Source organism: Aeromonas sp. 25-248 (assembly GCF_053005425.1).
On record NZ_JBRKTB010000001.1, the window covers coordinates 510,452 to 566,466 of the forward strand.

Consider the following 56,015-nt stretch of genomic DNA (forward strand, 5'->3'; position numbering starts at 1 on the left):
CTGGGACTGACCGCCAGACTGAGCGACTGGGTAGACATCCAGACCCGCTACCGCTACATGGTGCGAGTCGGGGACGATCCTGACAACGACAAGGTGGGCAGCGGGACCAAACGCTGGGTCAGCGACATCAGTACCGCCACCATCGAGCTGGTGCTTCACCCCAATCGCACCGTCGCCGCAGTGCCGGTGACCGCGCCTCTGGTCGTGGCACCGCCGCCCCCGGCTCCCGAGCCGGTGGATCAGACCTTCAACCTGAGTTCGGATGTGCTGTTTGCCTTTGGCAAGGCGGAGCTCAAACCGGAGGGGATGCAGGCACTCGACGCCCTCTACCAGCAGATCGTCGACGTCAAACCCAAGGATGGCAACGCCGTGGTGATGGGCTACACCGACCGCATCGGCTCGGATGCCAACAACCAGGCACTGTCGGAGGCCCGTGCAAGCACGGTCGCCAACTTCCTGATTGGCAAGGGGCTGCCCGCAGACAAGGTGAGCATCCAGGGCAACGGCGAGAGCAACCCGGTCACCGGCACCCAGTGTGATGCCATCAAGGCCAGGGCCGCCCTCATCGACTGCCTGGCCCCGGATCGCCGGGTCGAAATCCGGGTCACCGGCGTCAGCAATCCTGCCGAGCCCGCCCCCGCCGAGCAACCGGCACAATAACCTCCTCTTCCTTCACAGCCGTGCACAAAAAAGGGATGCCGAGGCATCCCTTCTACATGTCTGTCCCCTTGGGATCAGAAGGAAGTACGACGATAGCGGCGGTACTCGGGGCGCCAGAAGTTCGCCTCGATGGCCTGATCGATCACATCATCGGGGGTCTGCACCGCCTTGCCCTGCAACATGGCGGTCTTGGCCACCATCTTGGCGATGTAGCGGGAGACCTGATGGATGTCCGCCAGATCCGGCAGCAAGGAGCCCTCTTCCCCCTTCACCAGGGGTGAACAATCCGCCAGGGCACGGCTGGCCGACATCAGCATGGCATCGGTCACCCGGTTGGCACCGGAGGCGATCACCCCAAGGCCGATCCCCGGGAAAATGAAGGAGTTGTTGCACTGGGCGATGACGTAGCGCTTGCCCTTGTACTCCACCGGTGCGAACGGGCTGCCGGTGGCGACCAGCACCTGGCCGTCGGTCCAGCGAATGAGATCCGCCGGGGTGGCTTCCACCCGGGAAGTGGGGTTGGAGAGCGGGAAGATGATGGGACGGGCACAGTGTTTGTGCATGGTCTTGACCACCTCTTCGGTGAAGAGGCCGGGCTGGCCGGAGACCCCGATCAGGATGTCCGGGCGACCGTGCTCCATCACCTCCAGCAGGGAGATGTTGTCCCCCACCGGCCACTCCTTGATCCGCTCGACCGGCTGGGAGAGCTTGCGCTGGAAGTCGAGCTGGTTGGGGATCTTGTCGGTGATGAGACCGAATCGGTCCACCATGAAGACCCGGCCCCGCGCCTCGGCGTCGGTCAGCCCTTCGGCCTTCATCTGCGCCACGATCTGCTCGGCGATGCCACACCCGGCACTGCCCGCCCCGAGGAAGGCGACCCGCTTCTCGGAGAGTTTGGCACCGGAGGCCTTGCAGGCGGCGATGAGGCTGCCCAGGGTCACCGCGGCGGTCCCCTGAATGTCATCGTTGAAGCAGCACAGCTCATCCTTGTAGCGGTTGAGCAGCGGGGTGGCATTGCCCTGGGCGAAATCCTCGAACTGCAGCAGGATGTCCGGCCAGCGGCGCTTGACCGCCTGGATGAAGGCATCGACGAACTCGTCGTACTCTTCGCCGGAGATGCGCGGATGGCGCCACCCCATGTAGAAGGGGTCGTTCAGCAGCTGCTGGTTGTTGGTGCCCACGTCCAGCACCACCGGCAGGCAGTAGGCCGGGGAGATGCCGCCACAGGCGGTGTAGAGGGAGAGCTTGCCGATGGGAATGCCCATGCCGCCGATGCCCTGATCCCCGAGGCCCAGGATGCGTTCGCCATCGGTGACCACGATCACCTTGACGTTCTGCTTGGTGGCGTTTTGCAGCATGTCATCGATCCTGTCCTTGTCCGGATAGGAGATGAAGAGGCCACGGGCGCGGCGATAGATGTTGGAGAACTCCTCGCACGCCTTGCCGACCGTCGGGGTGTAGATGACCGGCAGCATTTCGGTGAGGTGGTTGTTCAGCAGGCGGTAGAACAACGTTTCGTTGGTATCCTGGATGTTGCGCAAATAGATGTGCTTGTCCATGTCGTTGCCAAACGCCATAAACTGGCGATAGGCACGCTCTGCCTGCTCTTCGATGGTTTCGATGTTCTGGGGCAGCAGACCCTCCAGATTGAAGCTGCTGCGTTCTTCGCTGGTGAAGGCGCTGCCCTTGTTGAGCAACGGCGTCTCCAGCAGGGCTGGACCTGCGTAGGGAATGTAGAGGGGACGTTTCTGATTATTATCTTCAAACATGGATCTGTACCTTGACTGTGTGGCCCGTCGATCCTATGGGCTTGAGCCAACAATTTCAAAGGGTTTGCACCTCCCTTGCGAAAGGTTTGCGACCCAGTCGACGAAAGGCCCCCGGAGTCTGACCCGTCAGACGGCGAAAACGGTTGGCAAAGTTGGCGCCGTCGCTGTATCCGACCCGGGCCGCCAGCTCGGCCAGCGGCCAGTTGGTGTAGAGCAGCAACTGGCGCGCCTTGTTCATGCGAAGCCCGGTGAGCCAGGCCATGGGGCCCATGCCGAACACCTGCTGGCAGAGCCGGTGCAGATGGGGCACCGAGCAGGCCATCTGGTCGGCCAACAGGGCCACGCTCCAGGGCTCGTCCAGACGTGCCTCCACCCGCCGAAACAGCGCCTGTAGCCGCAACTCCGGCGTGCCGCGCACCTCCCCCTGCAGGGTCCGCTCCAAGAGCGCCAGCAGCAGGCTCAGCAGCTGGGGCTGGAGTGGCGAACGTATTCCCTCCCCCTGCATCAGGCTGAGCAGGTGGTAGAGCTGCTCCCCCTCCTCCCCCTGCCAGATGCGATGGCCAAGCCGGTGCAGATGCTGCCAGCGCGGCACGTCGTCCAGCAGGATCCAGCTGGTATGCCAGGCTTCCCCCACCAGCCTGAGGCCCCCCGGCACGGCGGCCGGGAGAAAGACCAGGGCTCCTGCCGGGATGGGCTGCTCCCCGCCATCGGTGAGCAGGGCGCCCCCCTCGTCATGGCTCACCATCAGGATGTGAAACTCCGGTCGGTTGCGGCGGATAAGGTAGTGCTCCCGTATCGTCGAGAGGCCGGTCAGGAAGACGCCCGCCTCCCCAAGCAGGGGCAGCCCTTCGCGTCCCAGCATCCGCTCTTCGCAGGCCGGGGCGATTTCCAGACACTCGCTGATAAATGGCATAGCACCTCAACAGGATAGTTTTGCACAAGAAAGCCGAGAGAGGCTCACAGTGAAGCCTCCCGATATCACCCCTATCATACCCACGACAAACCCTGATTTTTACCAACCCGGTTAACATAAATGAATTATTGGCAAGCGATTTTAAAACAAACCACCGATCGCGAGTTCATGACGCGACTGTGGCGACTGGCCCTGCCGGTTTCGCTGCAATCCATGATGTTCTCCCTGCTCGGCCTCATCGACATCATGATGGTGAGCCAGCTCGGCACCACGGCTGTGGCGGCGGTCGGCTTGGGCAACCGGGTCTTCTTCTTCAATCTGCTGGTGATAGCGGGGCTCTCGGGCGGGGTCTCGGTGTTGGCGGCACAATATTTCGGCCGTGGCGAGATGGCCGGGGTGCGCCGCTCCCTGGCCCTGGCCCTGGTGGGCGCCCTGGCGGTGAGCCTGCCCTTTGCCCTCGTCTATGTGCTCTCACCGGGCAGCGTGCTCGGGTTTGCCAGCCAGGAGCCCGCGCTGCGCGCGCTGGCCGACGAGTTCCTGATGATCACCGGCGCCACCATCCTCTGCACCGCCGTGGTGGTGCCCCTGGAGTCGGCCCTGCGCTCGGTGGGCAATGCCGCGGCGCCGACCCGCATCGGCATCATCGCCATCATCGCCAACGTCATCCTCAACTATGCCCTCATCTTCGGCCATTTCGGCGCCGACGCCATGGGAGTAGCCGGTTCCGCCTGGGGCACCACCCTTTCGCGCCTGCTCCAGACCGCGCTGCTGCTTGCCTATGTGTGGCGTGCCGAGCCCCGTCTCATCCCGCGCAAGCAAGACTGGCTCGCCGCCTTCAGGCGCAAGGAGGTGGTGCGCTTCACCCTGATCGCCCTGCCGCTGTTGCTGCACGACGGGCTCTGGGCCTTCGGCATGCTGCTCTACGGCTTCCTCTACGCGCACCTCGGCACCGACGCCCTGGCCATCATGACCACCCTCGGCACGCTGGAGAGCATCCTCATCTCCCTCTTCTTCGGGCTGGCGGTGGCCTGCTCCACCCTGCTCGGTCACCGGCTCGGGGCCGAGGAGTATGACGAGGCCTGGCAACACTCCCAGCTCTTCCTGCTGCTGGCCCCCGTCGGCGCGCTGCTGGTGGGGACCGCCGTCTGGCTGATGCAGGGCAGCCTGCTGCAATGGGTCGGCAACCTGCCGGGCGAGCTGATGACTGAGGCCGGCCAGGTGCTCGCCATCATGTGTCTGGGCATGCTGCTCAAGGTGTTCAACATGGTGGGGATCGTCGGGGTGCTGCGCTCGGGGGGGGACGTCAACTACAGCATCTTCATCGACATCGTCGGCATGTGGTGCATCGGCCTGCCGCTGGCCTGGGTGGCGGTCAGCCTGCTGGGCTGGCCCCTCTCCTGGGTGGTGGCCGTGGTCCTGCTGGAGGAGTTCTCCAAGGTGCTGCTGGTGCAGCGCCGCATTCGCCAGCGCCGCTGGCTGCGCAATCTGGTGCTGGGATAAGGGAAGAGCGCAAAGCGGGAAAATGCGGGGTCATATCAATGACAGAAAATCCCGCTTTGCAGTATGCTGGCCCCCTCTTCAATCAGAGGCGGGGTGCGCCGGCCATGCCGACCCTTGTGCCCCTGCCCAGTAGTCGTTTAAGGAGACGAGCATGCAACCACAAAAAGAGCGGATCACCGAGACTGCCCTGCTGGAGATGGCCAACAAGATCATTCGTGAACACGAGGACTTCATCCACGGCATGCGCGCCGACTCGGTGGAGCAGAAGGGGGACATTCTGGTGTTCAAGGGGGAGTTCTTCCTGGCAGAGGACGGCACCCCGACCGGCAAGACCATGGCGGTGTTCAACATGTTCAAGCTGCTGGCCCAGCAGCTCTCCGGCAAATACACCCTGGCCTGACGCCAGCCCCGTCATCACCGGATGCCGCCCTCAGGCGGCATCCGTTTTTGTGCGCCCTGCATCGCCCGCGGGTTTCCCTGCCTCGGCCACCACGCAGTTGCGACCCGCCATCTTGGCCATGTAGAGGCACTCGTCCGCCCGGTTGAGCAGATCCTCCACCCCCTCGCCACGCTGGGCCAGGGTCAGACCGATGCTCACCGTCACCTCCAGCAGCTCGTCGGAGGTGGGGCTTTTCACCAACCTCGCCTCCACCGCGACCCGCAGCCGCTCCGCCACCCGCTTGGCCTGTGCCAGATCCGTGCAACCGGGCAACAGGATGGCAAACTCCTCCCCGCCGTAACGCCCGAGCACCATGCCGGGCTCCAGCTGCTCCGACAGGGTGGCCGCCACCTCCTTGAGCACCGCATCCCCCGCCAGATGGCCGAAGGTGTCGTTGATGCGCTTGAAGCGGTCCAGATCCAGCAGCAGCACCGCGAAGGGGGCCTGTTTGCGGATCATGGCGGCCCTCGCCTTCTCGAGCTGCTTCATCAGCAGGCGGCGGTTCATCATGCCGGTCAGCTCGTCCGTGGTGGATTCCCGATAGAGTTGCAGCAGCATGTTGAGCTGGCCGCACTGCACCCAGGCGCTGGCGATGGCAAAGAGCCCCAGCAGCCAGACCTGGTTGAGGGTCTGCACGCTCCAGAGAGGCTGGCCCACCAGCAACCAGTTGCCCGCCAGCATGGTGGCCAGAATGCCCCCCGCCAGTTGCAGGCTGAGGGAGAGGGGAATGGGGAAGATGGCGAACAGACTGATGAGCAGATAGGGGAAGGCCATGTAGCCCGCCTGCATCTCCTGATCCGCGCCAAAGCTGTGCAGGCAGATGAGGGAGAAGAGCATCATCACCGCCATCAGGTAACCGAGCGCCAGCTTCATGCGCTCGCGCTTGAAGTGGATGAGATAGGAGAGGGGGATGAGGGGCGAGAGGGCCAGCAGGCAGAAGATCCTGACCTGGAACAGCGCCTCGAACTGGATGGCTGGCAGGGTCAGCCAGTCCACCAGGGCCCAGCTCGGGAGCCCCGCCATCAGCAGACAGGTGAGCAGCCGCAGCCGCACCGTCATGAAGCCCATCCGGGTCAGGGTAAAATCTTCGGAGTGGGCGCGGGCACTCCAGAACTCCGACAGCTTCAGCATCCAGAGTCTCCATCTTCGAACCGAGGGCTCATTCTACACCGTCCCCATCCTGATGCATCAGCCTCCCTCCCCTTTGTGAGGGATCGGTTTCACACAAACCGGCGGATCTTAATCGCCACAGGAAAACGTTTCAACCCATCAGGAAATAAACGAGTTTGCGCTCAATTAGCGCTGGAAAGCGCGATGCCAATCACTAAAATAGCGCCCAATTTTCTCCCCTCCCCCCACACATTCGAGGTATTTATGGAACAGGCTGCCGCCCCAAGCGCCATCCGAGAGGCCCATCCCCCCAGGCGAGCCCACAGCGAACTGGTCTACGGCATCGAGGATGTCCCCCCCCTGCCCCAGACCCTGTTCGCCGCCCTGCAGCATATGCTCGCCATGTTTGTCGCCATCATCACCCCGCCCCTCATCATCGCCAATGCCCTCGGCCTCCCCGCCGACGACACCCGCTACATCGTCTCCATGTCCCTGGTCATGTCCGGCATCGCCTCCTTCATCCAGACCCGCCGTTTCGGCCCCCTCGGTTCCGGCCTGCTCTCGGTACAGGGCACCAGTTTCAACTTCCTCGGTCCCATCATCGCCTCCGGCCTCGCCCTCAAGCAGGCGGCCATGCCCACCGAGGATCTGCTGGGCACCCTGTTCGGCACCATGCTGGCAGCGGCCCTCACCATCGTCGTCATGAGCCGCTTCCTGCACCTGGTCAAACGGATCATCACCCCGCTGGTGACCGGCATTGTGGTATTGCTCATCGGCCTGACCCTCATCAAGGTAGGGCTCATCAGCATGGGGGGCGGCTATGGCGCCCTGGCGGACGGCAGCTTCGCCAGCCACACCAACCTCTTTCTCTCCCTGCTGGTGCTCGGCCTCATCGTGCTGATGCAGCGCAGTCGCAACCCCTGGCTGCGCCTCTCCGCCATCATGATCGCCATGCTGGCGGGCTATGCGGTGGCACTGCTGCTGGGCAAAGTGAGCGCCCCCACCTTCGACGGCCCCCTGCTGATGGTCCCTGTTCCGCTCCACTACGGACTCGGCTTTGACTGGCAGCTGTTCGTGCCGCTCGCCATCATCTTCGTGGTGACGGCGCTGGAAGCCATCGGCGACATGACCGCCACCTCCGACATCTCCGGCGAGCCGCTGGAAGGGCCGGTCTACATGGCGCGGATCAAGGGGGGCGTGCTGGCCGATGGCGCCAACTCCATGCTGGCGGCGGTCTTCTCCACCTTCCCCATGTCCACCTTCGCCCAGAACAACGGCGTCATCCAGCTGACCGGGGTGGCCAGCCGCCATGTCGGCCTCTTCATCGCCGCCATGCTGGCCCTGCTCGGCCTGTTCCCGGCGGTGGCGAGCCTGGTGCAACAAATACCTGAACCCGTGCTCGGCGGCGCCACCATCGTCATGTTCGGCACCATCGCCGCCGCCGGGGTGCGCATCATCTCCCGGGAGGAGCTGGACCGCCGCGCCCTGATGATCCTAGCGGTGTCGCTCGCCATGGGTCTCGGAGTGGCCCAGGTGCCCGAGGTGCTGCAACACCTGCCGGAGCTGGCCAGGAGCGTGCTCTCCTACGGCGTCGCCACCGGCGGCCTCACCGCCATCCTGCTCAATCTGCTGCTGCCCAGGCGCGCCGCCCCCCGGGCCTGAGGCCCCGCCATCCTTGCACCAAAGCCCCGCCACGCGGGGCTTTACCTTGTTTGCCCCCGCGCGTACTGTGCTTGGCAGCCTCTGCCAAAGGATGCCTTTCATGCCTTATACCCTGCTGCCCCCGCCGCCCGCCCACCAGACACCCGACCAGATCTTGGCCGAGGAGCTGCGCTGGCTGCGGGAGTGCGCCGGTGACGGCGAGCCCAGAGCCCTCCTCTGGCAGGGCCCCCAATGCCTCATCGTCACCCGCAAGGACACCCGTTTGCCCCGCTGCCAGGCCGCCTGCGAGCAGCTTGCCGCCGAGGGCTGGCCGGTGTTCGTGCGCGACAGCGGCGGCACCGCCGTGCCCCACGGCGCCGGCATCCTCAACCTCTCCCTCATGCTGCCCCGCACCACCACGGATCTGGCCCACTACTACCGGCTGCTGGGGGCGCCCCTGCTCGCCCTGCTGGAGGAATACGGTCTTGCGGGCAGCTACGACTTCGTGCCCGGCTCGTTTTGCGACGGCCAGTACAACCTGGTGATCGGGGGGCGCAAGGTGACCGGCACCGCCCAGCGCTGGCTGGCGCCGGGCTGGGATCACGACGGCGCCGTGCTGGCCCAGGCCATGCTGCTGGTGGCGGGGGATGTGGACGAGGGCACCCTGATGGCGAGCCGCTTCTACGAACTGGCCGGGGGCGAGCTGCGCTTTGCTCGGGGCACCTCCACCACCCTGGCCCACGCCATTGGCTGGCAGGGGGAGGAGGCGGCCCTGGTGAGCCGGGTGAGCAGGGCGCTGGCGCAGCGGCTCACCGGAGATATTCCCTCCCCCTGACCCCCTGGGGGCAACAAGCGCCGCCATTCATTGCGTAAAATGCAAAAAAGCCACGATGAGCGTCGTGGCTTTTGCGTATTTCGCACAGATATTGTCAGAGGAGCCGGGATCAAGCCCCGGGTTTTGCCATCCCAGCCCGGATCCCGGTTGACACCATGGACAGGAGCCAGGTGACAGGACTTCCCGCAGGCCCGCTTCTCATCAGGCCGTCTGCGGCTCGGGCTCGGATTCCGTATCCCGGTCGCGGCTGAAGTAGGCGCGGGTCTCGGCAATCACCACGTGGCGCAGGCCGATGAGGCCGATGAGGTTGGGCACCGCCATCAGGCCGTTGACGATGTCGGCCAAGAGCCAGATCAGGTCCAGATGGAGGAAGGCACCGCTCGCCACCAGCACCAGATAGATGAGGCGGTAGGGTTTGATCGCCTTCACCCCGAACAGGTACTCGGTGCAGCGCTCGCCGTAGTAGTTCCAGCCAAGGATGGTGGTAAAGGCGAAGAACAGGAGGCCGATGCTCACCAGATACTGGCCCACATGGGCATCCAACCCCTGGGTAAAGGCCAGACTGGTCATGGCCGCACCGCTTGCATCGCCGCTCCACACCCCGGTCACCACCAGCGTCAGGCCGGTCATGGTACAGATGATGAGGGTGTCGATGAAGGTGCCGGTCATGGAGACCAGCCCCTGCTCCACGCAGGAATCGGTCTTGGCCGCCGCCGCCGCGATGGGGGCCGAACCCAGGCCCGACTCGTTGGAGAAGACCCCGCGCGCCACCCCGGACTGGATCGCCAGCATAATGCCGGCGCCGACGAAACCGCCGGTGGCCGCATGGCCGGTGAAGGCGCTTCCGATCACCAGCATGACCGCATCGGGCAGGGCGCCTGCATTGTTCACCAGCACCCCGGCACAGGCGACAATGTAGAAGATGGCCATGAAGGGCACCACCTTGCTCGACACGCTGGAGATGGACTGAATACCCCCCAGGGTCACCAGCGCCACGATCAGGGTCAGCACCACGGCGGTCACTTCACGGGGTACCGAGAAGGAGAGGCTCATGGCATCACTGATGGCGTTGACCTGGGGGAAGGTACCGATGCCGAAGAAGGCAACGCCGATGCCGAACAGGGCAAACAGCTTGGCGAGCGGCCTGGAGCCGAGCCCCTTCTCCAGATAGTACATGGGGCCACCCGCCATCTGGCCATTGGCATCCTGCTGGCGATATTTCACCGCCAGCAGGCACTCGGCGTACTTGGTGGCCATGCCGAACAGGGCGGCCATCCACATCCAGAACAGGGCGCCCGGGCCGCCGAGCTTGATGGCGGTGGCGACCCCGACGATGTTGCCGGTGCCGATGGTGGCGGAGAGGGCGGTGCACAGGGCACCAAAGCTGGAGACATCCCCCTGCTTGCCCTGCCCCTGATCGCGGCCAAAGACCAGCTTGAGGGCCAGCGGCAAACGCACGATCTGAAGCAGACCCAATCGCCAGGTGAGATAGATACCGGTCCCGACCAGCAGGATCAGCAGGGGGGGACCCCAGATAAAGCTATCGATGGCGGCGAGCGCCGATTGAATTGATGACATGCATCCTCCTTAAAAAACAACGATTAAGGAGGAGAAGGATGATCTTCCCATAGGTGTCGCGATCGGCCAGAGGCGATCGGATGCGGGCCAAGCCCAGGTACAACCATCCCATCCCCTCTGTCCTTTTGCCTGAGAGTTTCCGGCGCCAGATTGCGATGCAATCACGGTGCCTTGCTCCTTCGGCGCCCGATTCAACGGGTCTCTCCAGAGTATCGTCCAGTAGCAGTCCACACCGGTTGCCCGGTACCTGAAAGATTCACTTCTTCGGTGGATGGTTGCCCATCGCTCTCCTGCTACCTTCATCCGAACTAGTTTGGATCAGGAAGCGGGCATGGTAATCCAAAAAGTGTGAGCTGTCTCGCACTCCCTGGCCCCGGCGCCCCCTTTTTATCTGGCCGCAACCCCCAGGCCTGATGTTATTAGTTCGTTAACTATCAACAGCTTATCAAGCTCCCTTCGGAGGTGCTCCCCATCACGGCCCTGATCGCTCCCCGTATCAAGAGCCTGTTTCGTCTCGACCAGAAAAACTTGCCGACATATCCAATCAAAATGCTTGCACACAAACTCAATAAGCCGATAATCCCGCGCATAACTAAGCACTTTGCAAGGGAGTTATGCAATGTGCCTGGTGGGTCCCTCCGGACCGCTCGCCTGAGCCGGCCGTCGCCGGTTCAATCGCTTATGGCTTGGGCATATCACGCCCCCTAAGGACTATCAAAAGAGAATGAACGAGACCCTGGTCGCACAAGATTACCGTCAGTTGGTTGAACAATTCGGCTCCCCCCTGCTGCTGCTCGACAAGGCAGCCGTCCGCAAACAGTATCGGGCCCTGGCGGCCGCCCTGCCCGATGTGCGCTTGCATTATGCACTCAAGCCCCTGCCCCACGAGGCGGTGGTCTCTGTCTTGAAGGAAGAGGGGGCCTGTTTCGATCTGGCCACCAATGGCGAAGTGGATCTGGTGCGCAGCCAAGGGGTTCGCCCGGGACGCTGCATCCATACCCATCCCATCAAGCGTGACAGCGACATCCGTTATGCTCTGGAATTCGGCTGCACCGTGTTTGTCTATGACAACCCGCTGGAGCTGGAAAAGTTCCTGCCCTACAAGGATGAAGTGAAACTGCTGCTGCGGGTCAGCTTCCCCAACCCCGAGACCAAGGTCGATCTCTCCAAGAAGTTCGGCTGCACCCCGGAGCAGGCACTGCCGTTGCTGCAACTGGCCCAGGCCAAGGGGATCAAGGTGATGGGGCTGTCGTTCCACGTCGGCTCCCAGGTACCCCACGCCCGTCGCCACGTGCAGGCCATCGACGCCTGCCGCGAGATCATGGAGCAGGCCTGGGAGCTCGGACTCAAGCCCTGGGTGCTGGACATCGGCGGCGGCTTCCCGGTGGACTATGACGGCGGCGAGTTTGACATCGACGGTTTCTGCGCCCCGATCCGCGAAGCCCTGGCCAAGCTGCCCGCCACGGTGCAGAAGATTGCAGAGCCGGGCCGCTTCATCAGCGCGCCGGCCATGACCTCGGTCTCCAGCGTGATGGGCAAGGCCCACCGCGGCGACAAGATCTGGTACTACCTGGATGACGGTCTCTACGGCAGTTACAACGGCCAGCTCTACGACCACGTCACCTACCCGGTGAGCACGCCCTATGCCCACGGCGAACTGCACAACGCGGTGCTCTCCGGCCCCACCTGCGACAGCGTGGACGTCATCCGCGACAGCATCATGCTGCCGGATCTCGAGATCGGCGAGCTGGTGGTGGGTCGGGTGATGGGGGCCTACACCTGGGCCTCCGCGTCCACCTTCAACTTCTTCCCCAAGGCGAGCATCCTGATCCTGGACAGCGCCCAGAAGCAGAAGCTGGTTGCCGTGGCCTGAGACCAGGCCCCGCGCACAAAAAAGAGGGGACGCCGCGGCGTCCCCTCTTTCATTTCATCACCAGACTAGATGAACTGGCTCGTCAGCAGCCAGCCGGTGTAGGCGACGAAGCAGGCGAGCAGCACGCCCCCCTCCAGCCGGTTGATGCGCCCCTGCCCCTTGCGGCCCAGACACATCACCAGCAGCAACAGGGTCAGCCCCATCATGATGCTCCAGTCACGGGAAAGCACTTCGGGCGCCACCTCGAGCGGGTGGATGCCGGCGGCGATGCCCACCACGGCCAGGGTGTTGAACAGGTTGGAACCCAGCACGTTGCCAAGGGCCAGATCGTGCTCGTTCTTGCGAATGGCGATGAGGGACGATGCCAGCTCCGGCAGGGAGGTCCCCACCGCGACTATGGTCAGGCCAATCACCAGATCGCTGATGCCAAAGCCCTGGGCGATGGTCACCGCCCCCCACACCAGCAGACGGGAAGCCCCGATCAGCAGCACCAGGCCGACGATGAGCCAGAGGATGGCGCTCTTGAGAGACATGCCCTCGGAGACGATGTCCTCCTCGATATCTGTATCCAGCGCATCCCCCTTGCCGTTCATGCCGGCCCAGATGGACCAGCCCATCAGCACTGCGAACACGGCCCCCAGAATGGCGGCATCCATCCGGCCCAGATTGCCGTCGATGAGCAGGGCGCCGGAGAGCAGGGTGATGCCGAGCAGGATGGGGATCTCCTTGCGCACCACCTGGGAGGCGACGGCGATGGGGCTGATCAGGGCGGTCAGACCCAGGATCAGGGCAATATTGGTGATGTTGGAGCCATAGGCATTGCCGAGCGCGAGCCCGGGATTGCCCTGGGAGGCCGCCAGCGCGGAGACCACCATCTCGGGGGCCGAGGTACCAAAACCGATGATCACCATGCCGATCAGCAGCGGCGGCATACCGGCGTAACGGGCGGTGGCGGCGGCGCCGTCCACGAACTTGTCGGCACTCCAGACCAGCAACGCCAGTCCGGCAATCAGGGCAACAAAAGCCAGGGTCATATTGTTCTATCTCATCCACGGCAAACACGAGAGCCAGGCAAGTTGCCTGGCTCCATCCAAACGCGGCCTCAGTGTAACGGGGCCGCTTGCTATTTCAAGGTGTAATCAAACACCGATTAATCTTTCACAGCGCCGCCAGCAGGCTCTGGGCATCCGACACCTCGAACTTGCCCGGCGCCTCCACGAAGAGCCGCTCCACCACACCATCGTTGGCGATGAGGGCAAAACGCTGGGCCCGCACGCCGCCGAAGGCCCCGGTCTCCTTGGCCAGACCCAGTGCCCGGGTCCAGCTGCCGTCACCGTCCGCCAGCATGGTGATGGCAGAGGCGTTCTGGGCCTCTTGCCACGCCTTCATCACGAAGGCGTCGTTGACCGACAGACAGCACAGTTCCACCCCCTTGGCCTTGAACTGATCGGCCAGGACCACGTAGCCCGGCAGGTGAGCGTTGGAGCAAGTGGGAGTAAAGGCGCCGGGCACCGCAAACAGCACCACCCGCTTGCCGCCAAACAGGCTTTGGCTATCCCGCTGCTGCTTGCCCTCGGCGGTGATGAAGGTGAATTCGCCCGCAGGCAGGGATTGACCTACCGTGATCATGATGACGCATCCTTCTGTGGTTCAAAGAGGCCCAGTCTACCCCATTCCACCAAAAGGCGAAGGGGTCCATCGAGCAGCAACCAAGCGATCGGGGAGCGAACGCCTGTCGCCCCTATTTCTGGCCTGATGGCAGGCGCCTTGCCTGCCAGGTGGCGATGGCGAGCAGGGAGTCGGGCGTGAACTCGTCCGCCCGATCGGCTATCTCGCCCAGGCTCATCCAGTGCACCTCGCTCACCTCTTCGGCCTGCAGTTGCAGCGGCCCCTGATAGTGACAGCTGAACAAGCCGCCCCAGACCCGGTAGCGGCTGCCGCTCGCCTCCCCTTCGGCATAGAAGGTGCCGTAATCCTGCAGGGGCACGTCGCGGATCCCCAGCTCCTCGGCCAGCTCCCGCCGGGCGGAAAGGGCCATGGCCTCCCCCGTGGTCACCACGCCACCGGCGCAGGCATCCAGCATGCCGGGGCAAAAATCCTTGCTCGGGGTGCGCCGCTGCACCAGGATGCGCTCAGCCTCATCCAGCACCAGGATGTAGCTGGCACGATGACGCAGGTTTTCCTGACGCACCCTGGCGCGCTCGGCCACCCCGATCACCCTGTCCTGCTCGTCTACTATGTCCACCCACTCCACGTGCGGCACCTTTGTCATGTCTGCAATGGCCGCAGTATATCGGGCCCCGGACCCGGACTCTCACTACTTTTTCAACGCCGGGGCTGCACGCCAGTCGATCACAAGACAGATTCATACAAATCTTTATCAAGTGTCACATCAGTGTCACGGTCCGTCGGCATAGTGTGCCCTGTCCAAACAACAGGGTCTCTTGCCATGAAGGTGTTCAAGCAGTGGTCTCCCCGTCGAATTGCTCGCTATATCAAGAGCTTCCATCATGGAAGTTTCATGGTTGAAGCACTGGGGCGGTTTGAGTTTCAAGGGGGGATCATCAATGTGAAGCCGTTGAGCTGTCATCAGGCGCTGAGCCTGGCCCGGCAGATCAACCTGGCCGTGCGCGATCTGCGTACCACCACCCTGTTGCCGGGCTGACATACTCCTTTCTGTCTGTCGTCGACTTCCATGTACACATTTGCCCGCCGCTCATTCGAGCGTGCGGGCTGTTTTTCTGAAGGTTGTGCCCTGCCTCAGTGCTGCAGGATCTGGGAGAGGAAGAGCTTGGTCCGATCGGACTGGGGGTTGTCAAAGAACTGATCCGGCACGTTCTCTTCGATGATTTGCCCCCGGTCCATGAAGATCACCCTGTCCGCCACCTGCTTGGCAAACCCCATCTCGTGGGTGACACAGAGCATGGTCATCCCCTCGTGGGCCAGTTCCACCATCACATCCAGCACCTCCCGCACCATCTCGGGATCCAGCGCAGACGTCGGCTCGTCAAACAGCATGACCTGGGGATTCATGCACAGACTGCGAGCGATGGCGACCCGCTGCTGCTGGCCACCGGAGAGCTGCCCCGGATACTTGAGCGCCTGTTCGGGGATCCGCACCCGGCGCAGGAAGTTCATGGCGATCTCCTCGGCCTCCTTGCGCGGCAACTGCTTGACCCAGATGGGCGCCAGGCAACAGTTCTCCAGCACGGTCAGATGGGGGAAGAGGTTGAAGTGCTGGAACACCATGCCCACCTCCCGGCGCACCGTCTCGATGTTCTTGAGATCGGAGGTCAGGGCCGTGCCCTTGACCAGGATGTCTCCGCTCTGGTGCTCTTCCAGCCGGTTGATGCAGCGGATCATGGTGGACTTGCCCGACCCCGATGGTCCGCAGATGACGATCTTCTCCCCTCTGCCCACCTGCAGGTTGATGTTGCGCAGCACGTGAAACTCACCGTACCACTTGTTGACCTCTTTCAGTTCGACAACTGCGTCCGTTTTCATATCAGAACGACTCCTAATGCTTGTGGCCCGTGTTGAGTTTGCGCTCCAGATAGATGGAGTAGCGGGACATGCCAAAACAGAACATCCAGAAGATCATGGCGATAAAGACATAAGCTTCGGTGGAATACCCCAGCCAGGCCGGATCCGCCAGGGCCACCTTGGAGATGGCCAGCAGATCGAACAGCCCGATGATCAGCACCAGGCTGGTGTCCTTGAACAGGGAAATAAAGGTGTTCACCAGGGAAGGAATGGTGATCTTGAGGGCCTGGGGCATGATGATGAGGCCCATCACCTTCCAGTAGGAGAGCCCGAGGGCATCCCCCGCTTCGTATTGCCCCTTGGGGATCGCCTGCAGCCCCCCTCTCACCACCTCGGCCACATAGGCCGCCTGGAACAGGATGATGCCGATGAGCGCCCGCAGCAGCTTGTCGAGCTCCACCTCGGTACTCATGAACAGTGGCAGCATGACGGACGCCATGAAGAGCACAGTAATGAGCGGCACCGCCCGCCAGAACTCGATGTAGACGGTACAGAGGCTGGAGATGACCGGCATGTGGGAGCGACGCCCCAGTGCCAGCAGGATGCCGAACGGCAGTGCGACCACTATGCCCACCACCGCCAGCACCAAGGTGAGCATCAGCCCGCCCCAGCGGTTCGTTTCCACCACCTCCAGCCCCGCTCCCCCATGGATGAGGAAGAAGGCGATGACAGGGAACACCAGCAGGGTGAAGAGCGCCAGCCACCCCTTGCGCGGGGTTTTTGGCCAGATGAGCAAGGCCAGCAGCGCCGCCAGACCGGCGAAGGTCAGGTTGATGCGCCAGTACTGATCGGCCGGGTAGAAGCCATAGAGATACTGCCCCAGCCGGCTCTCGATGAAGATCCAGCAAGCACCGCCCTGGACGCAGGCCTCGCGACTGCTCCCCTGCCAGGTGGCAGAGAACAGCGCCCAGTCCAGTGCAGACCAGATGAGTGGCAGCAACAGATAGGCCAGCACCAGGGTCAGCAGGCCGTTCCACCAGTTGGGGAAAAGGTTCTGCCTGATCCAGGCGAGCGGCCCCCGACGGTGGTTGGGAGGCGGCAGCGCCTCCTGCAATTCATTCACGAACATGACAGCTCCCTAGCGCTCAACCAACGTCATTCTGCGGTTGTAGATGTTCATCAGCACCGAGGTGGTGATACTGATGACGAGATAGACCCCCATGGTCATGGCGATGACCTCGATGGCCTGCCCTGTCTGGTTGAGAGTCGTCCCCATGAACACCGAGACCAGATCCGGGTAGCCGATGGCGGTCGCCAGGGAGGAGTTCTTGGTAAGGTTCAGATACTGGCTGGTCAAGGGAGGAATGATGACCCGCATGGCCTGGGGAATGATCACCAGCCGCAGCGTCTTGGTGGGCGAGAGCCCGAGGGCGGAAGCCGCCTCAGTCTGCCCCTTGCTGATGGCCAGGATGCCGGATCGCACTATCTCGGCGATGAAGGCCGCCGTATAGATGGTGAGCGCCAGCAAGAGGGCCGCGAGCTCCGGCAGCACCGTCAGCCCCCCCCGGAAGTTGAACCCCTGCAGCGCAGGCACGCTCCAGCTAAGCGGGCTGCCCGCCAGCAGGAAGGTGATCCCCGGGAGCAGAATGACCAGGGCGGCCACACAGCGCCAGAACGGGAAGATCCTGCCGGTCAGGGCCTGACGGCGGCGAGCCCAGCGGCCCAGCCCCCAGCTCAGCAGCACCGCCAGCACCAGTGCCCAGAGCACGTAGCCAAATCCCTCTTCGAACAGGGGCTTGGGCAGATAGAAGCCCCGCACGTTGAGGAAGGCGAGCCCGCCTATATCCACGCTCTGACGCGGGGAAGGCAGGGTACGCAGCACCGAGAAGTACCAGAAGAAGATCTGCAGCAGCAGCGGGATGTTGCGAAACGTCTCTATGTAGACGGCCGCTATCTTGGCCACCAGCCAGTTGCGCGACAGGCGCGCGACCCCGAGTGCGAACCCGAGCAGGGTGGCAAACAGGATGCCGAGCACGGAGACCAGCAGGGTGTTGAGCAGGCCCACCACGAAGGTGCGACCGAAGGTATAGGTCTCGTCGTAGGGGATGAGGCTCTGCAAGATGCCGAAACCGGCCGTGTTGCCCAGAAAATCAAAGCCTGTGGTGATGCCACGGGTGGCCAGATTGGTCAGGGCATTGTTGACGATGTAGAACAGAAACCCGATAACCGCCGCGATGGCCAGGCACTGGAAGAACAGCGCCCGCACCTTGGCGTCATACCACCAGCGGCCCTGTTCTTTCCTATGGTTTGATGCGTGTAACGCCATGAGGATGACTCCGACAAAGCCAGGGATAACATGGGGGGCCAGGCCCCCCGGTGACTGTCGACTCAGCGGATGGGTGGCGCGTACATCAGACCGCCCTTGTTCCAGAGGGCATTGATGCCGCGATCAATCTTGAGGGGGGAGCCGGCACCGACGTTGCGATCGAAGGATTCACCGTAGTTGCCGACCTGTTTGACGATGTTGTAGGCCCATTTGTCATCCAGCCCCAGCACAGTCCCTTTGGGCTCTTCCAGCCCCAGCAGACGACGGATGTCAGGGTTGGTGGACTTGAGCATCTCGTCCACGTTGGCAGAGGTGACCCCGGCCTCCTCGGCATTGAGCATGGCGTTGAGGCTCCAGCGCACCACCTTGAACCACTGATCGTCACCCTGACGCACGGCTGGGCCCAGCGGCTCCTTGGAGATGACCTCCGGCAGCACCACGGCTTCCTCTGGCTTGGTGAGCTTGATCTTGAGGGCATAGAGCTGGGACTGATCCGAGGTCAGCACGTCACAGCGGCCAGCTTCGAAGCCCTTGACGGTCTGATCCGAGGTATCGAACACCACTGGGGTGTACTTCATGCCGCCATTGGCGCGGAAATAGTCAGCCAGGTTGAGCTCGGTGGTGGTGCCGGACTGGATACAGACGGCGGCACCGTCAAGCTCCTTGGCGCTCTTGACCCCGAGGGACTGCTTGACCAGGAACCCCTGCCCGTCGTAATAATTCACCCCTGCGAACGTGAGGCCCAACGACCCATCCCGGGTCAGGGTCCAGGTGGTGTTGCGCGAGAGCAGGTCCACCTCCCCGGACTGCAGGGCGGTAAAGCGCTCCTTGGCGGTGAGGGAGACATACTTGACCTTGCTGGCGTCCCCCAGTACCGCGGCGGCCACGGCGCGGCACACGTCCACGTCGAGCCCGGTCCAGGTACCCTTGGCATCCGGGTTGGAGAACCCGGGCAGGCCGTCACCGACCCCGCACTGCACGAATCCCTTCTTCTTGACGGCATCCAGCGTACCGTCCGCCCACGCATTGGCTGCCATCAGCGACAGCGCCATCACCATACCTGCCTTGTGTATCTGCTTCATGTCACTCTTCCCTGTGGTTTGATTCGAACAGGCATCAAAATCTAGCGAGATGCCATCGTTTCCCTGCTTTTTGGCAGCTTATCCAGCCGCAGAAAAACCTGTCAATCGGTGCAATCCGGCCCAACCATGGTGCAACAGAACAAAATATCTAAACGGGGGAATATGCACTCTCAGAATCAAAAGTAGACCCTTATTTGCCAAATAGCCTGCTGCTTAAAACCCTTCTTGGCATGAGGATTATTTTTCGAAAATAAATCGGCCGCACCGCATTGGGGCAGCCATTTCTGCTGACAACTGACTCATCAGATTCGGTTTTATACCAAAAGCACCAGAGTGAGGCAGCATGGCCCCATATGGAAAAATGGCAATAACAGGCAGGGAAAAGCAAATAAACAGGAGCTAAAAGGCAGGGAAATGGCGACCTCATCTCCCGCAGGCTGGGCTTCATAAGACCAGGAGGTCATCCTCCCCGTGGACCATCCGCAATGTCGGTGATGACGCCGTTTTCGACGGTGACAAACTGCATGAATTCCCGCTTGCCGAAGTTGTATGTCCAGCGCTCGGCATACTTGACCGTCACTCTCGCCCCGAAGCCGTTCTCCTCGAAGCGGGTGAGATCTTCCTTGAGCATCGGCTGGCCACAGCGAACCAGCAGCTCTGCCGTGGTGTCTCCCTCGGTCAGCAAGGCGTTCTTGCAACGCAGGGTACCTGCCTGCACAGGCAAGGCCGCCACCAGCAACAACCACAGAACAGGTTTCATTTTGCACTCCATTTGAACAGCATGGTTCCCAGCGAGATGCACACCAGGGCGAACACCATGACCTGGCCCAGAGGGCCTGCCACCTCCTGCCATCCCGCCCCTTCCAGCATCACGGCGCGGGCTGCTTCGATGATCTGGCTGAGGGGCAGCCTGGCCGCAAGCTGCTGCAGCCAGGCGGGCGCGCCTTCCAGCGAGAACCAGACACCGGATAAAAACATCATGGGCAAGCTGATGAGATTGAGCAAACCGCTCGCCAGCTCCTCGTTCTGCAGGCGGGCGGCGATGAGCAGGCCAAGGGAGGCCATGGCCGTTCCTCCCGCCAGGGCGATCACCAGCAGCAGCCACCCCGACCCGATGAGGGGCACATCCAGCAGCCAGTAGGCCGCGCAGAAGACCAGCAGGCTCACCACCAGGGTGATCAGCACCCGTGACAGCAACTGGGCGAAGAGAAACTCCAGCGCGCCGAGCGGCGTGGCTCGCAGCCGTTTCAGCACCCCGTTCTTGCGATAACGCACGATGACAAACCCGACCCCGAACAGGCCGGAGAACATCAGGTTCATGCCGATCACCCCGGGCAGCAGCCAGTCGCCGTAGCGGATGGCGCGCCCGCTCAGGGTCTCTCTTTGCAAGGGCACCTGCACCGCCTGGCGCAGCAGATACTCGGCCATGGCCCCCTGAGGAGCGTCCGGGTTTATCCAGTAACGCCCCCCGGCGGGTGAGAGCAGCAGGTCCAGCTGATGATGACGGACCTTGAGCTGGCCTCTCGACGCCTCGTCATAGGGGATGATCTTGAGCAGCGGCACGGCGCGCAGCGGGGCATAGGTTGCGGGTAGTTCCCCCACCACCCCGATCTGCACCAGCGGTTTGGGCGGGCCGGAGAAGATGAGGGAGAAGCCGATGACCAGCAGGAGCGGGAAAAGCAGGTTCCACACCAGGGCCGCGCGATCGCGCACGAACTCGAGGGTGCGGGCATAGAAGAGCGCCCCGATGCGCTTGAGGGATCCCTTCATCGTCCACTCCCGGGATTGCATGTCGGCAAGGCGTACCGCAGTATGGAGGCCACGGTCAGACAGAACTCGGTCATCCCTCTCATGCGCCGCTCCGCAGGCTGTGGCCGGTCAGGTTCAGGAAGAGATCTTCCAGATTGGGGGAGCGCACCTGCATGCCGGTGAGCGGCACACCAAGATCCAGCAAGGCTGGCAGCAGGGTCGCCACGTCGGAGCAACAGAGCTCCACCTGATCGCCGACCGGACGCAGGGGATAGCCGAGCCCAGCCAGGGCCGGGTGACCCCCAAGACGCACCAGTACGCCGTCGAAGTGTTGCGCCAGCAAGGCAGCCGGCGTATCCAGACTGAGCAGGTGGCCGTGATCGACGATGGCAATCAAATCGCACAGCTGCTGCGCTTCGTCCATGTAGTGGGTGGTGAGCACCACCGTCTTGCCCTGGGCCTTGATCGCCTCTATTCGCTGCCAGAAGTGGTGGCGCGCCTGGGGATCCAGTCCTGTGGTGGGCTCATCCAGAAACAGCAGTTCGGGATCCCCGAGCAGGGCCAGGGCCAGCAGCAGGCGCTGACGCTGGCCCCCCGAGAGCTTGCGACTGTCCCTGTCGATGAACTCGCCCAAGGCGCACAGATCGATGAGCAGCTCCCGTGACAAGGGATTGGGGTAGAGGCTGGCGAACAGACGCAGGGTATCGCGCACCGTCAGGAAATCCTGCAGCGCCGTGTGCTGGAACTGGATGCCGATGCGGGAGCGATAATCCGGGCCGCGCGGGGCGCCGTGAAACAGGATCCGGCCGCTGTCCGGGGTGAGGATCCCCTCCAGCAGCTCGATGGTCGTGGTCTTGCCCGCCCCGTTCGGGCCGAGCAGGCCGAAACAACTGCCGGCGGGAATGGCAAAGCTGAGCCCGTCCACCGCCTTGACGCCGGGGAAGTGCTTGACGAGATCGACGACCTCGATGATGGCTGCCATGGCGTGTCTCCCTCACATGGCCGGAATGGACGACGCTCTGACTATATCCAAATCCCCGCCGAAGGCACATGGCCCGTTTGGGCGCCCAAAAACAAACGGCGACCCCAGGGTCGCCGTTTGCATCACACCAGCCGGATCACAGGATGTCCAGCAGCTCCACTTCGAATACCAGAGCGGAGTACGGCGGGATGGAGCCGGCGCCACGGGCACCGTAGGCCAGATCCTGCGGAATGTAGAGCTTCCACTTGGAGCCAACCGGCATCATCTGCAGCGCTTCCACCCAACCGGCGATCACGCCGGTCACCGGGAACTCGGCCGGTTGGCCGCGCGCAACGGAGCTGTCGAACACGCCACCGTGGGTGAATGTACCGTGGTAGTGCACGCGCACGGACTGACCGGCAACCGGCACGGCGCCATTGCCTTCGACCATGACTTCATATTGCAGACCGGAGTCGGTGGTCTTCACTTCGGCGCGCTTGGCGTTGTCGGCCAGGAAGGCTTCGCCTTCGGCGGCAGCGGCCTTGGCGGCAGCTTCCTGCTCTTCCTGCATGCGGGCGGTGATGACCTGGAAGGCATCGTTGATATCGTCACGGCTGACCGCGAACTCCAGACCGTTCAGGGCATCTGCCAGACCTTGTTGCAGGGCCGGGATATCCAGACCGGCGAAGGCTTGCTGAGCCAGTTGGTCGCCCATGTTGCGGCCGATGCCGTAGCTGGCCTTCTGTTCGATAGAGTCGTATTGGGACATTGAGAGGTTGCTCCGGGTCCTGATGGTAAAAGAGACGGGATGATAACAGACTTTTTTGCACCGTGCTGCCAAGACGCCCCTCAATTGCCCGCCGGTGGGAGACGCCTCACATCGGCCCCCTCATCCCCGCCCCTTCTCCCGCAAGGGGAGAAGGGAGCAAAACAGGGCACCATGCCGCCGCACAGTCTGTATCAGGCCCTGTCCAGCAGTGCCCTCACCGCCGCGACCTTGGCGCCGTCGGTGATGTTGACCCGGCCGTCGTTAGAGGTGCCCATGTTGTCGTCACAGAGAGGGGCACCATGGCGCCGCACGGTCTGCATCAGGCCTTGTCCAGCAGTGCCCGCACCGCTGCGACCTTGGCGCCGTCGGTGATATTGACCCGGCCATCGTCAGAGGTGCCCATGTTCACACCATGGGGCACCATGCCGCCGCGCCAGCCCATGCCGGACATGTGCACTTCATTGACGCCGGTGAATTCGATGATGGTGCGCACGTTGTCGGCGTTGACCCCGGCCCCCGGCATCAGGCTGGCCCGTCCCGCCAGCGCCTGGTGCATGGCCTGCAGGGTTTCGAGCCCCGCCAGCGCGGTCGGCGCATGGCCGGAGCTCAGAATGCGCTCGCAACCCGCCGCGACGATCGTCTCGAGATCCAGCCGCCAGTCGGAGGAGAGATCGATGGCCCGGTGGAAGGTGACGCCGAGCGGCCCCGCCGCCTCGACCAGTTGCCGGAGCTTGCCTTCGGGTACCCGTCCATCTTCATCCAGCAGACCGACCACCACCCCTTGCAGGCCGGCGGCACGTGCGGCGGCGATATCCTGCAGCATGATGTCGAACTCCCCCTCGCCAAAACAGAAATCCCCGGCACGGGGCCGGATCATGGCGTAGACGGGGATGGTGGCGTGGCGCGCCACCTGCTGCATGAAACCATAGGAGGGAGTGAGGCCACCCAGCCCCAGCGCAGAGCAGAGCTCGATGCGATCGGCGCCGGCCGCCTGGGCGGTGAACAGGGATTCGAGGTTGTCGATACAGATTTCAAGACGGGTCATGATGACTCCTTGTTCGGGGAGATCAGACCCTCTGTCCGATCTCACAGATTGAGCAGGGCTGCACCGCGCACACCGCCGGCTCCACCGAAGCGGGCCTCGCGGATCGCCGGCAGGGCAACACCGGGCAGCAGGTGGCCGGGCAGACGTTTGGGCAACTCCTCATAGAGGGCTGGCAGGGCGCTCAGGCCGCCCCCCAGCACCACCACATCGGGATCAATCACCGAGATGGCGGTGGCGAGGCCGGCGGCGATGATCTCGAGCCAGCAGTCGATGGTCGAGAGGGCCGCCGCCTCACGGGCATCGGCACGGGCGACGATCTGGTGGCCGCTCACCCGTTCCCCATGAACATGGTGGTATAGCCGCTCCAGGCCCGTGCCCGACGCATAAGTTTCGAAACAGACCAGGCGCCCGCAGCCACAGCGGGGACGGGGCAAATCCGGGTATTTCATCAGGATGGTGGCGGGCAGCGGGTAGTGACCGATCTCCCCCGCCAGCCAGTTGCGCCCCTGGATGAGTTTGCCCGCCAGGTAGACGGCGCCGCCGATGCCGGTGCCTATGGTGACGCCGAGGGCGCTGCCAGCACCGTCTGCGGCCCCCTGATGCACTTCCGACCAGAGGAAACAGTTGGCGTCATTGTCGACCTTGACCGGTCGGCCCAGCAGCTCGGCCAGATCCGCCCCCAGATGGCGGCCATGGATGGCGGGCAGGTTGGCCGCCACTATGCTCCCGTCGAGGCGATTGAGTATCCCCGGAAACCCGATGCCGACGACCCCTTTCACCCCGAAGCGCGCATCCGCCGCCTCGACCCGCTCGCGGATCAGCTGCTGCAACCCTTCGTAATCATTGCCGGGAGTGCTCATGCGCTCCTCGTGACAGAGATTCAAGGCGCCGTCATACACAGCGAACGCTATCTTGGTGCCGCCAATGTCAAATCCGTAGTACATGCCACACTCCCTTGTGGTGGACCCGGCCACCTCAGTCTGTCCAGATTGGGCACATTGTATTAATTCGCAAAAAAAATAAAGTGACCGGGGACGAAAAACGGGAGCCAGCTCAAAGCAAACGGAACATTTGTCGCTGTTGGCAAGGTTGTCCGAGGCTCATCAGGGTGCGCTCCTGACCGTCGAACATGAAGCCGCGGCGCAGGTAGAATCCCTCGCCGATGTGATTGCCATCCAGCAGCCAGAGCCTGACGCACTCGCAACCGGCCCGGCGCATCTGCACCGCCACCGCCTGCCACAGCCGTTTGCCATGACCCTGACGCCAATGATCGGGATGAAGGTAGAGCGCCCGGATCCGCGCCGTCATCAAGCCTTCCTCCAAAGAGGGCTGCCAGTAGAGCAGGCCGATGACCACGTCGTCCTGACAGACCAGCATGGGAACGGGGCCGGGCTCGGCGAGCCGATGTCGCCAGATCTGCAGGTGGTCGGTCACCGCCAGCTGGGCCAGCATGTCGGCCCCCAGCACCTCTCCGTAGGCCGCCAGCCAACTCGCCCGCTGCATCACCGTCATGGCGGCGGCATCGGCGGGACGCGCCAGGCGCAGGCTTACGCCTTGCACTGGGGAACCAGTCCTGATGCTTTCGCCTGCTGGTACAGGGGCTGCACTTCGGCCTGCTGGGCCTGCAGGTTGGCGATCCGGCTCTTGCCGCTGGGGTGGGTGGAGAGCAACTGGGGCGGTGCCTTGCCACCGGAGGCGGCGCTCATGTTCTGCCACAGGGTGACGGCTTCGGCCGGGTTGAACCCGGCGCGGGCCATCAGCTCGAGACCGAGCCGGTCCGCCTCGCTCTCCTGGGTTCTGCCATAAGGCAGGGCTATCCCCACCTGGACCCCGAGGCCCAGGGCGGCCATGGTGGCAGCGCCCCCGAGGCTGTCGCTGCTGCCGATGGCGGCGTCCGCCACCGCCAGCCCGATACCGGTCAGCTGATCCCGGGAGAGACGCTCGTTGGAGTGTTGGGCCAGCACGTGGGTCAGCTCGTGACCGATGACGGTGGCGAGCTGGTCCTGATTCTTGGCGACTTTCAACAGGCCGCTGTACACGCCTATCTTGCCGCCGGGCAGGGCGAAGGCGTTGATCTCCTTGGAGTCGAACACCACTACCTCCCAGCTGGTGATGCCATAGCTGGCAGGCACCTGGGCGGTCACCGCCTTGGCCACGCAGCTCACATAGGCATTCATCCTGGCATCCGTGCTTACCTTCTCCTGCTGCTTCATCTGGGTGAAGGAGTCGGCGCCCAGCTGGTTCATCTGCTGGGGGGAGAAAAGCAGCATCTGGTTGCGACCGGTCGGTGACTGGGCGCAACCGGCCAGCAGGGCGCTGCACAGGGCCGTCAGGGCCAGTCTGGAGAGGGAAGATGCGCGCATGAGAGGGTCCTTTTCCGTGAAGTTGCCCTATTCTCGGAAATGCCGCCGCCCGGCGCAAGCCGGGCGCTGCGCCCTGCGACCAAAAAGATCCTGGGGCGCACCAATGAAAACGAGCCCGCATGGGGCTCGTTTTTCTGCAAGGGCATGTTGTTACATGATGCCCAGCTTCTTCAGGTCGGCCTGAACCACCTTGGCCGGGACCGGCACATAGCCGTCCTTGGCAACGATGGTCTGGCCCGCCTTGGAGAGCATCATCTTCACAAACTCCTGCTCCATCGGGGAGAGCGGCTTGTTCGGATGCTTGTTCACGTAGACGTACAGGAAGCGCGACAGCGGGTACTTGCCGGTGATGGCGTTGTCGGAGCTCGCCTCGATGAAGGTCTTGCCATCCTTGGAGAGCGGAACGGCGCGCACCCCGGAGGTGACGTAGCCGATACCGGAGTAACCGATGCCGTTCAGGGAGGAGGAGACGGACTGTACCACGGAGGCGGAGCCCGGCTGCTCGTTCACGCCGCTCTTGAAGTCACCGTTGCACAGGGCGTGTTCCTTGAAGTAACCGTAGGTACCGGACACGGAGTTGCGACCGAACAGTTGCAGATCCTTGCCGGACCAGCTGCCGTCCAGACCCAGATCAGACCACTTGGTGGCCGCCTTGGCTTCGCCGCACTTGAGGGTGCTGGAGAAGATGGCGTCGATCTGCGACATGGTCAGCCCCTTGATGGGGTTGTCCTTGTTGACGAACACGGCCAGGGCATCGACAGCGACGCGGATGGCGGTCGGCTTGTAGCCGTAGCGCTTCTCGAATGCCTCCTCTTCACCAGCCTTCATGGCACGGCTCATGGGGCCAAACTGGGCGACGCCCTCGGTCAGGGCAGTCGGTGCGGTGGAAGAACCGGCGGCCTGGATCTGCACGTTGACGTTGGGATACATGCGCTTAAATTCTTCGGCCCACAGGGTCATCATGTTGGCCAGGGTGTCCGAGCCGACAGAGGACAGGTTGCCCGAGATGCCGCTGGTCGGTGTGTATTCCGGCAGGTCTTTATCCACACCGGCAGCCAGAGCGCTGACAGAAAACAGGGTTGCTGCGGTGAATCCGATGACACCAGCCAGTTTGTTGAGTTTCATCCAATCTCTCCAAGTCCAAGGTTGCAGAAGGCAATCGTCAGGTTGACGTCTAAACGTGGTTGACACCCGATCGCAATGATCCGTGGGCCAGCACCACTCCTTCTCCAGTGTTACAGAAGGTCCGTTCTTTAAGACGGCGCCAGTATCTGGCCTGGCAGTGACAAATTTATGGAATTTATATGACACTTTGATGACATGGGCCGAGAGTGGCCCGGATGAAAAAAGGGCTGCGATGCAGCCCTTCTCTCGTTGCTAACACATTGACACAAAATATTATTTCACCAGCACCATGCGGGCGGGAATGAGAAAGCTGAAGCGGCTGCCCGCACCGACCCGGCTCTCGATATCGAGATGGGCATCGTGATGACTCAGGGCATGCTTGACGATGGCAAGGCCGAGCCCGGACCCTCCGGTGTGGCGCGAGCGGGCCTTGTCGACCCGATAGAACCGCTCGGTGAGCCGCGCCAGATGCTCGGGGGGGATCCCCTCCCCCTCATCCTGCACCGCAAACAGCGCCATGCTCCCCTGCTTGCGCCACTCCACGGTGATCTTGCGCCCCGCCGGGGTGTAGTGGATGGCGTTGTAGACCAGGTTGGAGACGGCGCTGCGCAGCTGATCCTGATCCCCGCGCACCAGCAGATTGGGCTGGACCATGAAGACGATCTCGTGGGCCCGCTCGCCGGAGAGCGCCCGCGCCTCCTGCTCCAGCAGCCCCAGCATGGCGGGCATGTCCACCAGATGGGAGAGATCCACGGTGGGCGCCGCCTCGATGCGCGACAGGGTGAGCAGCTGGTTGACCAGATTGTCCATGCGGATCGTCTGCTCCATCATCACCTTGTGCGCCTTGGCCCACATGGCGGGGGGCGGCGGCTCCTCGGTCATCTCCAGATACCCCTTGAGCACGGTGAGGGGGGTGCGCAGCTCGTGAGAGACGTTGGAGACGAAGTGCTTGCGCGTCTTCTCCAGGCTGCGCAGCCGGGTCACATCCCGCACCACCAGCATGGCCTGGTCCTCCGCATAGGGCATGATGCGAAATTCGAGGAACTTCTCCTCGTTGATGGGGGAGTGCATCTCGAACGGCTCGTCATACTGCCCCTTGCCCAGATAGGCGACGAAGGCGGGGTGACGGATCAGGTTGCCGATGTGCTGGCCGGCATCCTCGGGCCAGCGAAAGCCGAGCAGTTGCTCCGCCAGCCGGTTGCACCAGAGGATGCTGCCGTCGGTGCGAAACACCACGGCCGCATCGGGCAGCGCCTCCGCCCCTTCCCGAAAGCGGCGGATGAGGCCCGCCAGCTCCCGGCGCCGGGCCCGGTGACGCTGCTGCAACTTGTAGATGCCGTTGAAGATGTGCTCCCAACTGCCGCTGCCGTGGGGCGGCACCAGGCTGCGATCGTGCCACAGCCAGTCCGACAGCCGCTTCTGGAAGCGGTAGTGCCAGACCAGGTGCACCACAGTGGCCACCAGCAGGCAGAGAACGAGATGATCGATTAACCAACCTACCAAGACGAAGGGGCTGTAGAAGAACGCCATTCGCCACAACTGTCGCCGCCAGGCGTAAGGTTGCAACATTAAGATCTCCTAGAGACAGCAAAGAGCCGGGTCCAATGCCCGCCGGCAGGCGCTGGCGGCACTGGCCCTGGCCTAGAGACGGGTCGAGAAGCGGTAGCCGGCCCCGCGCACCGTCTGGATCAATCTGTCGTGCCCCGTCTCTTCGATGGCCTTGCGCAGGCGGCGAATGTGTACGTCTACCGTCCTGTCCTCGACATACACGTTGGTACCCCAGACGTTGTTGAGCAACTGCTCGCGGCTGTAGACCCGCTCGGGGTGGGTCATGAAGAAGTGCAGCAGCTTGAATTCGGTCGGCCCCATGTCGAGGGCCTTCTCCTCGGCACTGACCCGGTGGGAAACGGGATCCAGCTTGAGCCCCTGCACCTCGATCACCTCGTCCACCGAGGTGGGAGAGACACGGCGCATCACGGCGTGCAGGCGGGCGGTGAGCTCCTTGGGGGAGAAGGGTTTGGTGATGTAGTCGTCGGCACCGGCCTCGAGCCCGCGCACCTTGTCCTCTTCCTCGCCCCGGGCGGTCAGCATCACCACCGGGATCTGGCGAGTCATCTCATCCTGCTTGAGCTGCTTGAGGAACTGGATACCGCTGCCGCCTGGCATCATCCAGTCCAGCACGATGAGTTCAGGGTAGGGTTCGCGCACCTTTGCCAGTCCATCGGCGTAATCTTCTGCTTCTACTGTTTCATATCCCTTCTGCTCAAGCACGAAGCAGAGCATTTCGCGGATCGGTGCCTCGTCCTCGACCACCAGAATTCGCTTAGCCATATCCCTTCTCTCTCCTCTGTGAAGATGGGTGCGCCAATTATTAGAACTTTCTGTGACACTTTTATGACTTTATGACGGGCGGGATGATAAACGTTTTCAGATTCAGTTGGCAGCAGCGAGTTGCAGCAGGTCCCAGCGATTGCCACTGATGTCCTCGAACACCACCACGGTACCGTAAGGTTCGAGGCGCGGCTGTTCACAAAAATGAACGCCATAGGCCTGCATCCGCTCGTAATCGCCCCAGAAGTCGTCGGTCTCAAGGAACAGGAAGACCCGACCGCCCCCCTGGCGACCGATGGCGGCGCGCTGCTCCTCGTTGGCCGCGCGGGCCAGCAGCAGGGCGGAGCCGGGAGCCCCCTTGGGAGCGACCCGCACCCAGCGTTTGCCCGGTTTGCCCGGCTCCTTGAGGGGCGTGTCCTCCAGCAGTTCGAACCCCAGCCCCCGGGTGAAGAAGGCGATGGCCTCGTCGTAATCCGCCACCAGCAGCGTCAGGGCGCCAATGTGTTGTGCCATGGCATCTCTCCTCAGATAAATGATGGGGCGCATGATAGCCCCGCACGGCCATGGGCTCCAGCGCCGGATCAGTCGGGCGCCACCTCCACCCGGTTGCGACCATTCTGCTTGGCCTGATAGAGCGCCTCGTCGGCCCGCTTGAGCGCCTGCTCCAGGCTATCCTTGCGCCGCTCGGCCACCCCGAAGGAGGCGGTGATCCCGAGCCCCAGCGGCCAGTGCCTGTACCCCTCCAGCGCCCCTCTCAGCCGCTCCGCCAGGGCGGCGGCCCGTCCCTCGTCGTAATGGAGGCAGACCAGCACGAACTCCTCCCCGCCCCAGCGCACTAGTCGGCACAGGCTGTCGCAATGGCGCAGCAGCTCGCTCACCATGTGCTTGAGCACCTCGTCCCCCACCGGGTGGCCGTGACCGTCGTTGACCCCCTTGAAGTGATCGATGTCGATGTAGATGAAGGAGAGCGGCATCTCGCCGAGCTCCCCGAGCAGCTTTTCGCCGCCGAGCCGATTGAGGGCCCCGGTCAGGGGATCGTAACGGGCCTCCTCCTCGGTGCGCCGGTTCTGCTCGCACAGGCTCGCACTCAGGGCTTCAGCCGCGAGGCGCGCCTCCCTGGCCTTGCGCAGCCGATCGCCAAACATCAGATTCTGGACCAGGAAGAGCAGCACGCCGTAGACAAGCCACCCCAGCAGCAGATAGCGATAGAAGTCCCCCGGCTTGCACCAGCGGCCATAGAACTCCAGTCGCTCGAGCCGCAACCGGTACTCCCCCGGCAGCATCTTGTCATCGGAGGCGATCTCGATGGCGTAAACATGGTGCAGATCCGGCCCCTGCTGGACCAGCGGGATGTCGTACTGCTGCACCCACCAGGAGCTGGGGGCAAAGACATTCAGGGGGACATCCTGCTCACGACCAAAATCCCTGGCGGTGAAGAGCACTTCGTTGAACTTGTGGGAACTCTCGTCTTCCCGCGTCGAGTAGACGGGATCGTAGTTGCGCAGATAAAGGCGCCAGGCCTGTACCCCCTGCCCTTCTACATCCAGCCTCACCCGCACCCCGGTGAAGCCGGAGAGATCCAGCCCCTGCTCGGGATCGGTCAGGGTCAGAACCAGCTCGCAGAAAGGATAGGCATATTGGCTTCGCAGGGTGCACTGGATGGCGGGTCTGTCGCCCCCCTGACTCAGGGTGGCAACGGAGGAGCCCTTGTGGGCCCTGTCATCCTGGGCACGCACGGACAAACCGGCCTGGCTCAGGATGTCGAGCCGCCGCTCGGGTCCGAATTCGAATAACACCATGGCCAGCAGGCTCGCCGCCAGCAGGCACCAGAACAACAGCGTCGTCATGCGGGAATAGGAAGGGATCATCGGCATCACACCTGAAAAAGGGCTTTTACCCTACACCTTGAAGCGCCGGACCGCGCTGATCCAGATCCAAGGTTATTACACGCGCCGCACCGGGCGCAGACGAGTGCCGACTAGCCGGCACGGGCCCCATGGGGCGCAAGCGGCATCGGCCAACAGCCGGGAGAGAGGCGGGGGGCCTCGTCGGTCGTAAGATGGATCATTGCGCACTCCCTGCGATGGAAACATAACGAAAAAACGTCCTTGCCACCGCAGTCTACACAAGCGCTGGACGGCGCGACACCCGTTACCCCTCCTCCCGCAGCGCCCGATAGAGGGTGGTGCGACTGATGCCAAGACGGCGCGCCGCCTCGCTCACGTTGCCGCCGCACTCCGTCAGGGTCTGCTGCACCCGCTGCCGGCTCTGCTCGCGCAGGGTATTCCCTCCCAAAGGTGAGCTCGCTCCCCCCGCCACGGCGGGCAGATGCAGATGGGCAGGTTCAATCCAGCCCTGCCCCTCTGCCAGTACACAGGCCACCTCCAGCGCCTGTTTGAGCTGGCGCACGTTGCCGGGCAGCGGGTGGGCCAGCAACCGCTGCTCCGCCTCCCGGCTCAGTTGTAGCGCCGGGTCCATCTGGGCGAGCAGGTTCAGGATCAGCCCCTGACGCTCGGGCACCGACCAGGCCCGCAGGGGGGCCAGTTGCTGGCGCCAGCCGCAGATGCGGTAGTAGAGATCTTCGCGAAAGGTGCCGGCCGCCACCATGGCCGCCAGATCCCGATGACTGGCGCTGACCAGCCAGAAATCCACCGCCTCGGGTCTGTGGCTGCCCACCGGGGTGACGACGCGCTCCTGCAACACCCGCAGCAGCCGGGTCTGGGCCTGGAGCGGCAGCTCGCCAATTTCATCCAGCATCAGGATGCCGCCGTGGGCGGCGCGCAGATAGCCCTGGCTGCCCTGGCTGCGGGCACCGCTGAAGGCCCCCCCCACATAGCCGAACAGCTCAGCCTCCACCAGCTCCGCCGGCAGGGCGCCGCAGTTGACGCACACCAGAGGCCGCGCCCGACGGCTCGATCTAGCGTGCAGGGTGCGCACCAGGTGCTCCTTGCCGCTGCCGGTCTCCCCCTCGATGAGCAATGAGATGCCCCGCTCCAGCATCTTGAGCGGCACCTGCTGCGCCTGCGATCCCCCCTCCTCAACCGCGCTCGGCAGGGGGAGCCTGGCGGCGCGCTCCCCCGCCTCCGGCACCAATCGCAGCCCGCGGCGCTCGCGCAGCAGCTGCTTGCCGTCGAAGGGGTGCTGGCCGAGCCAGAGCCGACCGGCCCGGTTGGCCCCGAGCAGCTCGCCCCCCTCCCCCAGCAGCAGGCGGGCAGACCAGAGACTCTGGGGATCGAGATCCACCAGCCAGCCCGGCTGGCGGGCCAGCAGGGCGTTTTCCAGGGTCATGGCCAGGAGGCGCACGGTGCCCAGCATGTCGCCGCCGTGGTGGGCCGCATCGGTGGAGATGTCGAGCACGCCGAGCAGCTGCCCGTCCGGCCCGAGCAGGGGACAGGCGCTGCAACTGAGAAAGCTGTGCTGGGCGAAGAAGTGCTGCGCCCCCAGCACCTGTACCTCGCTCTGCTCGGCCAGCGCGGTGCCGATGGCGTTGGTGCCCTTGCTCGCCTCCCCCCAGCGGGCGCCGCTGCGCAGGAAGATCCGCTCGGCATGGCGGGCAAACCGGTCGTCTCCGCTCACCGCGAGGATGGCCCCCTCGCCGTCACACAACAGCAGACGACAGGGTCTGCCCGCCAGCAACTGGCCAAAGAGCGGCAGCACGAAGCGCTGGAAGCAGGCGATGAGCGTCCTGTGCTGCTCCTGGCGAGCCGACAGCTCCCCCTGGGGCAGCAAGTCCAGCTCGGCGCTCTGCTGGCGGCTCAGCCCCTGATGCAGGCAGCGCTCCCAGGAGCGCTGGATTGGGCTGGCACCGGATTGAGGCAACTCGCTCATCACACCTCCTTCTACACACTCGCGAATAGGGCCGCCTTGGGGAAGCGCCTTCATCACGTCTCCTGTTCACAAACGGCACAGTGTCACACCCGATGTTCAGAAACGGCACAGTTCGGGGGCCGTCCAGGGGGGCACTGGTTAACCAAGATACCCCTTGGCACCCCGTTTGATAACGTTTTTGCAACCTTTTTTGTGTAGAGCGCCGCCCGCTGGCACGCCCCTTGCGATGACAGGAAGCAACCGGACTGCCCGCCAGGCCGGTCAGGACCACACACACATAAGGATGATGAGATGATTTATACCGCTCCCGGTCAGGCAGGTGCCCTGGTCAGCTTCAAATCCCGTTATGACAACTTCATCGGTGGCGACTGGGTGGCGCCGCGCGCCGGCCGCTATTTCGAGAACATCTCGCCGGTGGATGGCCGGGTGTTCTGCGAGGTGGCCCGCTCCGACGCCGCCGACATCGAGCTCGCCCTGGACGCGGCCCACAAGGCGTTCGCCAGCTGGAGCAAGACCAGCGTCACCGAGCGCAGCAACCTGCTGCTGCGCATCGCCGATCGCATCGAACAGAACATTGAGCGGCTTGCCGTCGCCGAGACCTGGGAGAACGGCAAGGCGGTGCGCGAGACCCTGGCCGCCGACCTGCCCCTGGTGGTGGATCACTTCCGCTACTTCGCCGGCTGCATCCGCGCTCAGGAGGGCTCCGCCGCCGAGCTGGACCAGAACACCGTCAGCTACCACTTCAAGGAGCCCATCGGGGTGGTCGGCCAGATCATCCCGTGGAACTTCCCCCTGCTGATGGCCGCCTGGAAGCTGGCCCCGGTACTGGCGGCCGGCTGTTGCAGCGTGCTCAAGCCCGCCGAGCAGACCCCGGTCACCATCATGCTGATGATGGATCTCATCAAGGACATCCTGCCCCCTGGCGTGGTCAACGTGGTCAACGGCTTCGGCGCCGAGGCGGGCCAGGCGCTCGCCACCAGCAACCGGATCCAGAAGCTCGCCTTCACCGGTTCAACTGAAGTGGGCGCCCATATCCTGCGCTGCGCCGCCGACAAGCTGATCCCCTCCACCGTGGAGCTCGGTGGCAAGTCCCCCAACATCTACTTCGCCGACGTGATGCAGCACGAGAGCAGCTACATCGACAAGGCGGTGGAAGGGATGCTGATGACCTTCTTCAACCAGGGCGAGGTGTGCACCTGCCCCTCCCGCGCCCTGGTGCAGGCCAGCATCTATGACGACTTCATGGACAAGGTGCTGGCCCGCGCCCGCACCATCGTGCAGGGCAACCCCCTCGACACCACGACCCAGGTGGGGGCCCAGGCGTCCCGCGAGCAGTTCGACAAGATCCTGAGCTACATGGAGATCGGCCGCGGCGAAGGGGCCAAGATGCTGCTGGGCGGCGGCCCGGCCAAGGTGAGCGGGCTGGAGGGGGGCTTCTACATCCAGCCCACCATCTTCTCGGGCCAGAACAAGATGCGGGTGTTCCAGGAGGAGATCTTCGGGCCGGCGCTCGGGGTCACCACCTTCAAGGACGAGGCGGATGCCCTGGCCATTGCCAACGACACCCAGTACGGGCTGGGGGCCGGCCTGTGGACCCGGGACAGCAACCTGGCCTGGCGCATGGGGCGCGGCATCCAGGCCGGCCGGGTCTGGGTCAACTGCTACCACGCCTACCCGGCCCACGCGGCCTTTGGCGGCTACAAGAAGTCAGGGATCGGTCGCGAGACCCACAAGATGATGCTGGACCACTACCAGAACACCAAGAACCTGCTGGTGAGCCACGACATCAACCCCCTCGGCTTCTTCTAAGCCCATCCCGTGATCCACAAGGGCGCCTGCGGGCGCCCTTTTTCATGCGGTTCAGGCCACGGGTTGGCCCAGTTGCTGGCGATAGCGCTGGGGGGCGCAGCCCTGTTCGCGCTGGAACATGGCGATGAAAGCCGAGGTGGAGGCGTAACCGAGGCGCCAGGCGATCTCCTGCACCGGCATCTCGCCCCGCAGCCAGTCCAGCGCCTTCACCAGCCGCAGCCGGGTGCGCCACTGGCCGAGGCTCATGCCAAGCTCCTTCTGGCAGCGCCGCGCCAGGGTGCGCTCCGTGGTGTGCAGCGCCCTGGCCCACTCCACCAGCGTGCGGTTGTCCTCCGGCGCCGCCTGCAATGCCGCCAGCAAGGGGGCCAGCAGGCGATCCCGGCTCTGGGGCAGGTAGCTCGGCTGGCAACGGGTGCGGGCCAGCTTCTCGATGAAGAGCTCACCCTGACGGGCATCCCACTCATCCTCCATGTGCCCGACCCGGCGCTGGGTGAAGTCCTCCAGCAGGGCCCGCAGCAAGGGGGTGAGGGCCAGCAGCTGGGGTTCCCGTGGCAGGCGCGGTGCCAGGGCGTGGCTCACGTAGATGGAGGTGTAATCCAGGGTCTGCTCGTTGAAGGCGGTGTGGGGCAGGTCCGCCGGCACCCAGATGAGGTAGTCCGGAGGCGCCACCAGCCGCTCTCCCCCCACCTCCACCACCATGACCCCCAGGCTGATGAGGCTGAGCTGACCCCAGGGGTGGGCGTGCTCGGCGCAGGCGTTGCCCCCCTGGATCTGGCTGTAGCGAAAGTAGAGGGGGTTGGGGTCGGCCAGCAGGCGATCCTGCTCGGCCAGGGTGAGGGTGCCCATGCAGATTGTCCCAAAGCGGTTATGACATGTCTTATTTACGCTACTTACCTCGTTCAAGACAAGGCTAGACTCTCCCCATCGTACCAAGGAGTGCCTATGCCTTTTCTCTTCCCCCTGCTCGCCATCCTGATCTGGGCCGCCAATACCGTGGTCTCCAAGGCCGCCGCCGGCGTGCTGGATCCCGCCGCCATCTCCTTCTATCGCTGGGTGATCGCCGCCCTCGCGCTCTCCCCCTTCTGTCTGCCGCAGCTCTGGCGCCGCCGGGCCGACATCCGCCCCTGGCTCGGCAAGCTGCTGGTGCTCTCCCTGCTCGGCATGGTGCTCTACCAGTGCCTCGCCTACTACGCCGCCCACAGCACCTCGGCCACCAACATGGGGGTCATCGGCTCCCTGCTGCCCCTGCTCACCCTGCTCATCGGGGCCTGCTGCTTTGGCCAGAAGCCGGGCAAGCAGGCGCTGCTCGGCATGAGCCTCTCCCTGTTCGGGGTGCTCTGGCTGCTGGGTCAGGGCAACCCCCTGGCACTGCTGCACAGCGGCATCAACCCCGGCGACGGCATGATGTTGCTGGGGGCGGCCAGCTATGCCCTCTATGGCCTGCTGATCCGCCGCTGGCAACTGCCGTTCGGCCCCTGGCTCAACCTCTACCTGCAGATCCTGCTGGCGGTGCTGCTGCTCATCCCGGTGGCCCTCTCTGCCGACTCCCTGGCCATTCCCGCCCAGGGCTGGAGCATGGTGCTGTTCGCCGGCCTCGCCTCCTCCATCTTCGCCGCCTACTGCTGGATGCGCGGCCTCGCCACCCTGGGGGCGGAGCGCACCTCGGTCTTCATGAACCTGATGCCCCTGTGCACGGCCCTCATCGCCGTCATCACCCTGGGGGAGCCCATCCACGGCTATCACCTGCTGGGGGGCGGCCTCATCCTGACCGGGGTCACGCTCTCCCAGCTCAAGCCGAGGGTACGCCGTCCTCTGCCGGAAGGGGCCTGAGCCGGCCAGCACCATGAAAGAAGGGAGCCTCGGCTCCCTTTGTCATTTTCCCGCCCAGGTGGTGCCCTCAACGGAGCGAGCAGGCCAACCCGGGGCGGGCTGAGTGCGGGCCGCTCATGCGTTCACCCCCTTCATCCCCTCGGCGGTATAGCGCTCCCCCGCCACCGGCAGGGTCCGGACGGCCTGTCCCAGGGCCCCTAGCTCTGCAGGGGAGAGGCGCACCGAGAGGGCGCCGAGGTTATCCTCAAGGTGGGTCAGGCGCCGGGTGCCGGGGATGGGCACTATCCCCTCCCATTGCGCCAGCAGCCAGGCCAGGGCTATCTGCGCCGCCGAGCATCCCTTCTGCTGCGCCAGGGCCATGACCGCCTGCACCAGGGTGCGGTTGGTGGCGAGGTTTTCCCCCTGAAACCGCGGCAGGCCGGCCCGAAAATCCCCCTCCTCGAACACCGCCTCCTGCTGGTAACGCCCGGTCAGAAACCCGCGCCCCAGGGGGGAGTAGGCCACCAGACCAATCCCCAGCTCCCGGCAGGCGGGCAGCACCGCCGCCTCCACCTCCCGCGTCCAGAGGGAGTATTCGGTCTGCACCGCCGCCACCGGGTGTACGGCATGGGCGCGCCTCAGGGTGGCTTCGCTCACCTCGCACAGACCGATGCGGGCTATCTTGCCCTCCTGCACCAGTTGCGCCAGCCCGGCCATGGTCTCCTCGACGGGATGGGCCGGATCGAGGCGGTGCACATAGTAGAGATCGATCTGCTCGATGCCGAGGCGGCGCAGGGAACCCTCGCAGCTCTGGCGTGCATAGCGGGCGCTGTTGTCGAGGGTACGCCTGTACTCCCCGTGCTGGCGCACGATGCCAAACTTGGTGGCGACCTTCACCTGCCCCCGCCGGGTCGCGAGAAAACGCCCGATCAGCGCCTCGTTGTGGTGGGGGCCGTACATGTCGGCGGTGTCGAGCAGGTCGATGCCCCGCTCCACCGCCTCCGCCAGCACCCGCAAGGACGTCTCATCGTCCCGCGGCCCGTAGAATTCGCTCATCCCCATGCAGCCCAGCCCCAGTGCAGAGACCTGCAGGTTGGCTCCCAGTGTTCGTCGTTGCATCGCATTTTCTCCCTGACAAGTTGCAGGGGAGTATGGTCTTCCGAAAATGAATGAGATATAGAGATAACTGGCAACCTATCTTCCGATTATGGAAACGCTATGCACGATCCCCTGCTCTGGGACGACGCCCGCGTCTTCCTGGCCATCACCCGCAGCGGCACCCTGAGCGGTGCCGCCCACGCCCTGCGCATGGGGGTGGCCACCGTCTCCCGGCGCCTGGACAGGCTGGAGGCGGCCCTCGGCCTGCCCCTGTTCAGCCGCCACCAGCAGGGCTATCGCCTGACCGACGACGGGGAGGCCCTGCTTGAGCGAGCCGAAGCGCTGGAACATGCGGGGCTGGCCTTTGGCGAGGCGGGGCAGTTGCAGGGACAGGTGGCCGGCACCGTGCGCCTCGCCACCGCCGAGAACCTGGCCAATCCCCTCATCATCCCCTCCCTGCCGACGCTCTTTGCCCAGCACCCCGAGCTGAGGGTGGAGCTGGTCACCGGGGTGCAGACGGTGAACCTGCACCGGCGCGATGCCGATCTCGCGGTGCGCATGGTCAAGCCCGATGCCGGCCACCTCACCCTGCGGCGCCTGGGCACCCTGGGCTTTGGCCTCTACGGGACCGGCGCCTACCTGGATGCCCGCAGCCCCGGGGTGGATGCCGCCAGCTTCGATCAGGATGACTTCATCGGCTGGAACGAAACCCAGAGCCACCTGCCCGCCGCCAGATGGATGACCCGCATGCTGCGCGGCCGCCCCTGTCGGGTGGAGACCGGCACCCTGGCGGCCCAGCTCGCCGCCGCCCAGGCCGGTCTGGGGCTCGCGGTGCTGCCCCACTACCTGGCCCGCCAGACGGATCTGGTCTGCCTGCTGCCGGAGCTCGGGGTGGATCAGCCCATCTGGCTGGTGCTCCACAGCGATCTCGCCCACTCCCGGCGGGTGCGGGCCGTGGCGGATCACCTCATCGCCCTGTTCGAGCGCGCCCGCACCGCCCTGCACCCCTTCTCGGGCGACCCCAGATAGAGGGGCCGGGTCGCATCGGGGCGAAACAAAAGGGAGCTCAAAGGCTCCCTTTTATCTGCGCGGCCTGCGCAGCATGGTGTGCGCGGCCTCTTCGGCGTTGTGCCTGCGGCGGGGTCACGACTCCCGGCGCCAGTGGTAGCGCCGCTCCGGGCGGCCACGCTGGCCGTAGTTGAGCTCCACGTCCAGCCGATCTTCTGACTCCAGAAACTCCAGGTAACGGCGGGCCGTAGTGCGACTCAGGGAGAGGCGCAGGGCCACGGTGTCGGTGGAGAAGGTGTTGTCCGGCTCCCCCGCCAGCAGATCCAGCACCTGGCGCAGGGTGATGGCGTCGATCCCCTTGGGGGTTTCCCGCGCCTCCCGCCCCTGGTTGCGCGCCTTGCCCATCAGGCGGTCCAGATCGCTCTGGGCCAACTCCCCCGGCTCGCACAGGCGGCGATGGAGGACCAGGATCTCCTCCAGGCTCTGCTGGATGCGAAACAGCCGCAGCGGCTTGATGACGTAGTCCTGCACGCCCAGGTTGAGGGCCTGCTGTATGGTCTCCACGTCGCAGGAGGCGGTCACCATCATCACCATCACCTCCCGGTTGTGGCTGCGCAGCTGGCTCACCCACTCCAGGCCCGAACCATCGGGCAGGGAGATGTCGACCATCAGCAAGCGGGGCTCGCTCCCCGCCATCAGGCGATCCGCCTCGGCCAGGGTGCCGGCCCGCCCCATCAGGGAGAACCCGGCCGTGGAGGAGACCAGCTCCCCCAACATGGCGCCTATCCGCTCGTCATCCTCGATAATCAGCGTGAAGATTGGCTTCATGACTTACACCAATTGGTTTTTATTCAAATAGATACCGAACAGGGTCGTCTGCTCGGCGGTGCGGCGCCATTCTATCACGCCCCCCCGCCTGGCCACCGTCTTCTTGACCAGGAAGAGGCCGACCCCGTGATCCCCGGTCTGGCGGCTGACACCGTAGTCGAACAGGTGATCCGCCAGCGCCTCGTCCACCCCCTCGCCACTGTCCTCCACCTCGATCACCAGCCGCCGCCCCAGATCATCGAGGGAGAGCAGCACCCTGGGCGCGGCGTGCTCGCGGTTCCCCCAGGCGGCGCGAATGCCGTTGTCCAGCAGGTTGCCGATGCAGGTGATGAGATCCGCCGACACCTCGGCCGGATACTCCCCGAGGGCCGACCCCGCATCCAGCACCAGCTCCACCCCCAGCTCCCGCGCCCGGCTGAACTTGCCGAGGATGAGCCCGGCCACCGGCTTGTTCTCGATGACCCGCAGCAGATCCTGCAACAGGTTCTGGCAGGCTTCGTTCTCCTGCTGGATGAGGTCTACCGCCTGATCCACGTGGCCGAGCTGGAGCAGGCCGGAGAGGCTGCTGAGCTTGTTGGCGAATTCATGGGTCTGGATGCGCAGCATCTCGCCGTACTGGCGCAGGTGGGTCACCTGCATGCCCAGGCTGCCGGTGCCGTCTGGCCGGCTGAAGATAAGCATGCGCCCCGGCTCGCGACCGCTGAGCTCCTGCCAGTGGCCGACGAAGTCATCCCCCTGCACGGTGAACCTGACCGCCCCCCCTTGCTGCAACGTGGGCACGAGGCCGGGGGCCAGCTCCGCCAGGGAGCGGCCCAGCAGGGCGTGGCGCCCGGTGCCGGGCAGTCGCAACTGATAGAAGGCGGCGCTGTTGAGCATGGTGATCCTGTGCTGGTTGTCCAGGGCCACTATCCCCTCCGAGATCCCCTCCAGCACCAGATCCTGCTGGGCGAAGCGATTGGCGATGGTCTCCGGCTCCAGATCCAGCAGGGTGCGGCGCAGCAGGTGCTGCACCCAGAGCGCCAGCAGCAGGCCGCACCCCAGCACCGCTGCGATGGCGCCGACCAGCAGGGCGATCCGCTCCTGATAGGTGCCCTCCACGGTGCGCATCAGATAACCCACCGCCACCGCGCCGATGGCCTGGCCATCGGGCCCCACTACGGGAGCGAAGCAGCGGATGGCGGGGCCCAGGGTGCCCACGTCCCGGGAGCAGTAGCTCTCGCGCGACTGGAGTGCAGGCCAGATGTCCTCCCCCCGGAAGGTCTGGCCCACCAGCTCGGGGGAAGGGTGGCTCAGGCGCCTGGCATGTTCGTCGGTCACCACCATGTAGGCGGCGTCGGTGCGGCTGCAGATCCCCTGCACATAATCCCGCAGCCCGGGATCGCTCCCCTTCTCCAGGGCCTGGACCACCCGGCTGTCCGCCGCCAGCACCCGGGCCAGATCGCTCCCCTTCTCCTTCAGGTTGTTCTCCAGCAGGTGGCGCATGAAGAGGGCGAGCAGACAGCCCAGGATCAGGATCAGCAGCAGTGACAAGCCAAGCGAGAGGGTGACTAGCTGGTGGCGCAGTTTCATCGTTCAACCTTGCAGCGGACGGGAAAGCCCAGGGTGAGGGTGTCCCCCGGCCGGGTCAATGGCCAGCCTGGCGCACCTCAAAGGTGGCCACTCTAGCGCCTCCCCCGGCCGTTGTCGGTTAGCTGGCCCGCAAAGCCATATAAAAACTTAAACACCACGGCCCGGGCAAAAAACCTGAACGTGAGCTGTATCACACTATTTACTTAGCCTGCGAAATAAATATAATGCTTCGCAAGCTAAGTAATTGAGGTGCCCGTCATGAAAAAGGATCTGGAGATGTTGCGAGAACTCTCCCTCGCCGAGCAGCTGGGGCGACTGCACCGGCTCTGGCGCACCGTGGCCGATCTCGAGCTGGCACCTCTGGGGCTCACCCATCCCCGCTGGACCGCCCTGTGGAAACTCAGCCGCCTCGGCGGCCACCTCAGCCAGAAGACCCTGGCCGAGGCCCTGGAGATAGAGCTCCCCTCCCTGATGCGGACCCTGGGTCAGCTCGAGGAGCAGGGGCTGATCGAGCGCCATTGTTGCAGCCAGGACAAGCGGGCCCGCATCGTCACCCTGACCCCGGCGGGCAAGGCGCTGCTCGATCAGATCGAGGGCCGCATCATCGCCGTGCGCCGGGAGCTGCTCACCGGCATCAGCCAGCAGGAGCTGGCCCAGTTTGAAGACATTGTGCACCGCATCTCCGCCAACGCCCTCGGCAAGATAGCCGCACAGCATGAAGAGAGAGAATAAGATGACACCGGATCAACAATTCAAGCGCTGGATAAAGTGGGCCATCGCCTGCTTCGTCCTGGTGTTTGGCTACTTTCTGCTGGCCGACATCAAGATGCCCCTGACCCCCCAGGCCATGGCCACCCGGGTCGTCACCCGGATGGCCCCCCAGGTCAGCGGCAAGGTGGTCGAAGTCGCCGTCGCCAACAACCAGCACGTCAAGCAGGGGGATCTGCTGTTCGCCCTCGACCCGGAACCCTTCCAGCTCGCCGTGGATCAGGCCAGGCTCGCCCTGGATCAGGCCAGGCAGCAGAACCGCCAGCTGGACGCGACCCTGACCGCCTATGAGGCGGAGTACAGCTCGCTGCGCACCCAGGCCGACCAGAAACAGCGGGAAGCGGCGCGCATCGACGCCCTCTACCGCCGTCACATGGTCTCTGAACAGCAGAAAGATGACGCCGACAGCGCCGCCCGCACCGCCCGTGCCAACCTGCTCGGCAGCCAGGCCCGGGTAGAGCAGGCACGCGTCAACCGCGGCTTGCCAGGGGAAGACAACCTGCTGCTGCGCCAGGCCCGCAACCGCCTCGCCCAGGCCGAGCTCAACCTCGCCTACAGCCGGGTTCATGCGAGCCAGGACGGCATCATCACCAACCTGCAGCTCAAGCCTGGCAGCGTGGCCAATGCGGGCTCCCCCCTGCTGGCCCTGGTCTCCGAGCAGGTGGACGTGATCGCCGATTTTCGCGAGAAGAGCCTGCGCCACGTCAGCGCCGGCAGTCAGGCCCTCGTCGCCTTCGACGGCGAGCCCGGTCGCCTCTATCCGGCCCGCGTCGCCAGCCTGGATGCCGGGGTCAGCGCCGGCCAGTTTGACGCCAACGGCCAGCTTGCGAACCCCGTCGAGTCCGATCGCTGGGTGCGCGATGCCCAGCGCCTGCGCCTGCACCTGACCCTGGAGCAACTGCCCGCCCACCTGCCGGCCGGGGCCCGCGCCACGGTGCAGTTGCTGCCGGACAACACCCTGACCGGGCTGCTGGCCCGCGGCCAGATCCGTCTGCTCAGCCTGCTGCACTACATCTATTGAGATGACGACCATGAACCTGTGGCACAGACCCCTCACCCCCAACGAACTGCGCCAGTGTCTGCGCATCGCCTTTGGCTGTACCCTGGGGTTTGTGCTGTGCAAGATCTTCGGCTGGAGCAACGGGGTCTTCTTCACCGTCACCCCGGTGCTGCTGCTCGGCCTGGTGCCGGTGATGAACGGTCACGCCGCCCGCCAGCTCATCGCCTCCGCCGCCATGTGCGGTCTGGAAGTGGGGCTGCTCGGCGGCCTGTTTGGCGGCCACCCGGGGCTCATGACTCCCCTGGTCTTTTTGCTCTTCCTCTACCGTTTCGCCGCCATGTCCCGGGGCAGCCTGTTCCTGTTCGGTGCCAACGGGGTGCTCAGCCTCAGCATCATGCTGCACTTTGCCAGCTACCCCGGGATTGATCTGAACGACCTCATCTTCAGCAACCTCTGGGCCAGCGTCCTGTCGGTGCTCATCGCCTATCTGATGACGGCCCTCATTCCGGACGTGGAGGAGCGCCCCAGGCCGGCCCCCTCCCCCAAGGCGCCGCACCGGATGCGCCACGAAGCCCTGCTGGGGGCGTCCATCGCAACCCTCTCGTTCCTGGTGTTCCAGATCTTCGATCTGCGCGACTCCATGTCCGCCCAGGCCACCACCCTGCTGCTGCTCTTCCCCATGCACTGGAACGGCGCCCTGGACTATGCCCGCAAGCGGGCCATGGGCACCCTGCTGGGGGTGAGTTTCGGCATCCTGGGGCAGCTGGTGCTCTATGACTGGTCCGGCTTGCTGCTGCTGGTGACCCCGGTGCTCTGGCTCGGCGCCATGCTGTTCAGCTATGCCCATGTGAAGGAGGCGAGCGGCTCCGGAGTCGGCTTCGGTGCCCTCACCACCCTCGGCATCCTGTTCGGCCAGTACCTGACCCCGGGCAACGACCTGGTGTTCAGCGCCCTCTATCGGGTGAGCAGCATCCTCTTTGCCATCGTGGTCACCCTGCTCGCCTGCTACCTCATCCACCGGCTGCTCAATCGCTTCGAGGCGACACGGTTCGGCCACTGACCCTTTTCTGCAGCCATTGGACGGCTCCCTTTCGCCCCGCTTGCCTGCCGGGGCGTTTTTTTGCCTGCCCCACGGACCAGAGGGAGACGGACGCATCCCGACGCAGGGCTCCCGCCACGAGGTTGCAGTTGTGCCTCATCCTGTTAGGCTCAAGGCCATATGACACCGTTGTGAGGATCAAACATGAAACACGCCAAGCTCTTTCTACTGGGGGCGGGCGCCATCACCCTGCTCGGCGGCTGCGATCTGGGCAGCGGCAAGCTGGGAGTGACCGGCGGCGATCCCGTCACCTATCTGTGTGAACAGAACCAGAAAGTGCAGGTTCGCTACTTCTCCCTCTCGGACGAGAGCCTGAACTTCGTCAAGCTCTCCCTCCCCGATGGCAAGGATTACACCCTGCCCCAGGCGGTTTCCGCCTCCGGTGCACGCTATACCGACGATCACGAGGTGGTCTGGTGGAACAAGGGCAAGGAGGGGTTCGTCGAGATGCGTGATGACGCCGGGGAGTGGCAGAGCCGCTACAACGACTGCAAGGAGCAGTGATCCGCGCCGTCATGGCACACCGCCCACACGAAACACCCCGGCCTGGCCGGGGTGTTTGTCATTTCACTTCCACTTCGAATCGGGCCACAACCCGAGCCGGAATGGCTTGCTGATTCTGCTCCGATGGCCGGTAGCGCAGCTGCGCCAGCCCGGAGATGGCGATGAGATCCAGCACGCCGGGGGGCTGGGACTCCAGTACCTCTGGGCTGAACAACGTGCCATTGGAATCGATGAGGTAGCGAAGGGTCACATACCCCTTGACCGGCCTCTTCGCCGGCAGCCCCCCGACCGGGTTAAAACTGATGGCATCCCCCACCAGCACCCAGTATTCGGGCAGCGTTTCCCAGGTGACATCCACCGGAGGCTGATTCAGCTTGGCGGTGGGGCTGGCACAGCCCCCGAGCAGGGCCAGGGCGGCCCACAGCAACAACCCTTTCACTCGCACTCGACATTCCCTCTTCGTTGTATCGCTCGACTCCATGAGCGACGCGCCAGTGTCAGGCAAAGGGGCTCATCCGGGAAGCCCCCATCTGGCAGGCAAAAAAAAAGCCAACCCCGGAGGGCTGGCCTTGTGATCTCTCACGGCTCAGGCGCGCTTGTCGCTTACCACCAGCCAGAGGGCATGAACCATGCCGGGCAGACCGCCCAGCAGGGTCAGCACTATGTTGATGAGGAAATGGAGGCTGAAGCCTACTTGGATAAAGGCGCAGACCGGGGGGAGAAAGATGGCCAGCAGGATCTTGAGCAGATTGTTCATCTCATGGTTCCTCATGAAAGATGTCTCGTGATTCGGATGGGCTAACCATAAACATCCCTGGCCTCAACTGCAAACCAGACAGGGGATCCGCTCCCCTCCTTCCCGCCAGGCGTTGAGGTCGTGAACCATCTGATTGCTGCTGCCGCGCCAGAGCAGACCGGGATCCGCCAGCTCTTTTTCAAACTTGCCGTCCACCAGCACGTCCAGCAAGGCCACCAGCTCGCGCTGGGCCGGGCTGAGATTTGCCAGCAGATAGCCGGTCCAGCACCAGATGTCCTTGCCGGGGCACTCGGTTCGCACCCGCTTCACCAGCGCCAGCACATGCGGCACGTTGGCGGGGTGGAGCGGATCGCCACCGGAGAGCGACAGTCCGCGCCGCTTGATGCGGCTGTCGTTGAGATCGTGAATGATGCGATCGCTCATCGCCTCATCGAACGGCTTGCCCCCATCGAGCCGCCAGGTGCTCTGGTTGTAGCAGCCGGGACATTGGTGCTCGCAACCCGACACGAACAAGGTGGCGCGGGTGCCTGGGCCGTTGATCACATCGACCGGGTAGTACTGGTGGTAGTGCATTCGAGTTCTCTGGGTTAACGGCCAAACCCCTCCCAACCTCCCCCTTCGAAAGGGGGAGGAGCTTCTTTGCCCCCTCCCCTGCCAAGGGGAGGGCTGGGGTGGGGTCTGCTCGCTTACATATGCTTGACCCGGCGTTTGACCTCTTCCTGCTTGCCCGCGTTGAAGGGGCGCGCATCCGGGCTGCCGAGATAGCCGCACACCCGGCGGGTCACCGACACCTTGGCCGGGTCGTGGTTGCCGCAGCGCGGGCAGGTGAAGCCCTTGGAGGTGCACTCGAACTCGCCGGTGAAGCCGCAGTCGTAGCACTCGTCGATGGGGGTGTTGGTGCCGTAGTAGGGCACCTTGTCATAGCTGTAGTCCCAGACATTCTCCAGCGCCTCCAGGTTGTGCTGGATGTTGGGGTACTCGCCGTAACAGATGAAGCCGCCGCTGGCGATGGGCGGATAGGGCGCCTCGAAGTCCAGCTTGTCGTAGGGGTTCACCTGCTTCTCCACGTCCAGGTGGAAGCTGTTGGTGTAGTAGCCCTTGTCGGTCACCCCGGCCACCACGCCAAACTCCTTGGCATCGATGCGGCAGAAACGGGTGCAGAGGTTCTCGCTCGGGGTGGAGTAGAGGCTGAAGCCGTAGCCGGTCTCCTCCTTCCACTCGTCGGTGGCCGCCTTGAGCCGCGCGATGATGGCGATGGCCTTCTGGCGCAGGGTCTCGCTGTCGAACAGGTGGACGTCGGTGCCATAGAGGGCGTTGATGGTCTCGTGTACCCCGATGTAACCCAGCGAAATGGAGGCGCGGCCATGTTTGAAGATCTCGCTGATGTTGTCGTCCGCCTTGAGGCGCACCCCGCAGGCCCCCTCCATGTAGAGGATGGGCGCGACCCGGGCCTTGACCCCGTCCAGGCGCTTGATGCGGTACATGAGCGCTGTCTTGGCCACCCGCAGGGCGGCATCCAGCTTGTCCCAGAAGTCCGCTTCATCGCGGGATTTCAGGGCAATGCGCGGCAAGTTGAGGCTCACGACCCCCAAGTTGTTGCGCCCCTCGTGGACCAGCTCGCCATTCTCTTCGTAGGCACCGAGGAAGGAGCGGCACCCCATGGGGGTCTTGAAGGAGCCGGTCACTTTGACCACCTGGTCGTGGTTGAGGATGTCCGGGTACATCCGCTTGGAGGCGCACTCCAGCGCCAGCTGCTTGATGTCGTAGTTGGGATCCCCCTGCTTGTGGTTCAGGCCATCCTTGATGGCGAACACCAGTTTCGGGAAGACGGCGGTCTTCCTGTTCTTGCCAAGGCCGGCGATGCGGTTGCCAAGGATGGCGCGCTGGATGAGGCGCGATTCCCAGCTGTCACCCAGGCCAAAGCCGAAGGTGACGAACGGCGTCTGACCGTTGGCGGTGTGCAGGGTATTGACCTCGTATTCGAGGGACTGGAAGGCGTCGTGGCACTCCTTCTCGGTGCGGGCCATGGCATAGGCATCCACGTCCTGGATCCCCCACTCCTCGGCCACCTCCCGGTGCTTGTGCCAACTGATGGTCACATAGGGTGCCAGCACTTCGTCGATGCGGTTGATGGTGGTGCCGCCATAGATATGGCTCGCCACCTGGGCGATGATCTGGGCGGTCACCGCAGTGGCGGTGCTGATGGATTTGGGAGTGTCTATCTCCGCGTTGCCCATCTTGAAGCCGTGGGTCAGCATCCCCTGCAGATCGATCAGCATGCAGTTGAACATGGGGAAGAAGGGGGAGTAGTCGAGATCGTGGAAGTGCAGGTCGCCGCTCTCGTGGGCCTGCACCACGTCACGGGGCAGCATGTGACTGATGGCGTAATGCTTGGCGACGATGCCCGCCAGCAGGTCACGCTGGGTCGGGATCACCTTGGAGTCCTTGTTGGCGTTCTCGTTGAGCAGGGCCGCGTTGGTCTGCTCCACCAGGCCGCGGATCTCCTGGGCCAGGCGACCCCTGGCCTCGCGGGCCTGATCCCGGTCGTGACGGTATTCGATGTAGGCACGGGCGATGGCCTTGTCGTCGGAGGCCATCAGGTGGTTCTCGACCCGGTTCTGGATCTCGTGGATGTCTACCTCCCCTCGCCCCTCCAGCTCCTGGCTGACAGCGGCGGCAATGCGCTCTGCCAGCGCCGGACTGGCCTGATTGACCGCTGCCGCCGCTCGGCTGACCGCATCGCGGATCAGTTGGCCATTGAATGGTGCACGACATCCATCGCGTTTGATCACTACCGGTTTCATCGATTTTCCCCGTATTGAAAGACCTGGTGGCCACCCTCGGCTCACCCTCGTTGAGTCCCCTTCTCCACGCCCGTCCCCGGCGCAAACAAGGTCAGCCAAGGCTTGAAACACCTGGGCTGACACTGAGAGGGCGACCACTTATGCACAGCTTTATGACACTATATATGGGTGTTTTTTTTATGCTTACCCCTATATGTGGGGTCTATTAGGCACCAAAGCGGTACCCTGTTTCTTGATCCAGAACAGGTTTTGGAAGGAGTGGGGCAGTTCACGACCAGCGCCAAAAGGCGCTCTTTTTGCTCACCCCAGACGGGATGCGGGCTCCCGCCCGGCAAGGGATAAAAAGAGAGGGGCACGCCTTCCGACAACAATTGACCGAGGCGCCAGAGAGCGGGAGAGCACATACTGGGGAACAGTCTCTCCCTTGCGGAAAACACACGTGACCAAGGTCTTGCTCCTGCTCTCCCTCCTCCCCCTCCCGCTGCTGGCCGCCGATATCCTGGTGATCAGCAGCTATCACCAGAGCAACCAGTGGGATCAGAGCTACAGTGCCGGCCTCGAGCAGCACCTCAAGCAGGCGCATCACCTCGGCTATCTCTATCTGGACACCAAGCGCCAGCCCGGCCAGACCCGTGACGAACTGCTCGCCAAGGGAATGGCCGCCTACCGGACGCACCAGCCGGCGCTGGTGATCCTGGGGGATGACAACGCCATCAACGCCCTCGCCCGACCCATCGCCGCCCGGGGAACGCCCGTGGTGTTTCTCGGGATGAACGAGAATCCGCGCCCCAAGGGGCTGGTCGGCCACCCCCTGATCACCGGCGTACTGGAACGCCCCCTGCTCAAGCGCAGCATCAGCGAGATGAGTCAGTTGATGGGAGGACTGGAGCGCGCCCTGGTGCTGTTTGACGAAAGCGAGGTGTCCCGCACCGCCGTCGCCCACGAGTTCAAGGGGCGAGGCGAGCTGACGATCGGCCAGACCCGGGTCAGCAGCCGCCAGTTCACCGACTATGGACACTGGCAGGAGGCAGTGCTCGCCAGTCGGAAAAACGGCTATCAGGCGCTCTTCATCGGCCTCTACCACACTCTCACCGACGCTCAGGGCCAGCATGTAAGCGAGCAACAGGTGCTGGCATGGACCAGCGCCAACAGCCCGGTGCCACTGTTCTGCTTCTGGGCCTTTGCGGTGGGCAGGGGAGCCGCCATCGGCGGTCTGGTGCTCGACGGCCACAGCCAGGGAGAGAGAGCCGCCGAACTGGCCAATGCCATCCTCTCGGGCACGGCGCCCGGCGCCCTCTCCCCCCGCGCCGCATCCCGCGGGGAATATCTGTTCAGCAAGAGCGAACTGGCACGCTGGCACCTGACGGCTCCCGATGCCTGGCAGGACAAGGTGAGCTACGTCGAGTGAGCCCACCAACGACAAACCCGGCCAGTGGGCCGGGTTTGTCTGCTCAAACGTGCATCCTCAGGGCTGAATGGCCGCCTGCAACTCAGCTTCGGTCCAGACGGTGATGCCGAGCTCCTGGGCCTTGGCAAGCTTGGAGCCAGCGGCTTCACCTGCCACCAGCACGTCGGTCTTGGCGGACACCGAGCCCGCCACCTTGGCCCCCAGCGCCTGCAGCGCCGCCTTGGCGTCGTTGCGGGACAAGGCGGTGAGGGTGCCGGTCAGCACGAAGGTCTTGCCGGCAAAGGGCTGATCGCTTATCTCTTTCTTCTCGATGGCCGGCCAGTGGATACCGGCGGCCAGCAGGGCGTCGAGCACCTCGATGTTGTGGGGCTGGCGCAGGAAGTAGTAGACGTGCTTGGCCACTATGTCTCCCACGTCGGCCACTTCCAGCAACTGCTCCACCGAGGCGGCGCGCAGGGCATCCAGGGTGAGGAAGTGGTTGGCGAGGTTCAAGGCGGTCGCCTCTCCTACTTCGCGGATCCCCAAGGCAAACAGGAAGCGGGGCAGGGTGGTGCTGCGGGCGGCATCGATGGCAGCCACCAGGTTGAGGGCCGATTTTTGCCCCATCCGCTCAAGCCCGGCCAGCTGGATGGCGTTGAGGCTGAACAGGTCCGCCGGGGTCTTCACCAGCCCCTTGTCCACCAGTTGCTCCACTATCTTGTCGCCAAGGCCATCCACATCCATGGCGCGACGCGCCGCGAAGTGCTTGATGGCGGCCGCCCGCTGGGCCTCGCAGAAGAGACCGCCGGAACAGCGGGCCACGGCCTCCCCTTCCAGCCGCTCCACCGCCGAGCCGCACACCGGGCACTCGGTCGGGAAGAGGATCGTGCGGGCATCCGCCGGGCGCTGCGCCTCCACCACAGCCACGACCTGGGGGATCACATCCCCGGCACGGCGCACGATCACGGTGTCGCCGATCATCACGCCAAGGCGCGCGATCTCGTCCGCATTGTGCAGGGTAGCGTTGGAAACGGTGACGCCGCCGACAAACACCGGCTTGAGCTTGGCCACCGGGGTCACGGCGCCGGTGCGGCCCACCTGGAACTCGACATTCTCGAGCAGGGTCATCTCCTCTTCTGCCGGGAACTTGTGGGCGGTAGCCCAGCGCGGCGCGCGGGAAACGAAACCGAGCTCCCCTTGCAGGGCGATGTCATCCACCTTGTAGACCACGCCGTCGATCTCGTAGGGGAGATCCCCGCGACGCGCCAGAATGTCGTCGTGAAACGCCTGACAGCCGGCGGCACCCTCTTTCAGCTTCACCTCGGGGCTGAGCGGCAGACCCCAGGCCTTGAGCTGATTGAGGCGAGCGAAGTGGGAATCCCCCAGCTCGTCGCCACCGACTCCCACGCCGTAGGCATAGAAGCTGAGGGGGCGGCTGGCGGTGATGCGTGAATCGAGCTGGCGCAGGCTGCCGGCAGCGGCGTTGCGCGGGTTGACGAACACCTTCTCCCCCGCCGCCAGCGCATCGCGGTTCATCGCCTCGAACCCCGCCTTGGGCATGAAGACCTCCCCACGCACCTCCAGCCGCGCAGGCCACCCCTGGCCGCGCAGGGTCAGGGGAATGGCCTTGATGGTGCGCACGTTCTCGGTGATCTCCTCCCCTGTGGTGCCGTCCCCGCGAGTGGCGGCCTGCACCAGCTGGCCATCCACGTAGAGCAGGCTCACCGCCAGACCGTCGAGCTTGGGTTCGCAACAGAAGGTGAAAGTCACCTCCCGCTTGAGGCGATCACCCATGCGTTGCTCGAACGCCTGCAACTCCTCGCTGCTGAAGACGTTGTCCAGACTCAGCATGGGGATCTCGTGGCGTACCTGCTTGAAGGCGGTCAGCGGCTGGCCTCCCACCCGCACGCTCGGCGAGGCCGGGGTTTTCAGCTCGGGATGCTCGGCCTCCAGCGCAATCAGCTCGCGCATCAGGCGATCGTATTCGGCGTCCGGCACCGTGGGGTTGTCCAGCACATAGTACTGATGGCCGTACTCGGTCAGCAGCTCACACAGTTGACGGTGGCGGGAGAGGATATCGCTCATGAAAAAGTCTCGAAGTGTGATGGAACATTCAGTCTGGGGCAGAAACAAAAATGCGGCACCGGGGTACCGCACTTTTCATTGTTCAAGCCCCATGGCGCATCAGTCGCGGCTGGCCTCGTAGGCCGCCAGCTCGTGACGGTAGCGGGCGATGTCGTCGTCGCTGAGGGGACTGCGCGAGGCGTCGGTCAGCATGGCATCGAGATCGCTCGCCAGCTGATCCGCGGCCTGCAACATGTGCTCGAAGGCGAAGGCGGCATTGCTGCGAAGGGGCAGTTGCATGAAGAGGGACACACCCGGGGTGCTGAACTGCTCCATGCGATAGGGGTTGAAGGTACCCGGCTTGACCATGTTGATCATGGAGAAGAGCACTTCACCCTTGCCGCCCAGATCTTCGTGACGGTGGAAGATGTCCATCTCGCCAAACTTGAAGCCCAGCGCCAGCAGGGAAGAGAGCAGGGTCGCACCTTGCAGATCGTGGCCGGGACGGGCCATCAGGTTGATGACATAGACATCCTGCCAGATCTTCTCGACCGGGGCCGGGGCGGGTTCTGGCTCGGCTGCGTGAACCGGCTCTTCATAGGCTGGCTCGTCATCGTAAGCGGGCTCTTCATAAGCCGGCTGGGCGTAGCGGGGAGCCTGCTGGGCAACCGGTGCCGGCTCGCGTGCACCGAAGGTCGGCGCCTGGGCATAGGCCGGCTCCACCAGCGGCTCTTCGTCCAGCGGCTGCATCATGGGCTCGCGCTGCGGACGGGAACGGTGTACCGGCGTACGGCGGATCACCTGGGCTGGTTTGCGCACCGGCGCGGCAGGGGCCTCTTCAACAGGGGCGGCAACCGGCTCGTCATAGTCCTCTTCTTCCTCATACACAGGCTGAGGGGGGACAGGGCGAGCGGCAGGCTTGCGCACCACGGGAGGCGGCAGATCGGCGTCGTCATCTTCATCATCGAAGGCGGGAACGGGGGCGACACGGCGGGGTTCGGGCTGACGGGCCTCGTCGCTGCGCAGTTTGGGCTCGGCACGACGGCCACCGCTCACCACACGCACCTGACCGATGCCATCGCTGTCGAAGGCGTCGCTGTCACGCTCACGGGACTTGGACTCCATCCGACCCAGAGGTTTCTCCTTGATCGGTGCCTGACGATTCTTTCTGTTGCTCCACAACCCGTGAATGAGCAATGCCGCGATGGCAATACCGCCCAGGGCAACCAAGATGTAACGCAATTCCTGCATTAGCTGCTTCTCTTTCTAGTTTTGCTCAGCCAAAGCGACGGCTTCACCGATATCGACCGACACTATGCGCGAAACCCCGGGCTCTTGCATCGTGACGCCAACCAGCTGCTCGGCCATCTCCATGGAGACCTTATTATGACTGATGTAAACGAACTGTACTGTGCTCGACATCTCTTTGACAAGAGAACAGAAGCGACCGACGTTCACTTCATCGAGCGGTGCATCCACCTCATCCAGCAGACAAAATGGTGCTGGATTGAGTCTGAAGATGGCAAAAACCAGCGCAAGGGCGGTTAGCGCCTTCTCCCCCCCGGAAAGCAGGGCAATGGTAGCATTCTTCTTGCCCGGAGGTCTTGCCATGATGCTCACTCCGGCCTCCAAAAGATCATCCGAGGTCAGCTCAAGCCAGGCACTGCCCCCCCCGAACACTTTTGGGAACAGGGATTTTAAATCTTCATTGACCTTATCGAAAGTGTCGCGGAAGCGTATTTGTGTTTCTTTATCAATTCTTTTAATGGCTTGGCTCAAGGTGTCGAGGGCCTGCTCCAGATCCTGGCACTGATTTTCCAGGTAGCTTGAACGGGTTTTCGCCTCCTCATACTCCTCCAGTGCCGCCAGGTTGATGGCGCCAAGCGCCTCCACCTGCGCCTCCAGCGTCTGGATCTCCTGGCGCAGCTTGCCGCGATCAGCGGCAATCAGCACCGCCTGATCGAGGTCCACCAGGCGCACACCCAGCTCTTCGAACTGCTCGTGCAGTCCCTGCCGGCGCGTCAGGTTGCGCTCGCGCTCGAGCCGCAGGGTCGCCAGCTTCTCCTGAATCTTCACCAGCTGCTTGTGATCGGCGCTTCTGGCCTGCTCCAGCTCGGTCAGCTGACGATCCAGCTCTGCGAGCCGTTGGTGACAGGCCAGTTGCTGCGCCTCAAGATTGCGCTGCTCGACCAGCAGGGGCGACAGATCCTGACTCGGAGCGGCCCCTGGCTCCTTGAGTTCCGCCAGCTCCAGGCCGAGACGGGCCAGCTCCTGCTCGCGCAGCGTGATGAGCTGGCGCTGGTTCTGCTGCTCCAGTTGCAACCGCTGGCAGGCCGCCTGCTGCTGCTCCCGGCGAAGGCGCGCCTCTTCCAGCGCCCGCTCCGCCCCGCTTACCTGCTCCTGGGCGAGCAGCAGCGCCTCGGCGAGTACCTCCCCCTGCTCCTGCTGCTCGCCAAGGGCCGCTTCATCCTGCTCAAGCCGCTCCCCGGCCGACGCCAGCCGCTGCGCCTCCTCAGCCTGCTCCTTATCGAGCCGGGCCAGCTCTTCCCCCAGCTGGCCCAGGCGCTGCAAGCGCTCCTGGCGCTGCCCCTCGCGCAGACTCCAGGCTTCGCGCAGTTGTTGCCACCGCAGCTCCTGCTCGCGCAGGGTGCGCTGAGCCAGCTCATGCGCTCCATGCTGCTGGGCCCGCGCTGCATCGGCGGCGACAAGCTGCTCGTCGAGTCTGTGCAGCGCCTCCCGACCCGCGGCCCGCTCGGTGTGCAGCCGCTCACGCTCACCGAGCAGCGCCAGGGTACCGAGGGCCATGCCCTCCCCCAGATCCGCCCAGTTGGGGCCGAACCAGTCGCCGGCGGGAGTGAGCAGCGACTCACCGGCAGAGAGGCTGTGCAGGCGGGACAGCGCCGCCTCCCTGCTCTCTGCCAGCCAGATGGCATTGAGGAAAGCCGGAATGTGCTCGCCCCCCAGTTGCGCCGCCAGTGTACCGGCCCTGGCTGTCTGGGCCGGGCCAATCCAGAGTCCAGGTTGCGCCAGGTTGCACTCGTCCGCCGGAATTGCGGTGAGCCAGCGGCCGAGCACCTTGTCCAGCCCCCGGGCCCACTCGGGGGGCACCTGCAGCCGATCCGCCAGGGTCGCACCCGCCATCTGCTCCCCCAGGATCTGATCCAGGGTGGCGAGGCGCGCCTCCAGCTCGCGCAGCAGGCCCTGCTGGCGACCCTGCTCTGCCTTGAGGGCTTCATGGCGCGACACACCGGCCTGCCACGCCGTATCGGCTTCCTCATGGCGGGCGCGGGAGAGCGCGAGCTCCGCCGCCAGGGCATCGAGGGCCGGTTGCAGGTTCTCCCCTTCGCCGCCGAGGGGGCCGGCCTGTTCATCCTCCAACTTGAGACGGGCCAGCCGGGTCTTGGCCTGCAGCTCCTGCAGACCGTTCACCTCGGCGCGGGTCTGGTTGAGCCGCCCCTGTAACTGGCCTAGCTGCTGCTGCCACTGCTGCTGGCGCTGGCGCGCCTGCTCGAGCCGATCGCCCGCCGCTGCACGCACGCTCTGCTGGTCGGTAAGCAACTGCTCACACTGCTCGAGGCGCGCCGACGCTACCTCCCCCTGCAACGTGCTGTCGCCCAGTTGCTCCAGCTGGCCGGCCAGCTGGGCCTTGAGGCCGTCGATACGCTCGCCGAGGGCCTGCCGCCTCGCCTGCCAGTCGCGGCCCAGCTCGCTCTGGTGCAGTTGCTGCTGCTCGAGGCGAGCGATGGCCTGCCCGCCGAGGAAAATCTGTTGCTGGCGGCTCGCCTGCTCGGCCTGCGCCTCCTGGCGGGCCACCGACAGGGTGACGTGACGCCCCTCGTCTGCGGTGCGCTTGGCATCGAGTGCCGCCAGCGCCTGCTCGGTCTGGGCCAGTTCGGTCTTGGCTTCGCCGAGTCGCGTTTCCAGCGCCCACAGTTCCGAGCCGATCAGCTCCGCACGAGCGGCACGTGATCGACTCTTGAGCTGCTTGTAGCGCTCCGCGGTCTCGGCCTGGGCCTTGAGATGCTCGAGGCGCGAGCCCAGTTCGCCGCGGATGTCGCCGAGGCGCTCCAGGTTCTCCTGGGTATGGCGGATGCGCTGCTCGGTCTCGCGGCGCCGCTCCTTGTAGCGGGA

At 64.3% G+C, this 56,015-nt stretch carries 52 protein-coding genes and 1 riboswitch (2 of these 53 running past the window's edge); of the genes, 15 read left to right on the forward strand and 37 right to left on the reverse strand.

Features of this window, described 5'->3' with window-relative positions:
- Positions 1–660 carry the 3' portion of an OmpA family protein gene (locus tag ACVDHI_RS02365; protein WP_447211643.1) on the forward strand. The gene continues 399 nt to the left of window position 1, outside the view, so 660 of the gene's 1,059 nt are visible here — the last part of the coding sequence; its start codon lies beyond the left edge, outside the window; the stop codon is at positions 658–660.
- A gap of 74 nt (positions 661–734) precedes the next feature.
- Here the strand turns inward: ACVDHI_RS02365 and ACVDHI_RS02370 are convergent, their stop codons facing one another.
- Together ACVDHI_RS02370 and ACVDHI_RS02375 are read right to left on the reverse strand one after the other, a co-directional pair.
- Positions 735–2,429: an NAD-dependent malic enzyme gene (locus ACVDHI_RS02370; RefSeq protein ID WP_039039301.1), complete on the reverse strand. Its 1,695-nt coding sequence runs from the start codon at positions 2,427–2,429 to the stop codon at positions 735–737.
- A gap of 55 nt (positions 2,430–2,484) precedes the next feature.
- The gene (locus tag ACVDHI_RS02375) at positions 2,485–3,342 is read right to left on the reverse strand and encodes a helix-turn-helix transcriptional regulator (RefSeq protein ID WP_041213342.1); all 858 of its coding nucleotides are present in this window, start codon (positions 3,340–3,342) and stop codon (positions 2,485–2,487) included.
- Between the two features lie 120 nt (positions 3,343–3,462).
- Here ACVDHI_RS02375 and ACVDHI_RS02380 point away from each other — a divergent pair, with 120 nt between their 5' ends.
- Positions 3,463–4,842 carry an MATE family efflux transporter gene (locus tag ACVDHI_RS02380; protein WP_447211644.1) on the forward strand — a complete coding sequence of 460 codons (1,380 nt, stop codon included), beginning with the start codon at positions 3,463–3,465 and terminating at the stop codon, positions 4,840–4,842.
- Between the two features lie 151 nt (positions 4,843–4,993).
- Positions 4,994–5,242, forward strand: coding sequence for a YciN family protein (locus ACVDHI_RS02385; protein WP_010673495.1), 249 nt, complete (start codon positions 4,994–4,996; stop codon positions 5,240–5,242).
- Between the two features lie 30 nt (positions 5,243–5,272).
- On the opposite strand, the gene ACVDHI_RS02390 is transcribed toward ACVDHI_RS02385, so the two are convergent.
- The gene (locus ACVDHI_RS02390) at positions 5,273–6,412 is read right to left on the reverse strand and encodes a GGDEF domain-containing protein (protein ID WP_010673494.1); all 1,140 of its coding nucleotides are present in this window, start codon (positions 6,410–6,412) and stop codon (positions 5,273–5,275) included.
- A 243-nt stretch (positions 6,413–6,655) separates the two neighbouring features.
- On the opposite strand from ACVDHI_RS02390, the gene ACVDHI_RS02395 reads away from it, so the two are divergent.
- Positions 6,656–8,053 carry a nucleobase:cation symporter-2 family protein gene (locus tag ACVDHI_RS02395; protein ID WP_447211645.1) on the forward strand — a complete coding sequence of 466 codons (1,398 nt, stop codon included), beginning with the start codon at positions 6,656–6,658 and terminating at the stop codon, positions 8,051–8,053.
- Positions 8,054–8,153: 100 nt separating this feature from the next.
- Positions 8,154–8,867, forward strand: coding sequence for a lipoyl protein ligase domain-containing protein (locus ACVDHI_RS02400; RefSeq protein WP_447211646.1), 714 nt, complete (start codon positions 8,154–8,156; stop codon positions 8,865–8,867).
- A 201-nt stretch (positions 8,868–9,068) separates the two neighbouring features.
- On the opposite strand, the gene ACVDHI_RS02405 is transcribed toward ACVDHI_RS02400, so the two are convergent.
- Positions 9,069–10,445 (reverse strand): alanine/glycine:cation symporter family protein, encoded by a 1,377-nt coding sequence (locus ACVDHI_RS02405; RefSeq protein WP_216944513.1) that lies wholly within the window; start codon positions 10,443–10,445, stop codon positions 9,069–9,071.
- 107 nt (positions 10,446–10,552) lie between these two features.
- A riboswitch (glycine riboswitch) is annotated at positions 10,553–10,663 on the reverse strand.
- Between the two features lie 506 nt (positions 10,664–11,169).
- Here ACVDHI_RS02405 and ACVDHI_RS02410 point away from each other — a divergent pair.
- Positions 11,170–12,318, forward strand: coding sequence for a type III PLP-dependent enzyme (locus ACVDHI_RS02410; protein WP_010673490.1), 1,149 nt, complete (start codon positions 11,170–11,172; stop codon positions 12,316–12,318).
- Positions 12,319–12,383: 65 nt separating this feature from the next.
- On the opposite strand, the gene ACVDHI_RS02415 is transcribed toward ACVDHI_RS02410, so the two are convergent.
- The 3 genes from ACVDHI_RS02415 to yfcD all read right to left on the reverse strand — a co-directional run bounded on the left by ACVDHI_RS02415 (position 12,384) and on the right by yfcD (position 14,590).
- Positions 12,384–13,352 carry a calcium/sodium antiporter gene (locus tag ACVDHI_RS02415; protein WP_447211647.1) on the reverse strand — a complete coding sequence of 323 codons (969 nt, stop codon included), beginning with the start codon at positions 13,350–13,352 and terminating at the stop codon, positions 12,384–12,386.
- Positions 13,353–13,476: 124 nt separating this feature from the next.
- Complete coding sequence (locus ACVDHI_RS02420) at positions 13,477–13,947, reverse strand: peroxiredoxin (protein ID WP_041214721.1); 471 nt, start codon at positions 13,945–13,947, stop codon at positions 13,477–13,479.
- Positions 13,948–14,059: 112 nt separating this feature from the next.
- Entirely contained in the window at positions 14,060–14,590 is a 531-nt protein-coding gene (yfcD, locus tag ACVDHI_RS02425) for an NUDIX hydrolase YfcD (protein WP_080767893.1), read from the reverse strand.
- A 177-nt stretch (positions 14,591–14,767) separates the two neighbouring features.
- On the opposite strand from yfcD, the gene ACVDHI_RS02430 reads away from it, so the two are divergent.
- Positions 14,768–14,983: a DUF1107 family protein gene (locus ACVDHI_RS02430; RefSeq protein WP_201925631.1), complete on the forward strand. Its 216-nt coding sequence runs from the start codon at positions 14,768–14,770 to the stop codon at positions 14,981–14,983.
- Between the two features lie 95 nt (positions 14,984–15,078).
- On the opposite strand, the gene ACVDHI_RS02435 is transcribed toward ACVDHI_RS02430, so the two are convergent.
- The 19 genes from ACVDHI_RS02435 to ACVDHI_RS02525 form a co-directional block, all read right to left on the reverse strand.
- Entirely contained in the window at positions 15,079–15,822 is a 744-nt protein-coding gene (locus tag ACVDHI_RS02435; protein ID WP_010673485.1) for an amino acid ABC transporter ATP-binding protein, read from the reverse strand.
- A gap of 13 nt (positions 15,823–15,835) precedes the next feature.
- On the reverse strand, positions 15,836–16,930 hold the full coding sequence (locus ACVDHI_RS02440) for an amino acid ABC transporter permease (protein WP_010673484.1): 1,095 nt from the start codon (positions 16,928–16,930) through the stop codon (positions 15,836–15,838).
- A 9-nt stretch (positions 16,931–16,939) separates the two neighbouring features.
- Positions 16,940–18,127 (reverse strand): amino acid ABC transporter permease, encoded by a 1,188-nt coding sequence (locus ACVDHI_RS02445; RefSeq protein ID WP_232091575.1) that lies wholly within the window; start codon positions 18,125–18,127, stop codon positions 16,940–16,942.
- A 62-nt stretch (positions 18,128–18,189) separates the two neighbouring features.
- Positions 18,190–19,209, reverse strand: coding sequence for an amino acid ABC transporter substrate-binding protein (locus ACVDHI_RS02450; RefSeq protein ID WP_010673482.1), 1,020 nt, complete (start codon positions 19,207–19,209; stop codon positions 18,190–18,192).
- A 460-nt stretch (positions 19,210–19,669) separates the two neighbouring features.
- Positions 19,670–19,981, reverse strand: coding sequence for a DUF2845 domain-containing protein (locus tag ACVDHI_RS02455; RefSeq protein ID WP_029313965.1), 312 nt, complete (start codon positions 19,979–19,981; stop codon positions 19,670–19,672).
- Positions 19,966–20,979 carry an ABC transporter permease gene (locus ACVDHI_RS02460; RefSeq protein ID WP_042015022.1) on the reverse strand — a complete coding sequence of 338 codons (1,014 nt, stop codon included), beginning with the start codon at positions 20,977–20,979 and terminating at the stop codon, positions 19,966–19,968. The genes ACVDHI_RS02455 and ACVDHI_RS02460 overlap by 16 nt, the downstream gene beginning before the upstream one ends.
- Positions 20,980–21,058: 79 nt before the next feature.
- Positions 21,059–21,940, reverse strand: coding sequence for an ABC transporter ATP-binding protein (locus ACVDHI_RS02465; RefSeq protein ID WP_324018219.1), 882 nt, complete (start codon positions 21,938–21,940; stop codon positions 21,059–21,061).
- Positions 21,941–22,076: 136 nt separating this feature from the next.
- The gene (locus ACVDHI_RS02470; RefSeq protein ID WP_010673478.1) at positions 22,077–22,688 is read right to left on the reverse strand and encodes an FKBP-type peptidyl-prolyl cis-trans isomerase; all 612 of its coding nucleotides are present in this window, start codon (positions 22,686–22,688) and stop codon (positions 22,077–22,079) included.
- 191 nt (positions 22,689–22,879) lie between these two features.
- Positions 22,880–23,008 carry a hypothetical protein gene (locus tag ACVDHI_RS02475; RefSeq protein ID WP_372587721.1) on the reverse strand — a complete coding sequence of 43 codons (129 nt, stop codon included), beginning with the start codon at positions 23,006–23,008 and terminating at the stop codon, positions 22,880–22,882.
- Complete coding sequence (locus ACVDHI_RS02480; RefSeq protein ID WP_151028551.1) at positions 23,008–23,733, reverse strand: copper homeostasis protein CutC; 726 nt, start codon at positions 23,731–23,733, stop codon at positions 23,008–23,010. The genes ACVDHI_RS02475 and ACVDHI_RS02480 overlap by 1 nt, the downstream gene beginning before the upstream one ends.
- A gap of 41 nt (positions 23,734–23,774) precedes the next feature.
- On the reverse strand, positions 23,775–24,677 hold the full coding sequence (locus ACVDHI_RS02485) for an ROK family protein (protein WP_041214715.1): 903 nt from the start codon (positions 24,675–24,677) through the stop codon (positions 23,775–23,777).
- A gap of 109 nt (positions 24,678–24,786) precedes the next feature.
- The gene (locus tag ACVDHI_RS02490; RefSeq protein ID WP_039039287.1) at positions 24,787–25,293 is read right to left on the reverse strand and encodes a GNAT family N-acetyltransferase; all 507 of its coding nucleotides are present in this window, start codon (positions 25,291–25,293) and stop codon (positions 24,787–24,789) included.
- On the reverse strand, positions 25,281–26,096 hold the full coding sequence (locus ACVDHI_RS02495; RefSeq protein ID WP_447211648.1) for a M48 family metallopeptidase: 816 nt from the start codon (positions 26,094–26,096) through the stop codon (positions 25,281–25,283). Before ACVDHI_RS02495 ends, ACVDHI_RS02490 begins: the two co-directional genes overlap by 13 nt.
- Before the next feature lie 150 nt (positions 26,097–26,246).
- Positions 26,247–27,221, reverse strand: coding sequence for a PstS family phosphate ABC transporter substrate-binding protein (locus ACVDHI_RS02500; protein ID WP_039039286.1), 975 nt, complete (start codon positions 27,219–27,221; stop codon positions 26,247–26,249).
- 273 nt (positions 27,222–27,494) lie between these two features.
- Complete coding sequence (gene phoR / locus ACVDHI_RS02505) at positions 27,495–28,790, reverse strand: phosphate regulon sensor histidine kinase PhoR (RefSeq protein ID WP_010673472.1); 1,296 nt, start codon at positions 28,788–28,790, stop codon at positions 27,495–27,497.
- A gap of 72 nt (positions 28,791–28,862) precedes the next feature.
- Positions 28,863–29,552, reverse strand: a complete 690-nt coding sequence (gene phoB, locus ACVDHI_RS02510; protein ID WP_010673471.1) for a phosphate regulon transcriptional regulator PhoB — start codon at positions 29,550–29,552, stop codon at positions 28,863–28,865.
- A 102-nt stretch (positions 29,553–29,654) separates the two neighbouring features.
- Complete coding sequence (locus ACVDHI_RS02515; protein ID WP_447211649.1) at positions 29,655–30,065, reverse strand: VOC family protein; 411 nt, start codon at positions 30,063–30,065, stop codon at positions 29,655–29,657.
- A gap of 68 nt (positions 30,066–30,133) precedes the next feature.
- Positions 30,134–31,420, reverse strand: coding sequence for a GGDEF domain-containing protein (locus ACVDHI_RS02520; RefSeq protein WP_139700623.1), 1,287 nt, complete (start codon positions 31,418–31,420; stop codon positions 30,134–30,136).
- A 283-nt stretch (positions 31,421–31,703) separates the two neighbouring features.
- Positions 31,704–33,380 (reverse strand): sigma-54-dependent Fis family transcriptional regulator, encoded by a 1,677-nt coding sequence (locus ACVDHI_RS02525; protein WP_216944517.1) that lies wholly within the window; start codon positions 33,378–33,380, stop codon positions 31,704–31,706.
- Between the two features lie 291 nt (positions 33,381–33,671).
- Between ACVDHI_RS02525 and exaC the strand changes: the two genes are divergently transcribed.
- Positions 33,672–35,189, forward strand: coding sequence for an acetaldehyde dehydrogenase ExaC (gene exaC, locus ACVDHI_RS02530; protein ID WP_042882672.1), 1,518 nt, complete (start codon positions 33,672–33,674; stop codon positions 35,187–35,189).
- Positions 35,190–35,240: 51 nt separating this feature from the next.
- On the opposite strand, the gene ACVDHI_RS02535 is transcribed toward exaC, so the two are convergent.
- Positions 35,241–36,035: an AraC family transcriptional regulator gene (locus ACVDHI_RS02535; protein WP_010673466.1), complete on the reverse strand. Its 795-nt coding sequence runs from the start codon at positions 36,033–36,035 to the stop codon at positions 35,241–35,243.
- A gap of 96 nt (positions 36,036–36,131) precedes the next feature.
- Here ACVDHI_RS02535 and ACVDHI_RS02540 point away from each other — a divergent pair, with 96 nt between their 5' ends.
- Positions 36,132–37,019, forward strand: a complete 888-nt coding sequence (locus ACVDHI_RS02540) for a DMT family transporter (RefSeq protein WP_447211650.1) — start codon at positions 36,132–36,134, stop codon at positions 37,017–37,019.
- A 114-nt stretch (positions 37,020–37,133) separates the two neighbouring features.
- Here ACVDHI_RS02540 and ACVDHI_RS02545 read toward each other — a convergent pair whose 3' ends face one another.
- Positions 37,134–38,117: an aldo/keto reductase gene (locus ACVDHI_RS02545; RefSeq protein ID WP_447211651.1), complete on the reverse strand. Its 984-nt coding sequence runs from the start codon at positions 38,115–38,117 to the stop codon at positions 37,134–37,136.
- A gap of 99 nt (positions 38,118–38,216) precedes the next feature.
- Between ACVDHI_RS02545 and ACVDHI_RS02550 the strand changes: the two genes are divergently transcribed.
- Positions 38,217–39,125, forward strand: coding sequence for a LysR family transcriptional regulator (locus ACVDHI_RS02550; protein ID WP_371174973.1), 909 nt, complete (start codon positions 38,217–38,219; stop codon positions 39,123–39,125).
- Between the two features lie 114 nt (positions 39,126–39,239).
- Here the strand turns inward: ACVDHI_RS02550 and ACVDHI_RS02555 are convergent, their stop codons facing one another.
- Both ACVDHI_RS02555 and ACVDHI_RS02560 read right to left on the reverse strand, forming a co-directional pair.
- Entirely contained in the window at positions 39,240–39,932 is a 693-nt protein-coding gene (locus tag ACVDHI_RS02555; RefSeq protein WP_447211652.1) for a response regulator, read from the reverse strand.
- A 3-nt stretch (positions 39,933–39,935) separates the two neighbouring features.
- Positions 39,936–41,501 (reverse strand): sensor histidine kinase, encoded by a 1,566-nt coding sequence (locus ACVDHI_RS02560; protein ID WP_323931566.1) that lies wholly within the window; start codon positions 41,499–41,501, stop codon positions 39,936–39,938.
- Positions 41,502–41,759: 258 nt separating this feature from the next.
- On the opposite strand from ACVDHI_RS02560, the gene slyA reads away from it, so the two are divergent.
- From slyA to ACVDHI_RS02580, 4 genes are all read left to right on the forward strand, one after another.
- Complete coding sequence (gene slyA, locus ACVDHI_RS02565) at positions 41,760–42,233, forward strand: transcriptional regulator SlyA (RefSeq protein WP_010673459.1); 474 nt, start codon at positions 41,760–41,762, stop codon at positions 42,231–42,233.
- Between the two features lies 1 nt (position 42,234).
- Positions 42,235–43,290 carry an HlyD family secretion protein gene (locus ACVDHI_RS02570; RefSeq protein ID WP_103260631.1) on the forward strand — a complete coding sequence of 352 codons (1,056 nt, stop codon included), beginning with the start codon at positions 42,235–42,237 and terminating at the stop codon, positions 43,288–43,290.
- 10 nt (positions 43,291–43,300) lie between these two features.
- Positions 43,301–44,329 (forward strand): DUF2955 domain-containing protein, encoded by a 1,029-nt coding sequence (locus ACVDHI_RS02575; protein WP_010673457.1) that lies wholly within the window; start codon positions 43,301–43,303, stop codon positions 44,327–44,329.
- Between the two features lie 183 nt (positions 44,330–44,512).
- Positions 44,513–44,872 (forward strand): MliC family protein, encoded by a 360-nt coding sequence (locus tag ACVDHI_RS02580; RefSeq protein ID WP_010673456.1) that lies wholly within the window; start codon positions 44,513–44,515, stop codon positions 44,870–44,872.
- 58 nt (positions 44,873–44,930) lie between these two features.
- Here ACVDHI_RS02580 and ACVDHI_RS02585 read toward each other — a convergent pair whose 3' ends face one another.
- The 4 genes from ACVDHI_RS02585 to nrdD all read right to left on the reverse strand — a co-directional run bounded on the left by ACVDHI_RS02585 (position 44,931) and on the right by nrdD (position 48,433).
- Complete coding sequence (locus tag ACVDHI_RS02585; protein ID WP_223931061.1) at positions 44,931–45,311, reverse strand: energy transducer TonB; 381 nt, start codon at positions 45,309–45,311, stop codon at positions 44,931–44,933.
- Between the two features lie 147 nt (positions 45,312–45,458).
- Positions 45,459–45,629 carry a YqaE/Pmp3 family membrane protein gene (locus ACVDHI_RS02590; RefSeq protein WP_010673454.1) on the reverse strand — a complete coding sequence of 57 codons (171 nt, stop codon included), beginning with the start codon at positions 45,627–45,629 and terminating at the stop codon, positions 45,459–45,461.
- Between the two features lie 63 nt (positions 45,630–45,692).
- On the reverse strand, positions 45,693–46,202 hold the full coding sequence (gene nrdG / locus ACVDHI_RS02595) for an anaerobic ribonucleoside-triphosphate reductase-activating protein (protein ID WP_266136556.1): 510 nt from the start codon (positions 46,200–46,202) through the stop codon (positions 45,693–45,695).
- Positions 46,203–46,315: 113 nt separating this feature from the next.
- Positions 46,316–48,433: an anaerobic ribonucleoside-triphosphate reductase gene (gene nrdD / locus ACVDHI_RS02600; RefSeq protein ID WP_041214709.1), complete on the reverse strand. Its 2,118-nt coding sequence runs from the start codon at positions 48,431–48,433 to the stop codon at positions 46,316–46,318.
- 439 nt (positions 48,434–48,872) lie between these two features.
- On the opposite strand from nrdD, the gene ACVDHI_RS02605 reads away from it, so the two are divergent.
- A complete protein-coding gene (locus tag ACVDHI_RS02605) occupies positions 48,873–49,841 on the forward strand; it encodes an ABC transporter substrate-binding protein (RefSeq protein ID WP_447211653.1) in 969 nt (322 codons plus the stop codon).
- Positions 49,842–49,898: 57 nt separating this feature from the next.
- Here ACVDHI_RS02605 and ligA read toward each other — a convergent pair whose 3' ends face one another.
- The 3 genes from ligA to ACVDHI_RS02620 all read right to left on the reverse strand — a co-directional run.
- Positions 49,899–51,905: an NAD-dependent DNA ligase LigA gene (gene ligA / locus ACVDHI_RS02610; RefSeq protein ID WP_447211654.1), complete on the reverse strand. Its 2,007-nt coding sequence runs from the start codon at positions 51,903–51,905 to the stop codon at positions 49,899–49,901.
- Between the two features lie 99 nt (positions 51,906–52,004).
- Complete coding sequence (gene zipA, locus ACVDHI_RS02615) at positions 52,005–53,135, reverse strand: cell division protein ZipA (RefSeq protein ID WP_223956407.1); 1,131 nt, start codon at positions 53,133–53,135, stop codon at positions 52,005–52,007.
- A 15-nt stretch (positions 53,136–53,150) separates the two neighbouring features.
- A protein-coding gene (locus ACVDHI_RS02620; protein ID WP_447211655.1) for an AAA family ATPase crosses the window boundary here: on the reverse strand, positions 53,151–56,015 show its 3' portion. Its footprint extends 510 nt past the window's final position; 2,865 of the gene's 3,375 nt are visible here — the last part of the coding sequence; the start codon falls outside the window, past its right edge; the stop codon is at positions 53,151–53,153.

Excerpts from the sequence above, each read along its gene's own strand:
- ACVDHI_RS02370 (WP_039039301.1), bottom strand. The coding sequence starts at position 2,429 with ATGTTTGAAGATAATAATCAGAAACGTCCCCTCTACATTCCCTACGCA.
- ACVDHI_RS02440 (WP_010673484.1), bottom strand. The coding sequence starts at position 16,930 with ATGTTCGTGAATGAATTGCAGGAGGCGCTGCCGCCTCCCAACCACCGT.
- ACVDHI_RS02460 (WP_042015022.1), bottom strand. The coding sequence starts at position 20,979 with ATGAAGGGATCCCTCAAGCGCATCGGGGCGCTCTTCTATGCCCGCACC.
- phoB (WP_010673471.1), bottom strand. The coding sequence starts at position 29,552 with ATGGCTAAGCGAATTCTGGTGGTCGAGGACGAGGCACCGATCCGCGAA.
- ACVDHI_RS02515 (WP_447211649.1), bottom strand. The coding sequence starts at position 30,065 with ATGGCACAACACATTGGCGCCCTGACGCTGCTGGTGGCGGATTACGAC.
- phoR (WP_010673472.1), bottom strand. The coding sequence starts at position 28,790 with ATGTTGCAACCTTACGCCTGGCGGCGACAGTTGTGGCGAATGGCGTTC.
- ACVDHI_RS02450 (WP_010673482.1), bottom strand. The coding sequence starts at position 19,209 with ATGAAGCAGATACACAAGGCAGGTATGGTGATGGCGCTGTCGCTGATG.
- ACVDHI_RS02390 (WP_010673494.1), bottom strand. The coding sequence starts at position 6,412 with ATGCTGAAGCTGTCGGAGTTCTGGAGTGCCCGCGCCCACTCCGAAGAT.
- ACVDHI_RS02540 (WP_447211650.1), top strand. The coding sequence starts at position 36,132 with ATGCCTTTTCTCTTCCCCCTGCTCGCCATCCTGATCTGGGCCGCCAAT.
- ACVDHI_RS02380 (WP_447211644.1), top strand. The coding sequence starts at position 3,463 with ATGAATTATTGGCAAGCGATTTTAAAACAAACCACCGATCGCGAGTTC.
- ACVDHI_RS02455 (WP_029313965.1), bottom strand. The coding sequence starts at position 19,981 with ATGGAGTGCAAAATGAAACCTGTTCTGTGGTTGTTGCTGGTGGCGGCC.
- ACVDHI_RS02520 (WP_139700623.1), bottom strand. The coding sequence starts at position 31,420 with ATGATCCCTTCCTATTCCCGCATGACGACGCTGTTGTTCTGGTGCCTG.
- zipA (WP_223956407.1), bottom strand. The coding sequence starts at position 53,135 with ATGCAGGAATTGCGTTACATCTTGGTTGCCCTGGGCGGTATTGCCATC.
- ACVDHI_RS02415 (WP_447211647.1), bottom strand. The coding sequence starts at position 13,352 with ATGACCCTGGCTTTTGTTGCCCTGATTGCCGGACTGGCGTTGCTGGTC.
- ACVDHI_RS02550 (WP_371174973.1), top strand. The coding sequence starts at position 38,217 with ATGCACGATCCCCTGCTCTGGGACGACGCCCGCGTCTTCCTGGCCATC.
- ACVDHI_RS02500 (WP_039039286.1), bottom strand. The coding sequence starts at position 27,221 with ATGAAACTCAACAAACTGGCTGGTGTCATCGGATTCACCGCAGCAACC.
- nrdD (WP_041214709.1), bottom strand. The coding sequence starts at position 48,433 with ATGAAACCGGTAGTGATCAAACGCGATGGATGTCGTGCACCATTCAAT.
- ACVDHI_RS02405 (WP_216944513.1), bottom strand. The coding sequence starts at position 10,445 with ATGTCATCAATTCAATCGGCGCTCGCCGCCATCGATAGCTTTATCTGG.
- slyA (WP_010673459.1), top strand. The coding sequence starts at position 41,760 with ATGAAAAAGGATCTGGAGATGTTGCGAGAACTCTCCCTCGCCGAGCAG.
- ACVDHI_RS02420 (WP_041214721.1), bottom strand. The coding sequence starts at position 13,947 with ATGATCACGGTAGGTCAATCCCTGCCTGCGGGCGAATTCACCTTCATC.
- ACVDHI_RS02445 (WP_232091575.1), bottom strand. The coding sequence starts at position 18,127 with ATGGCGTTACACGCATCAAACCATAGGAAAGAACAGGGCCGCTGGTGG.
- ACVDHI_RS02485 (WP_041214715.1), bottom strand. The coding sequence starts at position 24,677 with ATGTACTACGGATTTGACATTGGCGGCACCAAGATAGCGTTCGCTGTG.
- ACVDHI_RS02375 (WP_041213342.1), bottom strand. The coding sequence starts at position 3,342 with ATGCCATTTATCAGCGAGTGTCTGGAAATCGCCCCGGCCTGCGAAGAG.
- ACVDHI_RS02385 (WP_010673495.1), top strand. The coding sequence starts at position 4,994 with ATGCAACCACAAAAAGAGCGGATCACCGAGACTGCCCTGCTGGAGATG.
- ACVDHI_RS02410 (WP_010673490.1), top strand. The coding sequence starts at position 11,170 with ATGAACGAGACCCTGGTCGCACAAGATTACCGTCAGTTGGTTGAACAA.
- ACVDHI_RS02435 (WP_010673485.1), bottom strand. The coding sequence starts at position 15,822 with ATGAAAACGGACGCAGTTGTCGAACTGAAAGAGGTCAACAAGTGGTAC.
- ACVDHI_RS02480 (WP_151028551.1), bottom strand. The coding sequence starts at position 23,733 with ATGACCCGTCTTGAAATCTGTATCGACAACCTCGAATCCCTGTTCACC.
- ACVDHI_RS02570 (WP_103260631.1), top strand. The coding sequence starts at position 42,235 with ATGACACCGGATCAACAATTCAAGCGCTGGATAAAGTGGGCCATCGCC.
- nrdG (WP_266136556.1), bottom strand. The coding sequence starts at position 46,202 with ATGCACTACCACCAGTACTACCCGGTCGATGTGATCAACGGCCCAGGC.
- ACVDHI_RS02575 (WP_010673457.1), top strand. The coding sequence starts at position 43,301 with ATGAACCTGTGGCACAGACCCCTCACCCCCAACGAACTGCGCCAGTGT.
- ACVDHI_RS02560 (WP_323931566.1), bottom strand. The coding sequence starts at position 41,501 with ATGAAACTGCGCCACCAGCTAGTCACCCTCTCGCTTGGCTTGTCACTG.
- ACVDHI_RS02545 (WP_447211651.1), bottom strand. The coding sequence starts at position 38,117 with ATGCAACGACGAACACTGGGAGCCAACCTGCAGGTCTCTGCACTGGGG.
- ligA (WP_447211654.1), bottom strand. The coding sequence starts at position 51,905 with ATGAGCGATATCCTCTCCCGCCACCGTCAACTGTGTGAGCTGCTGACC.
- ACVDHI_RS02430 (WP_201925631.1), top strand. The coding sequence starts at position 14,768 with ATGAAGGTGTTCAAGCAGTGGTCTCCCCGTCGAATTGCTCGCTATATC.
- ACVDHI_RS02470 (WP_010673478.1), bottom strand. The coding sequence starts at position 22,688 with ATGTCCCAATACGACTCTATCGAACAGAAGGCCAGCTACGGCATCGGC.
- ACVDHI_RS02395 (WP_447211645.1), top strand. The coding sequence starts at position 6,656 with ATGGAACAGGCTGCCGCCCCAAGCGCCATCCGAGAGGCCCATCCCCCC.
- ACVDHI_RS02590 (WP_010673454.1), bottom strand. The coding sequence starts at position 45,629 with ATGAACAATCTGCTCAAGATCCTGCTGGCCATCTTTCTCCCCCCGGTC.
- ACVDHI_RS02400 (WP_447211646.1), top strand. The coding sequence starts at position 8,154 with ATGCCTTATACCCTGCTGCCCCCGCCGCCCGCCCACCAGACACCCGAC.
- ACVDHI_RS02465 (WP_324018219.1), bottom strand. The coding sequence starts at position 21,940 with ATGGCAGCCATCATCGAGGTCGTCGATCTCGTCAAGCACTTCCCCGGC.
- ACVDHI_RS02495 (WP_447211648.1), bottom strand. The coding sequence starts at position 26,096 with ATGCGCGCATCTTCCCTCTCCAGACTGGCCCTGACGGCCCTGTGCAGC.
- ACVDHI_RS02535 (WP_010673466.1), bottom strand. The coding sequence starts at position 36,035 with ATGGGCACCCTCACCCTGGCCGAGCAGGATCGCCTGCTGGCCGACCCC.
- ACVDHI_RS02580 (WP_010673456.1), top strand. The coding sequence starts at position 44,513 with ATGAAACACGCCAAGCTCTTTCTACTGGGGGCGGGCGCCATCACCCTG.
- ACVDHI_RS02475 (WP_372587721.1), bottom strand. The coding sequence starts at position 23,008 with ATGCAGACCGTGCGGCGCCATGGTGCCCCTCTCTGTGACGACAACATG.
- yfcD (WP_080767893.1), bottom strand. The coding sequence starts at position 14,590 with ATGACAAAGGTGCCGCACGTGGAGTGGGTGGACATAGTAGACGAGCAG.
- exaC (WP_042882672.1), top strand. The coding sequence starts at position 33,672 with ATGATTTATACCGCTCCCGGTCAGGCAGGTGCCCTGGTCAGCTTCAAA.
- ACVDHI_RS02555 (WP_447211652.1), bottom strand. The coding sequence starts at position 39,932 with ATGAAGCCAATCTTCACGCTGATTATCGAGGATGACGAGCGGATAGGC.
- ACVDHI_RS02525 (WP_216944517.1), bottom strand. The coding sequence starts at position 33,380 with ATGAGCGAGTTGCCTCAATCCGGTGCCAGCCCAATCCAGCGCTCCTGG.